The following is a 57,059-nucleotide window of genomic DNA, read 5'->3' as shown; positions in this document are numbered from 1 at the left end:
CCCGATGCCGCGCTCGGCCTCGCGGTCGGGTCCGTCACCGGGTCGGGGCCGAGCGCCGTCGCCGCGATGGGGCGTCTGCGGGCCTCCTTGCGGGCGTACGCCGTGATGGAGGGCGAGGACCCCGTCGCCGTACTGTCCGATCTGGAGCTGCTCCTGCGGCTCACCGAGCCCGCCCGGTCGGCGACCGCCCTCTTCGCGTACTGCGAGCCCGCCCAGCGCAAGATCATCCTGGCCGGTGCCGGACACAGCCCGCCCCTGGTCATCGGCGAGCGGCGCACGGAGTTCATGGAGACCTCGCTGTCCGCGCCCCTGGGGATGCTCGCCTGCTGGGAGGCGCCGAGCGTGGAGTTCCGGACGGAACCGGGAGAAACGGTGCTTCTCTACACGGACGGCCTGCTCCACCGCACCGGCGACCCGATGGACCGGGCCTTCGCACGGCTGCACGCGGCGGCGGCGGGCGTGCCGAAGTCACTGCACGCCGACCCGGCCGCGCTCGCCGATCACATCCTGCGCACGGTGCTGCCGGACGGGCTCGACACGGTCGACAGCGACGAGGACGTGGTTCTCCTCGCGGCCCGCTTCGAGTGACCCCCGCAATACGGCATGTAATGGGCCTTCCGGCTCTGGGCCCCCTTCCGTACGCCCGTACGATGGAGGGGGTTCAGTGTCGTACATAGGAGGCAGATCGTGTCGGAGGAGCTCATTCGGGAGAACCCGGAGACCCCGGAAACCCTGGAGATCGAGTCCGAAGAAGAGCCGATCAAGCAGCGCAAGAACGGCCTGTACCCGGGCGTGTCCGACGAGCTCGCCGAGAACATGAAGTCCGGTTGGGCCGACACCGAGCTGCACGACCTGCAGCCGATCGCCCAGGCCGCCCACACCGCCGCCCGCCGTGCCGCGCTCTCCGCGCGCTTCCCGGGCGAGCGTCTGGTGATCCCCGCGGGCAATCTCAAGACCCGCTCGAACGACACCGAGTACGCCTTCCGCTCCTCCGTCGAGTACGCGTACCTCACCGGCAACCAGACCGAGGACGGCGTCCTCGTCCTTGAGCCCGCGGACTTCGCCGACGGCACGAGCGGCCACGAGGCCACCATCTACCTGCTGCCGCGCTCCGACCGCGAGAACGGCGAGTTCTGGCTCGACGGCCAGGGCGAGCTGTGGGTCGGCCGCAGGCACTCCCTCACCGAGGCCGAGACGCTGTACGGCATCCCCGCGTCCGACGTGCGCGAGCTGCCCGCACAGCTGCGCGAGGCGACCGGTTCCGTCCGGGTCGTCCGCGGCTTCGACGCCGCGATCGAGGCCGCCCTGACCGACAAGGTCACCGCCGAGCGCGACGAGGAGCTGCGCGTCTTCCTCTCCGAGGCCCGTCTCGTCAAGGACGAGTTCGAGATCGGCGAGCTCCAGAAGGCCTGCGACTCGACCGCCCGTGGCTTCGAGGACGTCGTGCGCGTCCTGGACAAGGCCGAGGCGACCAGCGAGCGCTACATCGAGGGCACGTTCTTCCTGCGCGCCCGCGTCGACGGCAACGACATCGGCTACGGCTCGATCTGCGCCGCGGGCCCGCACGCCACGACGCTGCACTGGGTCCGCAACGACGGCGCCGTGCGCTCCGGGGAGCTGCTGCTGCTCGACGCCGGTGTGGAGACGCACACGTACTACACCGCCGACGTGACGCGGACGCTGCCGATCAACGGCCGCTACGACGCACTCCAGCGGAAGATCTACGACGCCGTGTACGAGGCCCAGGAGGCCGGCATCGCGGCCGTCAAGCCGGGCGCCAAGTACCGCGACTTCCACGATGCCGCCCAGCGCGTGCTCGCCGAGAAGCTCGTGGAGTGGGGGCTCGTCGAAGGCCCGGTCGAGCGTGTCCTGGAGCTGGGTCTCCAGCGCCGCTGGACCCTGCACGGCACCGGCCACATGCTCGGCATGGACGTCCACGACTGCGCGGCCGCCCGCCGCGAGACGTACGCCGACGGTGTCCTGGAGCCCGGCATGTGCCTGACCGTCGAGCCCGGTCTGTACTTCCAGGCGGACGACCTGACCGTGCCGGAGGAGTACCGCGGCATCGGCGTGCGGATCGAGGACGACATCCTCGTGACGGCCGACGGCAACAAGAACCTGTCCGCCGCGCTGCCGCGGCGGGCCGATGACGTCGAGGCGTGGATGGCCGAGCTGAAGGGCTGAGCTTCCGGCTTCTGGACCGGGCCGTTTCTTTGGGGCCGGGCCTCTTCTTTAAGAAGGGGCCCGGTTTCGCGTTTCCGGGGGCGTGGGGCTCGGCTTCGGGGGGGCTCAGCGCTCGTCCTCGCCCGCGATCTTCGCGGTGCTCAGGGCGATGCGGTTCCAGGTGTTGATGGTGAAGATCAGGGCCAGGACGTGGCCGAGCTCCGTCTCGTCGAAGTGCGCCGCAGCGCGGGCGTAGACGTCGTCCGGGACGCCGCCCCGGTGGACGAGTGTGACGGCCTCGGTCAGGTCGAGGGCCGCCTGCTCCTTCTCCGTGAAGAAGTTCCTGGCCTCGCGCCAGACGCCGACCATGTGCAGCCGCGCCTCGTCCTCGCCCGCCTTGCGCGCGTCGGAGGTGTGCATGTGCAGGCAGTAGGCGCAGCCGTTGAGCAGCGAGGCGCGGATCTGGATCAGTTCGACCAGGGCCGGGTCGAGACCGTCGCGGGCGGCGGCGTCGAGCCCGATCACGGCCTTGAAGGCCTTGGGGGCGGCTTTGGCGAAGTTGAGGCGGGGGGCGGCGTGCGTGTGCGGCTGGGCGGCGGCCTGCGTGGCGGTCCCGGTGGTCTGCGTGGCGGTCCCGGTGGTCTGCGTGGCGTTCTCGTTGTTCGTCATGACCATGAATCTACGGACCGGATAGACCTTGGATAGGGTGCATTCTCATGCCGGAATCATGGGTCAATTTGGCGGAGCGCATCGGGAGTGACCTGCACCTGGAGCTCTCCGGGGCGGGTGGCCGCCGCGCCGCCCTCATCCGCGCGCTGCGCGACGCCGTGCGCGAGGGGCGGCTCGCTCCGGGGACGCGGCTTCCGCCCTACCGCTCCCTGGCCGCCGATCTGGGCATCGCCCGCAACACCGTCGCCGACGCCTACGCCGAACTGGTCGCCGAGGGCTGGCTGACCGCGCGGCAGGGGTCCGGCACGCGGGTGGCCGACCGGGCGGCGCCTCCCGCGCGCACCCGCCGCCCCAAGCGGGCGCCCACCCGGCCGACGACGCCCGCGCCGCCCACGTACGACCTGCGCCAGGGCCAGCCGGACGCCGCGTCCTTCCCGCGCACCGCCTGGCTCGCCGCGGCCCGGCGTGCCCTGAACTCCGCGCCCAACGAGGCCTTCGGGCCGGGTGACCCGCAGGGGCGCATCGAGCTGCGACGGGCGCTCGCGGGCTATCTGGGGCGCGCCCGCGGGGTGCGCACCGACCCGGAGCGGATCGTGGTGTGCTCCGGGTTCGCGCACGCGCTGCGGCTGCTCTTCGGCAGCGGGGGAGGCGGAATGCTGCGCGGACCGCTGGCCGTGGAGTCGTACGGACTCGGCTTCCATCGCTCGATCCTGCGGACCGCGGGCGTACGGACGGTCCCGCTCGCCCTCGACGAAAAGGGCGCCAGGGTCGACGAACTGACCGGCAGTCAGCGCATCCGCGGCGCACTGCTCACACCCGCACACCAGTTCCCCACCGGCGGTCCCCTGCACCCCGCCAGGCGAGCGGCGGTGATCGACTGGGCGCGCGCCCGCGACGGCCTGGTCCTGGAGGACGACTACGACGGCGAGTTCCGCTACGACCGGGAGCCCGTGGGCGCCGTCCAGGGTCTGGACCCCGAACGTGTCGTCTACATGGGCTCGGTGAGCAAGAGCCTCTCTCCGGGGGTGCGTCTGGGGTGGCTTGTTCTGCCCGAACACCTCATCGACGACGTCCTCGCGGCGAAGGGCGAACGGGAGGCGTGGGCCGGCGTGATCGACCAGCTCACGCTCGCCGACCTCATCGAGACGGGCCACTACGACCGGCACATCCGCCGTATGCGCCAGCGCTACCGCCACCGCCGCGACCAGCTCGTCGCCGCGCTCGCCGCCCACGCGCCGCACATCAGCCCCACCGGTGTCGCCGCGGGCCTGCACGCCGTCCTGCGGCTGCCGCCCGGCACCGAACAGTCCACGGCGAAGGCGGCCGCCTGGCAGGGCCTCGCGCTGGAGGGCCTTGCCGGGTTCCGCCACCCGGACGCCACGATGCCCGCGCCCGACGGCCTGGTCGTCGGCTACTCCACGCCACCGGAGCACGCCTACGGAGCGGCCCTCGACGCTCTGTGCAGGGCGCTGCCGCCCGGCTGAGCACGGAGGAGGCCGACAGACTCGCGCTGGGCACAGAGGAGACCGGCAGAGTCGTGCCGAGCACAGAGGAGGCCGGAAGAGTCGTCAGGCCGTGACGAGCGGGGTGTCCTCGCGCCACTTGAGGATCTTGTCGAAGCTGATCACCGCGCCGCCCCTGCCCCCCGGCTTGTTGCCGAAGTGCACATGATCGGCGAGCTCCTGGATGAGGTAGAGACCCCGGCCGTGCTCGGCGGTGTCGGACGCGGCCACCGTGACGGGCACGAATCCGGGGCCGGAATCAGCCACTTCGATGCGGCACTTCTCGCCGTCCAGATACGCCGTCACCCGATAGGCCCCGGCCGCCCCCTCGGCGACCGTCGCACCGCCGTGCTCCACGGCGTTGGCGCAGGCCTCGCTGAGAGCAACCGACAGGTCGTACGAGACATCAGGGTCCACCCCCGCGGTCTCCATCGTGCCCATCAGCAACCGGCGGGCCAGCGGGACGCTCGCAGCTTCGCGCCGCAAATGGAGTGACCACCACATGCTCATGCTCCAGCCTCCTGGCCGCGGCTCGACATACCGATACGTATTGCCGCAAGCGACCGTGTATAAGCGCGCACTTGACGTGATGCCGCCCATACGGCGGACGCGCGGACGGCCCGGGACGGTGTAGACACGTCCCCCACGGGCAACCCACAGGCCGCCCGCAGGCCGCCCATGAGCTGCCCATAGGCGAGCATTCGGCACCTGGCGGCACTTATCGGGCTCCACCGTCACTCATCCGCACCCATCACCACGCATGGGAGCTTGCGGACCTGCCGTATGCGGCGGGTAAGCCCAGTGCAATGATGTTCCGGCCATGACTGCCCCCCACCAGCGCGAGGCGCGCGCCGGAGTCGACCTCCGGCTCCTGAGAGCCGCGGTGTTCGCCGTGCTCTGCGTCGTGCTGTCCGCCGGGGGCCATGTGCTCGCTTCCTGCGCCGCCGTCCCGCTGTGGACGCTCGGCGTCGGTTTCGTCGCCGTCCTCGCCGTCGCCGCGCCGCTCGCCGGGCGCGAGCGGTCGCTGCCGGGCATCGCCGCCCTGCTCGCCGCCGGGCAGGTGGGCCTGCACGCGCTCTTCGGAGTCGGCCAGCACGGCGGTACGGCGGTGGCGAGCGCCGAGCCCTCCATGGTGGAGCGGGCCGCGCGCCTGATGTGCGGGGTGGGCGCTGCCAACCTCAGCCCCGCCCAGGCCCACCGGATCCTGACGACGGCGGGCGTGCAGCCCGGCGGCGGGGCCACGGGCCATGCCATGCACCACAGCGCACCGGCCACGGCGGCGGACTCCGCGATGGACTCGATGTCGCTGCTCCCGTCGCTCCCGATGCTCCTGGGGCATGTGCTCGCCGCGGTCGCCGCCGGATGGCTGCTGCGCCGCGGCGACATCGCGCTTTTGCGCCTCATGCGGCTCTCGGCCCACGGGGCGTACGGAGTCGCCGAGGGGGCGCTCGTACGTTCCCTGCGCGGTGCGCTCGCCCTCGTGGCAGCGCTGCGCGCCGGACTGCCCGGCGCGCCCGAGGCTGCTGCCCGTACGCCGCGTACGGCGTTCCGCGGACCGTCGAAGCCGCACACCACCGCGCTCCAGCACACGGTGATCAGGCGGGGCCCGCCGGCCGCCGCCGCACTCGCTCTCGCCGCCTGACGCGACGCACTCCTACCGCAGCACTACGGAGAGGTGCCTCACGCCCTGCGGCGTCCCACGCGCGCGTGCCGCTCGGTTCGTCGCCGCGCGCACTCTCCCCTGATCACCACCGCCGGCCAGGTCGGCGCTGCTGGTCATCACCGCTGAAACTGGAGTGTTTCCGCCATGTCTGCTCTGTCTGCGCTGTCCGCCGTGAAGGCCTCCCGCGTCTCCGTCGTCGGTGGCGTCGCCGCCTCCGCCGTCCTCCTGCTCTCCGTCCCCGCCTTCGCGCACGTCAGCGTCTCCGCCGAGGGCGAGGCCGCCAAGGGCGGCTACGCCACGGTCAACTTCAAGGTGCCGAACGAGATGGACGACGCCTCGACCACCAAGCTCGAGGTCTCCTTCCCCGAGGACCACCCGCTCGCCTCCGTCATGACGGCGCCCGTCCCCGGCTGGACCGCCAAGGTCACCAAGGCGAAGCTCGACAAGCCCCTCGAGATGCACGGCGAGAAGATCGACGAGGCCGTCTCCAAGGTCACCTGGACCGCCGACGGCAAGGGCGTCCAGCCGGGCTCCTTCCAGAAGTTCCCGCTGTCCATCGGCGCGCTCCCCGAGAACGCCGACGAGCTGGTCTTCAAGGCCGTTCAGACGTACGACAACAAGGAAGTCGTCCGCTGGATCGAGCCGCAGCAGAAGGGCCAGGAGGAGCCGGAGCACCCGGCCCCGGCCCTCGCGCTCACCGCCGCCTCCGAGGAGGGCCACGGCGCCGCCGCCTCGCACGACGACGCGAAGGAAGACGCGAAGTCGGGCGAGAAGACCGAGTCCGCCGCCTCCTCCGACAGCAGCGACTCCACCGCCCGCGTCCTCGGCGTCGTCGGCATCGTCGTCGGCGCCGCGGGTGTGGCGTTCGGCGTGCTCGCCGGCCGTCGGCGCGCCAACAGCTGAGCCACCCTTCGGGCCGTACCGGGGGCGTTTCGCCTGCCCCCGGTGCGCCCGGGCCACCTCACATCTGGGACATTTTCGTATGCGCAAGAAGAAGTTGCTCGCCGCCGCCATGCTGGCCGCGGCCACCCTCACCCTGTCCGCCTGCGGCGGCGGTGACGACGGCAAGAAGCCCGTCGCGGACGTCTCCGTGGAGTCCAACGGCGACAAGGCCGCGACCATCCTCGACAAGCCCTTCGAGAAGCCGGACCTCGTCCTCACGGACACGCACGGCAAGAAGTACGACCTGCGCGAGCGGACCAAGGGCAAGCCGACGCTCGTCTACTTCGGCTACACCAACTGCCCGGACTTCTGCCCCCTGACGATGAGCAACATCGCCGTCGCCAAGAAGCAGCTGCCCAAGGCCGAGCAGGACAAGCTCCAGGTCGTCTTCGTCACCACCGACCCCGAGCGCGACACGCCCAAGACCCTCGGCAAGTGGCTCAAGGCCCAGGACACCGACTTCATCGGTCTGACCGGTGACTTCGACACCATCCAGGGCAGCGCCCGCACCCTCGGCATCAGCATCGAGCCCACCAAGAAGGAGAAGGGCAAGGTCATCTCGATGCACGGCACGCAGGTCATCGCGTTCTCGCCGAAGACCGACGCCGGGTACGTCCTGTACGGCGAGGACACCACCGTGGACGACTACACCAAGGACCTCCCCAAGATCGTCAAGGGAGCGACCCCGTGAACCGTCGCACGGTCTTCGGCAGCGCCGTGGCGCTGACGGCGGGGCTCGTCCTTGCGGGCTGCTCGGACTCGTCCGGCGACAAGGCCTCGGACGAGCCGGAGCTCAAGGTCGCCGGTGCCTTCATGCCCGCGCCCGCCATGGACGACATGGCCTCCGGGTTCTTCACCGTCACGAACAAGGGCGGCGCGGACAAGCTCACCTCGGTGACCAGCTCCATCGCCGAGAAGGTCACGCTGCACAGCACCAAGAACAACGCGATGAAGGAGCAGAAGTCGTTCGACGTACCCGCGAACGGCGAGCTCGACTTCGCGCGGGGCGGCAACCACCTCATGTTCGAGGAGCTCAAGCACAAGCCGAAGGAGGGCGACAAGATCGCCGTGACGCTGCACTTCGCGAAGTCGGATCCCATCGAAGTTGAGGTTCCGGTGAAGGCCGCCACGTACAACCCCAAGCCCGGCAAGCACGCGTCGCACTGAGGGACTGATCGCTGATGCAGACCATCGCTCCCCGCTGTGGAGCTCGCTCCGGGGCCACCGGAGCCCGCTCCGAGGCCGGCGGGGTTCGCTCCGGGGCCGCCGGGGTTCGCTCCGAGGCCGCCGGGGTTCGCTCCGGGGCCGCCGCGCGCTTCGGGATAGCCCCCGGCGTCGGACGGCTCCTGCTCGTCGTCGCCGTCTTCCTCGGCGCGCTGCTGGGCACGGCGGCGCCCGCCTCCGCCCATGCGGCGCTGACGGGAAGCGACCCCAAGCAGGGGGCGGTGGTCGACAAGGCGCCCGCCGCCGTCTCTCTGACCTTCTCGGAGAAGGTCGCCATGTCCGACGGCTCCGTACGGGTGCTCGACCCGGCCGGCAAGCGCGTCGACACCGGCAAGACCAGTGACCTCGGGTCCAACACCTACGGCGTGAAGCTGCACAAGGGGCTGCCCGACGGCACCTTCACCGTCGCCTACCAAGTCGTCTCCGCCGACAGCCACCCCATCTCCGGGGCCTTCACGTTCTCCGTGGGCGCGCCGTCGGACACCAAGGTCGCGCTGCCGGACCAGGAGGTGGGCGGCGGATTCGTCGGCGGCCTCTACGGCTTCGCGCGCTACCTCTCGTACGCCGGATTCATCCTCGTGGTGGGCGGGGCGGCCTTCGTGCTCGGCTGCTGGCCGCGCGGCGCGGGCGTACGGCCCGTGCAGCGGCTCGTGGTCTCCGGCTGGGTCACGCTGACCGCGTCCACCCTCGTGCTGCTCCTGCTGCGCGCGCCCTACACCGGGTCGGGGAAGATCGCCGACGCCTTCGACATGGCCAAGCTCGGTGACGTGCTCCAGACGAAGACCGGCGCCGCGCTGGTCTCGCGGCTGCTGCTGCTCGCCGCCGCCGCGCTCTTCATCGCGGTGCTCTTCGGCGCGTACGAGAAGCGGACCGACCCCAAGGAGCGCAAGGACCTCACGTTCGGGCTCGCGATCGGCGGCGGTGTCGTCGCCGTCGGGCTCGGCGCGACCTGGGCCATGGCCGAGCACGCGTCGACCGGCATCCAGGCCGGGCTCGCGATGCCCGTGGACGTCGTGCATCTGCTCGCCGTGGCCGCCTGGCTCGGCGGTCTCGCGGCGCTCGTCGTCGCCCTCTACTTCGCGCCGTCGGCGGACGCGCCATCGGTGGACGCGGGGGCGGTGAAACGCTTCTCCCGGGTCGCGTTCTGCAGCGTCGTCGCCCTCGCCGCGACCGGGCTCTACCAGACGTGGCGGCAGGTCGGCTCGTGGTCGGCCCTCACCGGTACGTGGTACGGACAGCTGCTCCTCATCAAGATCGGCCTGGTCGTCGTCCTCGTCGGGATCGCCGGGATCTCGCGGCGCTGGACGGCACGGATCGCGGACCAAGCGGGCGACGTGGCGCCGGAGGCCGCAGCGGCGACCGTCGTCGAGAAGCGCGCGGAGAAGAGTGCCGCAGCCAAGCGCGTGGAGAAGAAGCCGGTGACGGTGCCCGTCGGGAGCACCGGCGCGGACTCCAAGGACTCCAAGGACTCCAAGGACACGAAGAGCTCCAAGGACTCCAAGGGCACCAAGGACTCCAAGCGCTCCGCCCAGCTCGCCCGCCAGCAGGCCGCCATGAGCACCGCCCGCGAGAAGCGCATCCGCGACGCCGACCCCAACCGCTCCGGCCTGCGCCGCTCCGTGCTCACGGAGGCGGGCATCGCCGTGGTCCTGCTCGCCGTCACGACGGTCCTGACCTCCACCGAGCCGGGGCGCACGGAGGAGGAAGCGGCCGCTTCGAAGACGGCCGCCGCCGCTCAGCGGTCAGGTCCGCTCACCCTCAAGTTCCCCTTCGACACGGGCTCCGACGACGGCAAGGGCACCCTTCAGCTCGATCTCGACCCCGGCCGCACGGGCAGCAACGAGATGCACATCTTCGTGAAGCGGCCGAACGGCAGCGCCTTCGACATCCCCGAGGTGAAGGTCTCCTTCACCCTCAAGTCGAAGGATGTCGGCCCCCTGCCTGTCGCTCCCGACCACATCGCCACCGGACACTGGAGCTCCAGCGGGGTGCAGATTCCGATGGCGGGCAACTGGAAGATCGCGGTGACCGTGCGCACCTCCGACATCGACCAAGTGACCGTGAACAAGAACGCGCAGATCGGCTGAACGGAACCACCATGGCGGACAACGGGATTTCCAGGCGGCGGCTGCTCGGCACCGCCGGCGCCACCGGTCTCGCGCTCGGCGCGGCGGGCGGTGCGGCCGGATATGCCGCGGCGCCCTCGGAGGCCTCGGAGGAGTCCGGCGCGGCGTCGTTGACGTCTCTCGGCGCGAACGAGGTCATGTTTCACGGGAAACATCAGCCAGGCATCACCACGCCCCTCCAGTCCCGCGGCCACCTGGTGGCCTTCGACCTGGCGGCGGGCGCGGGCCGCAAGGAGGCGGCCGCCCTGCTGCGCCGCTGGTCGGCGGCGGCCGAACGGCTGATGGCGGGCAAGGCCCCGGCGGGCGAGGACACGGATGTCGCCAGGGACGCGGGCCCCTCGTCGTTGAGCGTCACCTTCGGCTTCGGGCGCAGCTTCTTCGGGCGCACCGGCCTGGAGAAGCAGCGTCCTTCCGCGCTCGACCCGCTGCCGGACTTCTCCTCCGACCACCTGGACAAGGCGCGCAGCGACGGCGATCTGTGGGTGCAGATCGGCGCGAACGACCCTCTCGTCGCCTTTCACGCGCTGCGCGCGATCCAGAAGGAGGCGGGTGACGCGGCACGGGTGCGCTGGCAGATGAACGGCTTCAACCGCTCGCCGGGCGCGACCGCGCAGCCGATGACGACCCGCAACCTCATGGGCCAGATCGACGGCTCGAACAACCCGAAGCCGTCGGACGACGACTTCGACCGCCGGATCTTCGTCCCCGCCCCCGGGGACCCGTCGTGGATGGCCGGCGGCTCGTACGTCGTCGTACGCCGCATCCGGATGCTCCTCGACGACTGGGAGAAGCTCGGCGTCAAGGACCAGGAGGCGGTCATCGGGCGCCACAAGTCGGACGGCTCACCGCTGACCGGCGGTACGGAGACCACCGAGCCGAAGCTGGAGAAGGCGGGCGCGGACGGCGAGTACGTCATCGCCCTCAACGCCCATGCCCGCATCACCCGGCCCGACCAGAACGGCGGCTCCGCGATGCTGCGCCGCCCGTTCTCGTACCACGACGGCTTCGACAAGGACGGGGAGCCGGACGCGGGCCTGCTCTTCGTGTGCTGGCAGGCCGATCCGCTGCGCGGCTTCGTGCCGGTGCAGCGCAAGCTCGACCGGGGGGACGCGCTGTCGAAGTTCATCCGCCACGAGGCCAGCGGCCTGTTCGCGGTGCCCGGCGGGGCGGCGAAGGGCGAGTACGTGGGGCAGCGGTTGCTGGAGGGGTAGGGCGCGCGGTTGCCGGTCAGGTGGGGCGCGCGGTTGCCGGAGAAGCCCGCGGAAACAGGGCCGCGCGCTCCCGTACGAGGGTTCGAGCGCGGGCAGGCGGGGCGTGCGCCGCTCCGTGAGACGCGTGAGCCGTGCCACGTACGGGCCATTAGGGTGACGGTATGTCGGCGATGCGCTACACCTATCTCGGCCCCGAGGGCACCTTCACCGAGGCAGCCCTCCGTACGCTCCCGGAAGCGGCCACCAGGGAGCTCGTCCCGATGGTGTCCGTACCGGCCGCGCTCGACGCGGTCCGTACCGGCGACGCGGCGGCGGCCCTCGTGCCGATCGAGAACTCCGTCGAGGGCGGCGTCACGACCACCGTCGACGAGCTCGCCAAGGGCGCGCCCCTGATGATCTACCGCGAGGTCGTGCTGCCGATCGCCTTCGCCCTGCTCGTGCGGCCGGGCACGCAGATCAAGGACATCAAGACGGTGACCGGCCACCCCGTGGCCCAGCCGCAGGTCCGCAACTGGCTCGCGGCGAACCTCCCGGACGCCCTGTGGGAGTCGGCGGCGTCGAACGCGGACGGCGCGCGTCTGGTCCAGGAGGGACGCTTCGACGCGGCCTTCGCGGGCGAGTTCGCGGCGGCGACGTACGGCCTCGAACCGCTGGTCCGCGAGATCCACGACGCGGCCACCGCCGAGACCCGCTTCGTGCTCGTCGGCCGCCCGGCCCGGCCCGCGGCGCCGACCGGTGCGGACAAGACCTCGGTGGTCATCTGGCTCGGCGACGACCACCCGGGCGCGCTGCTCGAACTGCTCCAGGAGTTCGCCGTGCGCGGGGTCAACCTGATGCGGATCGAATCGCGGCCCACCGGCAAGCGCATCGGCAATTACTGCTTCTCGGTGGACGCGGAGGGGCACATCACGGACCGCCGCGTGGGCGAGGCGCTGATGGGCCTCAAGCGGATCTGCCCGCAGGTGCGCTTCCTCGGGTCGTATCCGAGGGCGGGGGTGGCGCCCACCGACGTACGGCCGCCGCGGCCCGGTACGACCGACGGCGAGTTCCTCGCGGCGTCCGACTGGCTGACCCAGTGCCAGGACGGCCGGTTCTGAGGGCTCGTCGTGAGCGGTCTTACCTGCTGACTGTGAACGGTCTTACCTGCTGATTTACGTTGTCCACAAAGTTATCCACAGGGCTCGTTCTCGACCTGGGGACAAGTCGACAACGAAGCGTGACATGGTCGACAAATCGGCCTACACCCCACAAGTCCGTCCACAGTCGCGCACGTCACCCCTCGTCCACCCTTTTCCATTGATCAACTCTTTGGAGCGAACCATTTCCACTCGAAAGTGGGTGTGAGGGTGGTTTGGGACGGGAATCCTTGGTCGCGCATGCGGCTTTCGGAACGATCTCTTCCGGCATCCACAGATCTTTCGCACAGCCTGTGGATAACTTTTCGGCAGGGGATATTCCTGTGGACAACCGGTGCCCAAGTCCCGCCCCCCGCAAGGGGATCGAGTCAAGGCAGCGCGTCCCGTCTGCCCCGTTTCGGGGAGTGCCACCCTTTCCATTGACCCGGAAGGCCGACACGGAGGGCGGGCGACAGGGAAGGCCGCATTCCGGAATTCCCATTCCGGCAAACCGGCCATAACGCCGCAGAGTGGAATATCGAGTCGAGAGCCGGAACCGCGCAACGGTAGCCTGGTGGGGTGATTGACCTTCGCCTGCTCCGTGAGGACCCCGACCGTGTTCGCGCCTCCCAGCGCGCCCGTGGAGAGGACGTCGCACTCGTCGACGCCCTTCTCTCCGCCGACGAGCGGCGCAGGTCGTCCGGGCTCCGCTTCGACGAGCTCCGTTCCGAGCAGAAGGCGCTCGGCAAGCTCATCCCCAAGGCCTCGGGTGACGAGAAGGCCGAGCTCCTGAAGAAGGCCGGCGAGCTCTCCGCCGCCGTCAAGGCGGCCAACGCCGCACAGGACGAGGCCGACGAGGAGACCAAGCGCCTCCTCGGGCAGCTGGGCAACCTCGTCCACCCGGACGTCCCGGTCGGCGGCGAGGAGGACTTCGTCGTCCTCGACACCATCGGCACCCCGCGCGACTTCGCGGCCGAGGGCTTCGAGCCCAAGGACCACCTGGAGCTCGGCGAGCTGCTCGGCGCCATCGACGTCGAGCGCGGCGCGAAGGTCTCCGGCTCGCGCTTCTACTACCTCACCGGTATCGGCGCCCTGCTCGAACTGGCTCTCGTGAACGCGGCGATCGCGCAGGCGACGGAGGCCGGGTTCATCCCGATGCTGACGCCCGCCCTGGTCCGCCCGCGCGCCATGGAGGGCACGGGCTTCCTCGGCCAGGCCGCCGAGAACGTGTACCACCTGGAGAAGGACGACTACTACCTGGTCGGCACCTCCGAGGTCGCGCTCGCCGGTTACCACATGGACGAGATCATCGACGCCGACAAGCTGCCCCTGCGGTACGCGGGCTTCTCGCCCTGCTTCCGCCGCGAGGCAGGCACGTACGGCAAGGACACCCGCGGCATCTTCCGCGTGCACCAGTTCGACAAGGTCGAGATGTTCTCGTACGTCGACCCGGCCGACGCGGAGAACGAGCACCAGCGGCTCCTGGAGTGGGAGAAGCAGTGGCTGACCGGCCTCGGTCTGCCGTTCCAGGTGATCGACGTGGCCACGGGTGACCTCGGCTCCTCGGCTTCGCGGAAGTTCGACTGCGAGGCGTGGATCCCGACGCAGGGCAAGTACCGCGAGCTGACGTCCGCGTCGAACTGCGACAGCTTCCAGTCGCGCCGTCTGTCGATCCGGATGCGCGACGAGAGCGACGGCAAGAAGGTGACGCAGCCGCTCGCGACGCTGAACGGCACGCTCTGCGCCGTCCCGCGCACGATCGTCGCCCTCCTGGAGAATCACCAGCAGGCCGACGGCTCCGTGTGGGTGCCCGAGGTACTGCGTCCGTACCTGGGGGGACGAGAGATCTTGGAGCCCATCAACAAGTGAGTCACCCTGCTCCTGCCACGCCGTCCTTCCCGTACAAGCTCGTCGCGACCGACCTCGACGGAACGCTCCTGCGCTCCGACGACACGGTCTCGGCGCGTACGCGCGACGCGCTCACCGCGGCCACCGCGGCGGGCGCCGCGCACATCATCGTCACCGGCCGTGCCGTCCCCTGGACCCGGCACATCCTCGACGATCTGGGCTACGACGGCCTGGCGGTGTGCGGGCAGGGTGCGCAGGTCTACCACGCGGGCGAGCACCGGCTGCTCACGTCGGTCACGCTCGACCGGCAGCTGGCGGGCATCGCCCTCGCCAAGATAGAGGCGGAGATCGGCCCGCTGGCGCTGGCCGCGAGCCGTGACGGCCTGGAGGGCGAGGTGATCGTCGGCCCCGGGTACGCGGTGCAGGACGGGCCGCTGCCCGTCATCCCGTTCACGGAGGTCGCCGAGCTGTGGGCGGCCCCGCTGAACAAGGTGTACGTCCAGCATCCCGGCCTCAGCGACGACGAGCTTGCCTCGGTGGCGCGTCAGGTGGCGGGCGGCCTCGTCGGCGTCACGATGGCCGGCGAGGGCATCGTCGAACTGCTCCCCCTCGGCCTCTCCAAGGCCACGGGCCTCTCCCTGGCGGCCCGCCGCCTGGGCGCGAAGGCGGCGGACACGATCGCCTTCGGGGACATGCCCAACGACATCCCGATGTTCGGCTGGGCGGCGCACGGCGTGGCGATGGCCAACGCCCACGAGGAACTCAGGGCGGTGGCCGACGAGGTGACGGCGTCGAACGAGGACGACGGCATCGCCGCGGTGCTCGAACGTTTCCTGGCCTGAGGGCCCAAGAGCGAGCCCAAGAGCGTAGCCAAACGCACTGAGCCGGGCGCCGAAAAACTCGGCCCCGGCTCAGTGCAATGGGTGGGCGGCCCGCGCAGCGAACTGCGCGCTCGAAGCGGCCGCCCCGGGCAACTCCCCGTGGGCGGGGCTCTACGGAGTGAGTAACTACTCCGGAGCCTGCCGCGGGCTGCCCTGCAGGGAACTCGACGGACTACTGACGGACACGTCGGCTCCTCTCCCGGTAAGCGGGCGCCAGGGTCGTGGCGCGGTGACACCACTACTGTGCCCGCGCCCCCGATCCGCCCGCCACCGAATTATTTACTCCTCCCCGGCCAGCTTCAGCGACCGCAGCTTCTGCCCGGCATACCAGGTGGCGAGGACCGTGACGCCGACAAGGAGCACCGTGGCCACCGGGAGGCCGACGTCCGAGGTGACCAGGTCGCCGGCCGCGGTCTTCTCGGCGACGGCGAGCGACCACTGCTGGACGCTGAGCGTGCGCGCCCCGGCGACGAGCGACCCGAAGAGGGCCTCCCACACGAGGGCGTAGACGAGACCGAAGACCACCGCGTGCCGCGTGATGGTGCCCAGAAGCAGGAAGAGCGCGGCGTACGCGATCGAGGCGACCAGGGCCGCGATGGTGTACGCCACGGCGATCTGCTGGCCGTTGCCGTTCAGGATCATGCCCGCGATGAAGGTCGGGATCGCGGAGAAGGCCATGGTCACGGCGATGGCGACGGTCAGCTTGGTGACGATGATCGTGGGCCGCTTGACCGGCTTGGAGAGGAGATAGACGACGGAACCGTCGTCGATCTCCGGGCCGATGGCTCCGGTGCCCGCGATGACACCGATGATCGGCACCATCGTGGCCAGGGCGAAGCCTCCGAGGAGGTCGGCGGCGACCTGGTCGTCGGCGCCGCTGAAGCCGCGGACCGCGGCGGAGATGACGATGAGCAGGACGGGCAGGGCGAAGAGGATCAGGGCCCGGCGGCGGCCGAGCAGGGCCCGGTAGGTGAGCCGGGCGACAGTGGGGTCGTACACGATGGCTCCCTTCAGGCCGCGACGAGGTAGGAGAAGACCGACTCGAGCGACTCGTCCGAGGGCGAGACCGTGAGCAGCCGGATGTCGTGATCGCGGGCGATGCGTGGCAACAGGGCCGTGAAGCGCGCGAAGTCGATGGCTTGGATGCGCAGGGCGCCTTCCTTGAGGTCGACTTCGATTCCTGCCGTCGACGGGTCTGCGATCAGGGCGGCGGCCAGGGCGCGGTCGTCGCTGGAACGCACCAGGTAGCGGTGCGGGCGGTCGGTCATCAGGCGGCGGATCTTGCGGAAGTCGCCGCTCGCCGCGTGCCGTCCGGCCACGATCACCTCGATGTGCGAGGCCAGTTGCTCGACCTCTTCGAGGATGTGCGAGGAGAACAGGACCGTGCGGCCCTCGTCCCCCATGCGCCGGAGGAGGTCCATCAGCTGCATGCGCTGACGGGGGTCCATGCCGTTGAACGGCTCGTCGAGCAGGAGCACGGACGGTTCGTGGACGAGGGCGGAGGCCATCTTCACGCGCTGGCGCATGCCCTTGCTGTACGTCGAGATCTTGCGGTCCTGTGCGTACTCCATCTCGACCGTGGCGAGGGCCTTCTGCGCGGCCCGCTTGTCCAGGCCGTGCAATTCGGCGTTGGCGACGACGAATTCGCGGCCGGTGAGGAAGTCGTACATCGCCTCGCGCTCGGGGACGATGCCGATGTCCTTGTAGATCTGTTCGTTGCGCCAGATCGGCCTGGAGTCGAGCGTGACGCTGCCGGTGGAGGGGGCGAGGAAGCCGCCCATCATGTTGATGAGGGTGGACTTTCCCGCGCCGTTCGGGCCGAGGAGGCCGGTGACACCGGGGCCTACGTTCATCGTGATGTCGTTGACCGCCACCACGTTGCCGAACCAGCGTGAGGTGTGGTCGATGTTGATGGTGGTCACAGCCCGACCTTTCGGTAGCGGCGCATCATCGCGCCGTAGCAGCCCGCGATGAGGGCGAGGACGACGATCACGTAGACCACGCCCGTGCCGGACGAAGGGCCTTCCCCTCCGGGGAAGGCGGAGGTCGCGCCGAGGAAGGCGGTCTGTACGCCGTCGATGAGCGTGATCGGCGAGAAGAGGCCGAGCCAGGCGATGGCGCCGGTGCTGCCCTGTTCGTAGGCGATGGCCTGGACCGTGGACACCGCTCCGTAGCTGATGGTCAGGACGGCGATGACGGCGGCGATCCCGAAGCCGCGGCGGGGTGTGATCGCCGAGATGATCAGCGCGATGCCGGAGAAGAGGAGCGAGAGCAGCGCCACGGAGACGAGCCCCTGGCCGAAGCCCTTCGTCTGGTCCGCGAAGTCGAGCTTGGCGAGCAGCGCCCCTACGTAGAGGACGAGCAGCGGTGCGGCCGTGAGGACGAAGAGGGCCGAGGCCATCGCCGCGAACTTGGCGCGTACGTAGTCGCTGTGCTCGATGGGGCGGGAGAAGTAGAGGGGGACGGTCTTGAAGCGCAGGTCGCGCGAGACGGTCTGGGGGGCCTGGGCGGCGAGATAGAGACTGATGACGGCCTGCAGCACGATCGCGTATCGGGTGTAGTCGAGGGGGAGGTCGTTCGCCTTCGTGGTCACGGCGACCGCCACCATGATCGCGGCGGGCACGCACATCACCGCGAAGAGGATCATGGGAAGGACCTTGGACTTGGCCGAGCGGCCGAGTCCGTACGCGCCGCGCAGGCTCTGGGAGAAGAGGGAGCGGCGGGCGTAGGCGCGGCCCAGGCGCGGGCCGTCGTAGTTGCGATAGCCGATGTTGTGGATCTGGGTCTGTTCGCCGGCGTGTGCCGGGGGCTGCTCAACGGCCATGACGGACCTCCTCCTTCCGCGCTTCCGTCTGCTCGGACTGCTTGGTCTGCTGGGTCGCTTCGGTCTGTTCGGTCGCTTCGGTCTGCTCGGACTGGAAGACCTCGGCGATCTGGTGCCTGCGCTGTTCCATCCGGACCAGGCCGAGGCCGAGGTCCGCGACGAGATCACGGACCAGGTCGTACGTCTCCTCGCCGTCCGCTTCGAGTAGCACGGTGTGCCCGGCACCCGGCAGGCCCGTTCCCTCGTGGGTGGCGACGCCCCGGCCCTGGAGCGCCTCGCGGAACGCCGCGGTGCCGTCGGGGTGTTCGTCGGTGTCGGTCACCTCGACGGCCAGCGTCGTGGTGGTCTGGGTGAAGTCGGTGGTGGAGCTGGACCGCAGGAGCTTGCCGCCGTCGATAACGACGACGTGGTCGCAGGTGCGCTCCAGCTCGCCGAGCAGGTGCGAGGTGACCAGGACGGAGATGCCGAAGTCCGTGTGGACGCGGCGGATGAGGCCGAGCATCTCGTCGCGGCCCACGGGGTCGAGGCCGTTGGTCGGCTCGTCCAGGAAGACCAGGTCGGGGTCGTGGACGAGGGCCTGCGCGAGCTTCACGCGCTGCTTCATGCCCGTCGAGTAGCCCCCGATGGGGCGGTAGCGCTCCTCGTAGAGACCGACGTGCCGCAGGGTGTCCGCGGTGCGCTCACGGGCCGCCGTGGGCGGCAGCCCGGACATGCGTGCCATGTGGACGACGAACTCCGTGGCCGACACGTCGGGCGGCAGGCAGTCGTGCTCGGGCATGTAGCCGACGCGCTCACGAATCCGGCCGCCACTGGTGGCGACGTCGAGGCCGAGCACGGCGGCGGTGCCCTCCGTGGCGGGGGACAGACCCAGCAGGATCTTGATCAGTGTGGACTTGCCGGCTCCGTTGGCTCCGACGAGTCCGGTTACACCGGGCCCGATATCCATGGAGAGCCGGTCAAGCGCGGTCACCCTCGGGAACCGCTTGCTCAGGCTTTCGGTCGCGATCACAGTCACGGTTCGAAGTTAGTGGCGCAGACCACACCAAGGCGTCAGACCAGGGGCCTGTCCTCACCTCACCCTCGGGTATTACGGGCCCGTAAGGGTCCTCCTGAGGTCGACCCCTCGGGGACATCCCGCAGCCGCCCCTGGACCGGGGCCCGGCTCGGTCCCAGCTATTGACGTAGCCGCTGAGCATTGTCACATTCATCAGTGTCAAGTTACGGACGCGTACTGCGACGGGCCGGACACGCGTACTGCGATGACGGACAGATGACGGACACGGACGGACGGTGGCATGACCTCAGCAGTGGCAGGCGAACTCACCGCGGAACTGCGGGGGTTCAGGGAAGTGCAGACCCTCGCGTATGAATGCGCGGAGGCGGTCGCGGCGCAGCTCAAGCCGGGTGTGACCGAGCGCGAGGCGGCGCGGATGCAGCGCGAGTGGCTGCGCGAGCGGGGTGTGCGGGACTGGTTCCACCTGCCTTTCGCCTGGTTCGGGGACCGCACGGCGTTCGTGAACTTCCGGATACCGCTGCAGTTCTTCCCCACCAACCGCCGGCTCGAGCCGGGGATGCCCTTCATCCTCGACATGGCCCCGGTCCACAAGGGATATACGGCGGACATCGGCTATTCCGGCTGTCTCGGCCTCAACCCCGTGCACGACAAGCTGCTCGCCGATCTGGAGGCGCACCGCGAGCTGCTCCTGCGGGAGGTGCGCGAGCGCCGCACGCTGCGCGAGATATATGCGGACGTGGACCGACTCATGGTCCGTCAGGGCTATGCGAACCGCCACCGCGCCTATCCCTTCGGCGTCATCGCGCACAAGATCGACCGGGTCAAGGAGCGCCGCAGGTCACCGCATGTGTTCGGCTTCGGCACCCAGTCCCTGAAGGGCTTGGCGAGCGACGCGATCCACGGCCACCGGGACGGCTGGTCCCCGCTGTGGTCGCCGTACAAATTCTCCGACCACCCGCCCCAGCCGGGGCTCTGGGCGGTCGAACCGCACCTCGGATTCAGGGGTACGGGCGCGAAGTTCGAGGAGATCCTGGTCGTCACCGACTCCAAGGACCCCGAACAGAGCGCGTTCTGGCTGGACGACGATCTGCCGCATGTGCGGCGCTGGGCTGAGGAGAGGGCCGCCGCATGAGCACCGAAGCAACCACCACGGGGATCAAGGGCGCCCGCGAGCGCTGGGTACGCACCGGCGGAGTGGAGCTGTGCGTCGCCGAGCTGGGCGACCCCACGCAGCCCACGGTCCTGCTCGTGCACGGCTATCCGGACTCCAAGGAGGTGTGGTCGGAGGTCGCCGAACGCCTCGTCGACCGCTTCCATGTCGTGCTCTACGACGTGCGCGGGCACGGCAGGTCGACCGCTCCGCAACCCCTGCGCGGCGGCTTCACGCTGGAGAAGCTCACCGATGACTTCCTGGCCGTCGCCGACGCGGTGAGCCCGGACAAGCCGGTGCATCTGGTCGGCCACGACTGGGGCTCGGTGCAGGCCTGGGAATTCGTCACGGTCAAGCGCACCGAGGGGCGCATCGCGTCCTTCACCTCGATGTCGGGGCCCTCGCTCGACCACTTCGGGCACTGGATCAAGAAGCGGATGACCCGGCCCACACCGCGCAAGGTCGGCCAGCTCCTCGGCCAGGGCGCCAAGTCCTGGTACGTGTACATGCTGCACACGCCGGTGCTGCCCGAGCTCGCCTGGCGCGGCCCCCTCGGCAAGCAGTGGCCGAAGATCCTCCAGCGCATGGAGAAGGTGCCCGCGGGCGCGTACCCCACGTCGTCGCTGCCCTCGGACGCCGCGCACGGAGCCTGGCTCTACCGCGACAACGTCCGCGCGCGGATGCGCAAGCCCCGCACCGACGCCTACGCCCACGCGCCCGTGCAGCTCATCACGCCGTCCGGCGACATCTTCCTGTCGGAGCGGCTCTACGACGAACTGGAACTGTGGGCGCCTCAGCTGGTGCGCCGCAGCATCCCGGCCAAGCACTGGGTGCCCCGCACCCGGCCCGATCAACTGGCCGCGTGGATCACCGACTTCGTCACCACCAACGAGGACGGCGTGCCCGCGAAGGACAGTGTGGCCAGGGGGAAGCACGCCGACCGCTTCGGCGGTCAGCTGGTCCTGGTCACGGGAGCGGGCAGCGGCATCGGCCGGGCCACCGCCTTCGCGTTCGCCGAGGCGGGCGCGCGCGTGGTGGCCGTCGACCGGGACGCGGAGAGCGCGGCGCGCACGGCGGAGATGTCCCGGCTGATCGGCGCCCCCGAGGCCTGGGGCGAGACGGTCGACGTCGCCGACGAGGAGGCCATGGAGAAGCTCGCCGAGAAGGTCGCCGGGGAGTACGGCGTCGTCGACGTCCTCGTGAACAACGCGGGGATCGGTCTCTCCGGCTCCTTCCTCGACACGAGCGCCGAGGACTGGAAGAAGGTCCTTGACGTCAATCTGTGGGGCGTGATCCACGGCTGCCGGCTCTTCGGCAGGCAGATGGCCGAGCGCGGCCAGGGCGGCCACATCGTCAACACCGCGTCCGCGGCGGCGTTCCAGCCCTCCAAGGCCCTGCCCGCCTACAGCACGTCCAAGGCGGCGGTCCTGATGCTCAGCGAGTGCCTGCGCGCGGAGCTCGCGGGCCAGGGCATCGGGGTCTCCGCGATATGCCCGGGCTTCGTGAACACGAACATCACGGCGACCACGCACTTCGCGGGCGTCGACGCCGAGGAGGAGAAGCGCCGCCAGAAGAAGACCTCGCGCCTGTACGGCCTGCGGAACTACCCGCCGGAGAAGGTCGCCGACGCGATCCTGCGCGCGGTCGTCAAGAACCAGGCGGTCGTGCCGGTCACCCCGGAGGCCCGTGGCGCCCACCTCATGTCCCGCTTCACGCCCAAGGCCCTGCGTGCGATCGCCCGATTGGAGCCGCCGCTGTGAGCACGGAGAAAAGCACCGACACGGACGCCGAGGAGCACTACACGATCGTTCCGCGCCGGGTCTCGTTCGACTGGGAACGGACCCCGCTGCACTGGATACCGGACGAGCCCACCGCCACCCACGTCATCAACGTGCTGCATCTGCTTCTCCCGGCGGGGGAGCGGTGGTTCGTGAAGGTCTTCAAGGAAGGCCTGCCCCTGGTCACCGACCCGGTGCTGCTCAAGGACGTCAAGGGCTTCATGGGCCAGGAGGCCACGCACAGCGTGCAACACGCGCATGTGCTCGACCACCTGGCGGCCCAGCGGCTCGACACCGCCGCCTTCACCAAGTACGTCGACTTCCTCTTCGAGAAACTCCTCGGTGAGAAGCCGCCGATGGGGGCGCCGATACCGACGCAGGAGTGGCTGCGCTTCCGCCTCGCGGTCGTCGCGGCGATCGAGCAGTTCACGGCGGTCCTGGGGAACTGGGTGCTGCACGCCGAGGGCCTGGACCACGCGGACGCCGACGCGGTCATGCTCGACCTGCTGCGCTGGCACGGCGCGGAGGAGGTCGAGCACCGCGCGGTCGCCTTCGACATGTACCAGCACTGCGGCGGCGAGGGCGCGCCCCGCTATGCCCGGCGCATCGCGGGCATAGCGGTCACGGCACCCGTGATGCTGTACCTGTGGGTCTGGGGCACCGCCTATCTGATGCGCCGTGATCCCGAACTCGCGGGCCGCCTTCGCTACTCCCTGGCCGAGCACAACAAGGCCGTCGCCAAGGGCCTGCTGCCCACGTGGCGAGAGCTCGGTGCGGCCATACCCCGCTATCTGCGGCGGTCGTACCATCCCTCGCAGGAAGGCTCGCTGCGCAAGGCCGTCGCATACCTGGCCCAGTCACCCGCGGCACGGGCCGCGGCCGCTGCGGTCGGCCGAGCGGCCATCGCCTAGCACGAGGTTCAACGGAGGCGGGAGCGTGGACGATCAGTCGGGCGCTGGGCAGGGGCCGGCGGAGTACCGCATCGAGGACCTGGCGCACCACAGCGGCGCCACGGTCCGTACGATCCGCGCCTACCAGGACCGCGGCCTGCTCCCCCGGCCCGAGCGGCGCGGCCGGGCCAATGTGTACGGCGACGCCCATCTGGCCCGGTTGCGGCAGATAGCCGATCTGCTCGACAGGGGCTACACCCTGGCGTCCATCAAGGAGCTGCTCGCGGCCTGGGACGCGGGCCGGGGGCTCGGCGGCGTCCTGGGGCTCGCCGCCGAGGTCGACGGCCCGTGGACGGACGAGAAGGCCGACCGGATGACACGGGCGGAGCTGGACGCGGCGTTCGGCGGCGAGCCGGACGAGGCGGCGGTGGCCGACGCGATCGCGCTCGGCGTCCTGGAGCCCGTTCCGGGGCGGGCCGACGAATTCCTCGTGCCGAGCCCTCAAGAGCTGGCTGTCGCGGTCGAGTTGCATGCTGCCGGGGTTCCGCTGTCCGCAATCTCCGGTCATTTGCGGGAGTTGAGGGGCCAGGTCGAGCACATAGCGTCCCGTTTCCTTGAGTTCACGACCGAGCATGTCTTCGCCCGCTATCTCGGGCCCAATCCTCCGAGCGAGGTCGACGCGGCGGAGGCGGCGGCTCTCGTGCGTCGCTTGAGGCCGCTCGCACAGCAGTCGGTCGATGCCGAACTGGCGCGCGCCATGCGTTTGTTCGCCACCCGTCACCTCAAGCAACATCTCGCGTCGGGCCAACCTGCCCGGCGCACGGATGAGCCGTTCCCGGTGCCGCTTCCCGCGTCGACAACGCAGGCCGTGGAGGCGCTGGTTGGTCGCGAGAACGTAGCCGCGTTCGTTGCCGCTGCTACTGAACGTGAGGTGCAGGCCCGGACATTGGATGCACTTGCGGCAAGTCAGGGCAATAGTGCGTCCGTTGACCAAAAGCCCTAGATGGCCTGTGCGTTGTCCACAGAATCGCCAATTGGCCTGTGGATAACTGGACTTGGCTGTGGATCAAACCTGTGGACGAAAAGTGTTGGATGAAAAGTCGGTGGACGAAAATCGAGTGCGGGGAGAACGGTTCGGAGCGAGGCTGAGCGGATGAATGGAGAACCCCCCTCTTATGAGGCGGCTGGTGAGGCGGCCGGCGAACGACGCACCGTGAAGGTGTCGAAATACCTGTCCAAGCACCTGCGCCACCAGCCCGAGCGAATCGGACTCACGCTCGACGAGAACGGCTGGGTGGAGATCGACGCACTTGTCGCCGCGGCGGAGGCACACGGTTTCCGCTTCACCCGTGCCGAGCTCGACCATGTGGTGGCCGTGAACGACAAACAGCGCTTCGCCGTGGAAGACGGCCGTATCCGCGCCAGCCAGGGCCACTCCGTCGACGTCGACCTCGATCTGCCCGCGGCGACCCCGCCCCCGTACCTCTTTCACGGCACGGTGGCCCGCAATACGGCGGCGATCCGCGCCGAAGGACTGCGGCCCATGAACCGCCATGCCGTGCATCTCTCGCCCGACCGCGAGACCGCCACCCGCGTCGGCGCCCGCCGCGGACGTCCCGTCGTGCTCTCCGTGGACGCGGGCGCGATGCACCGCGACGGGCATGCGTTCCAGGTCAGCGCCAACGGCGTCTGGCTCACCGCCGCCGTTCCCCCCGGCTACATCCGCTTCCCGTCCTCCCACTGACCCAAGGCCGCGGCGAGCGCAGGGGGCGCCGCTTCCCGGGGCATACGCTCTGAGACATGAGTTTGCGTCTGAGCACCGTGATCCTGCCCGTCAGCCGCTGGCACGAGGGCGGCAAAGAGCGTTGGCAGCGGGCAGAGGAGCTCGGCTTCCACACCGCGTACACCTACGACCACCTCTCCTGGCGGACCTTCCGCGACGGGCCCTGGTTCGGCGCGGTGCCGACCCTGACCGCGGCCGCGGCCGCCACCGAGCGGCTGCGCCTCGGCACGCTGGTCACATCGCCGAACTTCCGGCACCCCGTCACCCTCGCCAAGGAACTGATCACGCTGGACGACGTGTCCGACGGCCGGATCACCCTCGGCATCGGCGCGGGCGGCAACGGCTTCGACGCCACAGCACTGCGCAAGGCCTCGGAGGAGCCCTGGACCCCGCGCGAGCGGGCCGACCACTTCGGCGAGTTTCTGCCCCTGCTCGACCGTCTTCTTACCGAAGATGTCGTTTCGCACGAGGGCGAGTACTACTCGGCATCCGAGGTGCGCAACATCCCCGGATGCGTCCAGCGCCCCCGCCTCCCCTTCGCCGTGGCCGCCACCGGCCCCCGCGGCCTGAAGCTCGCCGCGCGCCACGGGCAGGCCTGGGTGACCACGGGCGACCCGAAGCTCTTCGAGAACGGCACTCCGGAGCAGTCACTTCAAGCCATTCGCGGCCAGGCCGAGAAGCTCGCCACGGCGTGCGACGCGATCGGCCGCGATGTCGCCGAACTCGACAAGATCCTGCTCACCGGATTCACCCCCGACCGCCCCCTGGACTCCTTCGACGCCTTCGTGGATTTCGCGGGCAACCACGCTGAGCTGGGCTTCAACGAGATCGTTCTGCACTGGCCGCTTCCGGGGACATACTTCGCGGCCGACGAGAAGCTCTTCGAGCGGATCGCCACGGAGGCCCTGGTCCAGCTGGGCGGTGGCACAGCAGAGGCGTAAAGGCACTCAGATGTGCGACCCAGCGCACGCCCGTGCAGCCATATGCGGGACAATCGATGGCGTGACCTCAGCTACCGAACGGCCCGAGACCCCGGCCGCCTCCGTCCCTCACCGGCCCAAGGCCCGGCTGATCGCCACGGACCTGGACGGCACCCTGCTGCGTGACGACAAGTCGGTGTCCGACCGCACCGTCGCCGCACTCGCCGCCGCCGAGCGGGCCGGGATCGAGGTCTTCTTCGTGACCGGCCGCCCGGCCCGCTGGATGGACGTCGTCAGCTCCCACGTCCACGGCCACGGCCTCGCCATCTGCGGCAACGGCGCGGCCGTGGTCGACCTGCACGACGGCTCCGGCGGCCATCGCTTCGTGAAGGTGCGGGAGTTGCGGCGCGAGGACGCGCTCGACGTCGTCCGCCTGCTGCGCGAGGCGGCCCCCGGCACGTCCTTCGCGGTCGAGCGGACCGGCGGCCTGCACCACGAGCCGACGTACCCGCCGCTGCACCTGGAGCCCGGCGAAAGCGTCGCCCCCGCGGAGAAGCTCCTCGCCGAGGACTCGGACAACGCGACCCAGCCCATCCTGAAGGTCCTCGCCTTCCACCCCGAGATCGCGCCCGACGACTTCCTGGTCGTGGCCCGCGAGGCCGTGCGCGGACAGGTGGAGATCACCCGCTCGAGCCCGAGCGCCCTCCTGGAGATCAGCGGTCCCGGCGTCTCCAAGGCCAGCACCCTGGAGCTGTGCTGCGCCGAGCGCGGCATCACGCCCGAGGAGGTCGTCGCCTTCGGCGACATGCCGAACGACATCGAGATGCTCAGCTGGGCGGGCCGGTCGTACGCGATGGGCAACGCCCACCCGGACGTGCTCGCGGCCGCGTCGGGACGCACGGTCGCCAACAACGAGGACGGCGTCGCGGTCGTCATCGAACGCATCCTGAGCGAGCAGCAGAGCCCCTGAGGAGAGCGCCCGTCAGTACGGCGCCTGCCACACCACCGTCGTACCGGCTCCGTCCTCGCCGATTCCGGGCCCGTACCAACTGTCTCCACCGAGCGATTCCGCACGTCTCTTGAGGTTCTTCAGGCCGCTGCGCCGGCCGCCCTCCGCGATGCCGACGCCATCGTCCGCGACGGTCAGGCGCACGCCCTGCTGCCCGTCGGGAAGGATCACCGTCGAGTCGACGACGACGTCGATGCGGTCGGCGCGCGCGTGCCGGAACGCGTTGGACAGCGCCTCGCGCAGCGCCGCGATGAGGTTCTTGCCGGTGAGCTCGCCGACCACCGTGTCGACGGGGCCCGCGAAGTGGTGCGTGGGCTTGAAGCCGAGCGGCACCGCCGCCATGTTGATCTCCCGCAGGACCCGGGTACGCAGCCCGGAAGGAGCCTCGGCCGGACCCTGCTGCAAGGCGAAGATCGCCGTACGGATCTCCTGGATGGTCACGTCGAGCTCGTCGACGGCCTTGCCGACACCCCTCTGCACCTCGGGCACGACGGACCTGCGCTGGGCGCTCTCCAGCATCATCCCGGTGGCGAACAGGCGCTGGATGACCAGGTCGTGCAGGTCCCGCGCGATGCGGTCGCGGTCCTCGTACACCGCGAGCCGTTCCCGGTCGCGCTGCGCCTCGGCCATCATCAGCGCGAGCGCCGCCTGCGAGGCGAACTGGGTGGCCAGCGTCCGCTCCGTCTCGCTGAACGGCCGCGCTCCACGCGCGCGTGGCGTGACGAGAGTCCCCATGACGCGGCCGTCGCTCTGCAGCGGCAGCATCATGACGGGGCCGTAACCGCGGGCGAGGTCGGTCAGGACGCGCGGGTCCGTGGCCGCGTCGTCGAGAAACACGGAGTCCCCGGCGAGCAGTTCGCCGATGATGTGGCTCTCCGGGGGGATGATCACGCCGAGCATCCCGGAGGGCTCGTCCGAGGAGACGGCCACGATCTCCATGCCGCCCTCTTCGTCGGGCAGGAGCACGATCCCGGCGGCCGAGTCCGCGAGATGGCGGGCCTGTTCGGCGACGACGGCGAGCGCCTCCTCCGCGTCGCTGCCCGAGAGCAGCGCCGTGGTGACCGCCACGGAGCCGTCGATCCAGCGTTCGCGCTGCATGGCGGCTTCGTAGAGACGGGCGTTGCCGATGGCGATGCCCGCCTCCGTGGCGAGCACATGGACCATGTGCACGTCGTACTCGGTGAAGTCGGCGCCGCCGCGCTTCTCGGTCAGATAGAGGTTGCCGAAGATCTCGCCCTGAACGCGGATGGGAACGCCGAGGAAGGTCCGCATCGGCGGGTGGTGGGCCGGGAAACCGCACGAGCGCGGGTCGGCCGACAGATCCGCGAGGCGCAGGGTCTCCGGCTCGTGGATGAGGGCGCCGAGCAGCCCCTTGTGTCCGTCGGGCAGGCGTCCGATGCGGTCGGCGGTCACCTCGTCGATGCCGGTGTAGACGAAGTCGGAGAGCCCTTTGCCGTCCTCGGAGACGACGCCGATCGCCGCGTAGTGGGCGTCCGCGAGCTCGGCCGCCGTCTCGCAGATGCGGTCCAGCGTGGTGTGCAGTTCGAGCCCCGCTCCGACGGAGCGCATCGCCTCGAGGAGCTGCGGCACCCGCGCGGTCAGCTCGGGGGAAAGCCCCTGGAGGCCGCGGGTCGGTGCGCCCGGCGTGCCGTCGGGTTGCGGAGAGGCGGCGGAGGCCGAGGGGGCTGACATGCCTTTGAGAGTAGTTAGTCCTATTTGGCGAGGAAAGTCGGCGCCTTGCCCGTCCGGGCACAGGCGCCCTGGCCCGCCCGTGCACATGCACCCTGGCCCGTCCGGCCACAGGAACCCCGAGCCCGCCCGCGCACAGGCGCCCGCTTCCTAGCCCGCCGCCGTCACCAGCGAGTCCGCCGCCCGCTCCCGCTCCCGCATGCGCCGCAGCGGCCCGTCCACCACCACGAGGTCCGCGTACGCACCGCGCTGCACCACCCGCCCCGCGTCCAGGACGATGACCTCGTCCACCGCGTCGAGACCGGCGAGACGGTGCGTGATGAGCAGCGTCGTGCGTCCCTCGGTGGCGGCGAGGAGATCTTCGGTGAGGGCGTCGGCGGTCGGCAGGTCGAGGTGTTCGGCCGGCTCGTCCAGGACGAGGACGGGAAAGTCGGCGAGCAGCGCGCGGGCCAGGGCGATGCGCTGGCGCTGGCCGCCCGAGAGCCGTGCCCCGTGCTCGCCGACCAGGGTGTCGAGCCCCGCGGGGAGCGAGTCGGTCCACTCCCGGAGCCGGGCCCGCTCCAGGGCTCCGCGCAGTTCTTCGTCACTGGCGCCCTTGCGTGCGATGAGCAGGTTCTCCCGTACGGAGCTGTCGAAGATGTGCGCGTCCTGCGCGCAGAGCCCGACGAGTTCGCGCACGGTGTCGCCGTCCAGCGTGGCCGCGTCCGTGCCGCCCAGGCTGTACGTGCCTTCGCTCGCCCCCAGGAAGCGCAGCAACACCTGGGCGAGCGTCGTCTTGCCGGAACCCGAGGCCCCGACCACCGCGATGCGCCGCCCGCGCTCCAGCGTCAGGCCGACGCCCGCGAGCGCGTCCCGCTCCTGCCCCTCGTACCGGGCGTGCAGACCCTCGACATGGAGCGGGAAGGGCGTCTGCGGGCGCTCCGCGGGAACAGCGGGCTCGGGGACCGGCTCGGGGGCGTCGAGGACCTCGTAGACGCGCTCGGCGCTCTTCATGACGCGCTGGCGGTATTGCACGGCGAGCGGCAGCCCCAGGACCGCCTCGAAGGCCGCGAGCGGGGTCAGGACGACGACGGCGAGCGCGACACCGCTGAGCCGGCCGTCGTGCAGCGCCTGTACGCCGACGACAGCGGCGGCGGCCACGGTGAGCCCCGTGGCGAGCGCGCCGAGCCCGTCGCCGAGCGCGGTGGCCGTGGCGGTCCTGGAAGCGATCCGGGTCAGCTCGGCATCGGCTTTCTTCGCCTTGGCCGTACGACGGGTCAGCGCGCCGGCGACCGTCAACTCCGCGGTGCCGGTGAGCAGATCGGCCACGCGGGTGGCGAGCACCCCGCGCGCGGGGGCCAGCTTCCGCTCCGCCCGGCGGGCGACGGCTCCGGAGAGCAGCGGTACGCCCACTCCGGCGACGAGCAGGCCCACGGCGAGGACGGCGCCGGCCTCGGGCAGCAGCCAGGCCGTGAAGCCGACGGCTCCGATGCCCACCGCGGCGGCGGCGGACGCGGGAAGCAGCCACCGCAGCCAGTAGTCCTGGAGGGCGTCCACGTCGGCGACCAGGCGGGAGAGGAGGTCGCCGCGGCGGGTCTTCCCGAGCCCGGCGGGGGCGAGACGCTCCAGGCGCCGGTAGACGGCGACGCGGGTGTCGGCCAGCATGCGCAGGACGGCGTCGTGCGAGACCAGGCGCTCGGCGTAACGGAAGACGGCGCGACCGAGGCCGAAGGCACGGGTCGCCGTCACCGCGATCATCAGGTACATCACCGGCGGCTGCTCCGAAGCCCGGCTGATCAGCCACCCCGAGGTCGCCATCAGCCCTACGGAACTGCCGATCGCGAGGGCGCCGAGCAGCAGCGCGAGCGCGAGCTTGCCCTTGCGTGCCCGCGCCGCCTCCCGCACCCGGGCCAAAACCCCGGCATCCGGGCGGGTGCCCTCCGAAGCACCACCCCCAGCACCCGGCCCTTCCACGCGCCCCAAAGCCACGCCATCCGGCACCTCCGCGCGCCCCAAGCCCACGCCATCCGGCACCTCGGCATGCCCGAAGGCCACCGCACCCGGCACCTCCGCGTCCCCCGCCGCCACGCCACCCGCCGCCACGCCACCTGACACCAGGCCACCCACCACCGAGCCGCCCGGTACCGCCTCCGAGACGCCGCCCCCGTTCACCCGCGGCCGCACAGCACCCCCGGCCGACGCCCCCGGCCGCACAGCACCCCCGGCCGAGGCCTCAAGCCGTACGACCCGGTCCGCGATCCCCAGCAGTGCGGGCCGGTGCACGACCAGCAGCACCATCCGCCCCACCGCAAGCCGCCGTACCGCCTCGACGACCCCCGCCTCGGTCTCCCCGTCCAGAGCCGCGGTCGGCTCGTCGAGGAGCACCACGGGCCGGTCGGCGAGAAACGCCCGCGCCAGCGCGAGCCGCTGCCGCTGCCCGGCGGAAAGACCCGCCCCGTCCTCCCCCAGCACGGTCTCCGCCCCCGAGGGCAGCGCGGCGACGAACTCCCGGGCCCCCGCGGCCTCCAACGCGTCCCGCACGGCGGCATCGTCCGCGTCCGGCCGCGCAAGACGTACGTTCTCCGCGACGGACCCCGCGTACAAGTGCGGCCGCTGCGGAACCCAGGCGATCCGCTCCCGCCACAGCTCCGGCGCGACCCCGGCCAGGTCGACGCCCCCGACGCAGACCCGCCCCTCGGCAGGCTCGACGAACCCGAGGACCACATCAAGGAGGGTCGACTTGCCCACCCCGCTCGGCCCGACCAGAGCCACAGTCTCACCGGGCTCCACCGCGAACGACACCCCGGACACCGCATCCGAGTCCCGCCCCGGATACCGCACCGTCACGCCCTCCACGCTCAGCGCGCCGTCCGGCACCGGCCCCGTGCCCTCGGCCCGCACCGGGGTCTCCAGGACCTCGAAGATCTCCTCGGCAGCGGAGAGCCCTTCCGCCGCCGCGTGGTACTGCGCACCGACCTGACGCAGCGGCAAGTAGGCCTCCGGCGCGAGGATCAGGATCACCAGACCCACGTACAGATCCATGTCGCCGTGGACGAGCCGCATACCGGTCGTCACCGCGACCAGCGCCACCGACAGCGTCGCGAGCAGCTCCAGGGCGAAGGAGGACAGGAAGGCGATGCGCAGCGTGCGCATCGTCGCCTGCCGGTACTCGCCCGTGATCTGCCGGATCGACTCGGCCTGCGCCTTCGCCCGCCCGAACACCTTCAGGGTCGGCAGACCCGCCACCACGTCCAGGAAGTGCCCCGACAGGCGGGAGAGGAGCCGCCACTGACGGTCCATCCGGTTCTGGGTCGCCATGCCGATCAGGATCATGAAGACCGGGATCAGCGGCAGCGTCACGACGATGATCGCCGCCGACACCCAGTCCTCGGTGACGATCCTCGCGAGCACCGCCACCGGCACCACCACCGCGAGCCCCAGCTGCGGAAGGTAGCGCGAGAAGTAGTCGTCCAGGGCGTCCACGCCCCGCGTCGCAAGGGAGACCAGCGAGCCGGTCCGCTGCCCTCCCAGCCAGCCCGGCCCCAGCGCCCCCGCCCGTTCGAGCAGCCGCCCCCGCAGCTCCGACTTCACCGCCGCGCTCGCCCGGTGTGCGGCGAGCTCCGTCAGCCAGGCGACGAGCGCCCGCCCTGCCGCGACCACCGCGAGCAGGACGAGCGGCGTCCCCAAGTCACCGAGGGCAAGGTCCTTCTGGAAGGCCCCGACCACGATCTCGGCGATGAGCATCGCCTGGGCGATCACGAGCCCCGCCCCGGCGACACCGAGGACCACCACCGCGACCAGGAAGAACCGGGTGGCACGGGCGTACCGGAGCAGACGCGGGTCGATCGGTTTCACGTGAAACACACCCTCCGAAGAAACCGAGGAACGGGGAAATCAGCGACCGGGATCATCGAGCGGACATCTCAGTGCGCCGCATCAGCAATGTGCTGCGTACCGATCCGCTTGCGGAACACCCAGTAGGTCCACGACTGGTAGAGCAGCACGACCGGCGTCGCGATTCCGGCACACCAGGTCATGATCTTCAGGGTGTAGGGACTCGACGAGGCGTTGGTGACCGTGAGGCTCCACTCCTCGTTCAGCGACGACGGCATGACGTTCGGGAAGAGCGTCAGGAAGAGCATCGCCACGGCAGCCGCGATCGTGATGCCCGAAAGCGCGAACGACCAGCCCTCGCGCCCCATCCTGATCGCCACGACCGCACCGGCGAGCGCCACCACGGCCACGGCCATCGCGACCAGGCTCTTGCCGTCGCCCTTGTCCGCCTGCGTCCAGATCAGGAACCCGAGCGCCAGAACAGCGGTCACCAGGCCGAGACGCAGCGCCAGCTTCCGCGCCCGCATCCGGATGTCCCCGACCGTCTTGAGCGAGGCGAACACCGCGCCGTGGAAGGTGAACAGCGTCAGCGTGACCAGGCCGCCGAGGATCGCGTACGGATTCAGGAGGTCCCAGAAGTTGCCCACGTACTCCTTGTGGGCGTCGATCTTCACGCCGCGCGTGATGTTGGCGAAGGCCACGCCCCACAGCACGGCCGGGATCAGCGAGGTCCAGAAGATGGCCTGTTCCCAGTTGCGCTGCCACTTCTCCTCGGGCCGCTTCGCCCGGTACTCGAAGGCGACCCCGCGCACGATCAGGCAGAGCAGGATGATCAGGAGCGGCAGATAGAAGCCGGAGAAGAGCGTCGCGTACCACTCGGGGAAGGCGGCGAAGGTCGCGCCGCCCGCCGTGAGCAGCCACACTTCGTTGCCGTCCCACACGGGGCCGATGGTGTTGATCAGGACCCGCTTCTCGGTGCGGTCGCGGGCGAGCAGCTTGGTGAGGACGCCGATCCCGAAGTCGAAGCCCTCCAGGAAGAAGTAGCCGATCCACAAAACGGCGATCAGCACGAACCAGATGTCGTGAAGTTCCATGACGGTCAACTCCCTCAGTACGAGAAGGCCATGGGCCGGTCGGCGTCTTCGTCACTGTCCGAGCCCGATCCGGCGCCCGGCCCGCCGATCTTGGTGGGCGGGTTGAGGTCGGCCTCGGTGAGCTCGGGCGGGCCCTGCTTGATGTACTTGACCAGCAGCTTCACCTCGATCAAGGCGAGGATCGCGTAGATCGCGGTGAACACGATCAGCGAGGTGATCACCTCACCCTGCGAAACCCCCGGCGAGACCCCGTCCTTGGTCTTCAGGACGCCGTAGACCACCCAGGGCTGACGTCCGGTCTCGGTGAAGATCCAGCCCCAGGCGGTGCCGATGAGGGGGAAGATCAGCGTCCACTGGGAGAGCCGCCACCACCAGTTGCCGAGCTTCGGCGCCAGCTCCTTGTTCTTGGTGAGCATGAGCTTGGGCACGTCGTCCTCGCCCGTGCGGTGCTCCGGCGCCAGCCAGAACCTCCGCCGCGTGAGGTAAAGCCCGGCGGTGCACAGGGCCATGGAGACCCCGCCGAAGCCGATCATCCAGCGGTACGACCAGTAGGCGGTGGGGATGTTGGGCCGGTAGTCACCGGGACCGTACTTCTCCTGCGCTTCCCTGTTGAGGTCGTTGATGCCGGGGATCTCGGCGCTGAAGTTGTTCTTGGCGAGGAAGGACAGTATTCCGGGGATCTCGATGGCCACGTCGTTGTGCCCCTTGGACACGTCGCCGTAGGCGAAGAGCGAGAACGGCGCCGGCTTCTCCGACTCCCACAGGGCCTCGGCCGCCGACATCTTCATCGGCTGCTGCTCGTACATGACCTTGCCGAGGGTGTCGGCGCTGATCACGGTGAGCAGGGTGCCGGCGAACGCGGTGACCAGGCCGAGCCGCATCGACATCCGCATGGTGCGGATGTGCTGCTTCTTGCGCAGGTGGAAGATCGCGATGCCGGTCATGAAGGCACCGCCGACCAGGATGGCCGCCGAGATGACGTGGAAGAAGTTGACCAGCGTCGTCTCCTGGAACAGCACCTTCGAGAAGTCGGTGAGCTCCGCGCGCTTGGTGCCGTCCCGGTCCACGATCTTGTAGCCGACCGGGTGCTGCATAAAGGCGTTGGCGGCGATGATGAAGTACGCCGACGCAATCGTTCCTGCGGAGACGATCCAGATCGTGGCGCAGTGCAGCTTCTTCGGGAGCTTGTCCCAGCCGAAGATCCACAGGCCGATGAAGGTCGACTCGAAGAAGAACGCGATGAGAGCTTCGAAGGCGAGCGGGGCCCCGAAGATGTCACCGACGAAGCGCGAGTAGTCGGACCAGTTCATGCCGAACTGGAACTCCTGGACGATGCCGGTGACGACACCCATCGCGATGTTGATCAGGAACAGCTTTCCCCAGAACTTGGTCGCCCTGAGGTAGTGCTCCTTGCCCGTGCGCACCCAGGCCGTCTCCAGGATCGCCGTGAGGGCGGCCAGGGAGATCGTCAGAGGGACGAACAGGAAGTGGTAGACGGTGGTGATGCCGAACTGCCATCGCGCCAATGTCTCGGGCGCCAGAGCCAGATCCACGTCGACTTCTCCTTACGGCCGTGATCACATCGGCAGTTTGCCCCTTAAATTCCACTGATCTACGGAGGAACAGGGACACGCTTGTGAACGCGTTCACATTCACAAGCATTATGTCGTACCGGTTCCGAGCAATGACAGGGGGTCCCCCTTACTGACGGGAACCTCACACGAAGGGCCCCCGGACACCCCGTCCGGACACGGAGAAGGGGCCGGGGACAACGGCCCCGGCCCCTTCTCCCACCGTCACCGGCAGCGCTTACAGCTCCTTGCGGAACGCCTCCGCCGCCTGCAGGAAGATGTCGTTGGCCTCGGTCTCCCCGACCGTGACCCGAACCCCTTCGCCCGCGAACGGCCGTACGACCACGCCGGCCTTCTCGCACGCCGCCGCGAAGTCGAGCGTCCGCTCCCCGAGCCGCAGCCATACGAAGTTCGCCTGCGTCTCGGGCACCGTCCAGCCCTGCCCCCGCAGCGCCTCGACCACCCGCGTCCGCTCGCCGACCAGGGCGCCGACGCGGCCCATCAGCTCGTCCTCGGCCCGCAGCGAGGCCACCGCCGCGTCCTGCGCGAGCTGGCTCACGCCGAAGGGCACGGCTGTCTTGCGCAGCGCGGCAGCCACCGGCTCATGGGCGATCGCGAAGCCGACGCGCAGGCCCGCGAGCCCGTACGCCTTGGAGAACGTACGCAGCACGGCGACGTTCGGACGGTCGCGGTAGAGCTCGACGCCGTCGGGCACCTCGGTGTCACGGATGAACTCGCGGTAGGCCTCGTCGAGCACCACCAGGACATCGCTCGGCACCCGGTCCAGGAACCGCTCGAGCTCGGCCCTGCGCACCACCGTGCCGGTCGGGTTGTTCGGGTTGCAGACGAAGATCAGCCGCGTCCGGTCGGTGATGGCGTCGGCCATCGCGTCCAGGTCGTGCACGTCCCCCGGCGTCAGCTGCACCTTCACCGATGTGGCGCCGCTCACCTGCGTGATGATCGGGTACGCCTCGAAGGACCGCCAGGCGTAGATGACCTCGTCGCCGGGACCGGACGTGGCCTGCAGCAGCTGCTGGGCGACGCCGACGGAGCCGGTGCCCGTCGCCACGTGCGAGACCGGCACCCCGAAGCGGTCGGCGAGCTCGCTCATCAGGCCGGTACACGCCATGTCCGGGTAGCGGTTGAACGTGCCCGCGGCGGCGAGCGTGCTCTCCATGACACCCGGCAGGGGCGGATACGGGTTCTCGTTCGAGGACAGCTTGTAGGCCGCCGGGCCATCGGCGGCGGCAGGCTTCCCCGGCTTATAGGTGGGGATACCCTCCAGCTCGGCACGCAGCCTCGGGCTCGTCTCGCTCACCGCAGTCCTCCTCTTGAACATCCGAAACACCTGAAACATCTGGAACGCCTGAAACGCGTGAAGTATCCGTAACGCGTGAAACGCCTGAACACCTGACGTCAATACTCCTCACCTTATGAGGATTCAGCGCTGCTGCGAATGGGTCAGAGGCAACGGCTCCCACAGGCGCGCACGGAGGGGGGAGCGCTCCGCGTCTCAGCACGCGCCGGTGGCTCACGCCGTAGCGCGCATCACCCGTGAAGGTGAGTTGAGACCTCTTCGAAACAACGCTCCATTGGCAGGCCCGTGCGCGACGACACGGGGGCGTCTACCCCGAAACCCGGCAACTCCCTTGCAATCCAAGGTCGTTGACCCGATTTCGCCATGCAGAAACGTACCTGTCAACGAGTGAATATGCGTCCGCACTACCCACCCCCATGAGCCCTACTATCGGCCTGCCATGACAGCAGCAGGGAACCACCAGGTGAGCCGAGCGGAGACCGCCCGCCGGGGCAACCGGCAGAGCCGAGCGGGCATCAGAGACGTCGCCGCCGCCGCCGGTGTCTCCATCACGACTGTCTCCGACGCACTCAACGGCAAGGGCCGGCTCCCGGACGCCACCCGACGCCACGTCCGCGAGGTCGCCGAACGGCTGGGCTATCGCCCTTCCGCGGCGGCCCGAACGCTCCGTACCGGCAAGTCGGGCCTCATCGGCCTGACCGTGACGACGTACGGGGATGAACCTTTCACCTTCACCGAATTCGCGTACTTCGCGGAGATGGCCAGAGCCGCGACCTCGGCCGCGCTGGCCCGCGGCTACGCCCTTGTCATCCTTCCCGCCACCTCCCGGCGCAGCCCCGTCGACGTGTGGTCGAACGTAGCGCTCGACGGCACCGTCGTCGTCGATCCGTCCGACCACGACCCCGTCGTCAGCGAGCTCGTGCGCCAGGGCCTTCCCGTGGTGTCCGACGGCCGTCCGGCCGGGTCTCTGCCGGTCACCGCCTGGGTCGACAACGACCACGAGGCGGCGGTCCTGGAGATCCTCGACCACCTCGCGGCGGCCGGAGCCCGCCGCATCGGACTGCTCACCGGGACCACCACGGACACGTACACCCATCTGTCCACGACCGCCTACCTGCGCTGGTGCGAGCGCGTCGGCCAGGACCCCGTCTACGAGTCCTACCCCGCCCACGACCCGTGCGCCGGCGCCGTAGCGGCCGACCGGCTGCTCGCCAGACCCGACCGCCCCGACGCCGTATACGGCCTCTTCGACCCCAACGGCACCGACCTGCTCGCCGCCGCCCGCCGCTACGGCCTGCGCGTCCCGGACGACCTGCTGCTCGTGTGCTGCAGCGAGTCCACCGTCTACGCCACCACCGAACCGCCCATCACCACGCTCTCGCTCAAACCGCGCCGCATCGGCACGGCCGTCGTCCAGCTGCTCATCGACGCCATCGAAGGGCTGGATTCGGGCCGTCCCGTCGAGCAGGTGATACCGACGGAGCTGATCGTGCGCACCTCGTCCGAGCGACGTCCGCCGCGTACGACGGTCAGCCCACCCCGCTCGCCCGGACCGGGTTGAGCGGTCCGTTCGGCGGGGAGAACCCCCGTCAACCGGGCAGTGCCCGGCACTGCCCGGTCGTGACCCGGGGGGAAACCCCTACCCAATTCGGGAGAAAACCTCGGTGAACAGGGGTTCAGCACTGATTCACCACCCCTGGTGCACCACACAGCGCGAGCCGCATTCCTATGATGGGCGGACGACACCGCGGGCCGCTGCGACCAGGCAGTCCGATCTCGGTGTAGATGCGGCGTAATGGTGGTGGAGGGGTCGATGACTCAGGGGGCCGGTCAGGGACCCGATGTGCGGACGGCGACGTTGCGCGACTTCCGCGTTCCGGCGTACGTCCATGAGGCCGGGCCGGTCCAGGGGGACCCGGCGGGCGTGGCGGCTCCGGGCGCCCCCGTGGAGGTCGCCGGAGTGCCGGACGAGGGCTACACCCCGACCCAGCGCGACCTGCCGATCATCAATCGCGGGGACACCGTGCAAGTGGAGGTGCAGCCCATGCCGGAGCCTCCGCAGGCGCCGACCGACGAACACGGTCCGCTGTTCGTCGTGGGCGATGTGCACGGCTATCTGGACGAGCTGCTCGCGGCGCTCCACGAGCAGAACCTCATCGACGGCGACGGCGACTGGTCCGCGGGCAACGCACGCCTGTGGTTCCTCGGCGACTTCACCGACCGCGGCCCGGACGGCATCGGCGTCATCGACCTCGTGATGCGCCTGTCCGCGCAGGCGGCCGCCGCGGGCGGCTACTGCAAGGCCCTGATGGGCAACCACGAGCTGCTCCTTCTCGGCGCGAAGCGGTTCGGCGACACCCCGGTCAACTCGGGCGCGGGCACGGCCACCTTCCAGGCAGCCTGGCTCCTGAACGGCGGCCAGAAGACCGACATGGAGCGTCTGGAGGACCACCACCTGCAGTGGATGGCGCGCCTCGACGCGATCGAGTCGGAGGACGGGCATCTCCTGATGCACTCCGACACGACCGCCTATCTGGATTACGGCGACTCGATCGAGGCCGTGAACGACACGGTCCGCGAGACCCTCACCCGCAACGACGCCGACGAGTGCTGGGACCTCTTCAGGAAGTTCACCAAGCGCTTCGCCTTCCGCGACGAGTCGGGCCCCGGTGCCGTACGCGAACTCCTCGACATGTACGGCGGCCACCGCATCGTGCATGGCCACAGCCCCATCCCGTATCTGCTCGGCGATGTCGGCTCGGAGGATGACTCCGACGGCGGCGGTCCCGTAATCGAGGGCCCGCACATCTACGCAGGCGGACTGGCCATCGCCATGGACGGCGGCGTGACCATGGCCGGAAAACTGCTGGTCTGCCAACTGCCCCTGGATAACTGAGCGTTCGCTGGGCAGGCGCTCCTCTACACGATCACGCGGGCCAGGGGGCCCAATTCTGGAAACCCCCTGTCACCGCGTGCCGTCACGGCTCTACCATCGGCTTATCCGTAGCAGGCTCCCCTCCGTTTCTGCCCGACGGCTCGCAGCCATGCGAGCTCCCAAGCCCTACGGAGCATCGGGGGATGCACATGAACAGCGCTCCACAACTGCTCAATGAGGACCGCCCCGAGTACGAGCGGATCCTCGATGAGGCGCTGCGCACCGCACCGAACCGTCCTGATCTAGCCGCACTGGGCGAGCGGCTCAATCCGGAGCAGCTGCGCACCATGGCGCTGAACGCCACTGCGCTGATCACTGCCGCCGCAACGACCGAGTACACGCACTACGTGAAGGTCCGCGAAGAACTGCGCGAAGGCGGATCTGCCGCATCACCGATCCGTGAGCGGAGCACCGAGGGCACGGCGGAAGCCGGTTCCGGCGGGCTCGGCATCGCCACGACGATGGGGGAGGTCACCGTTCAGGCTTCGGGGGCCGGAGCCGTCGCCGTCGTCGCGGTGCTCGCGCCCCTTCTCGCCGGGGCGGCCGCCGCGATCTTCCTGCTCGTCGGCTACATCCTGAAGATGCTCACCCCCGAGCCCGCCTTCGCGGACACCCTGCTCACCGCGGGATGGCTGTTCGGCGCGCTCACCGCGGGCGGCATCCTGGTCGCCGCGGTCGGTCTGCTCCTGACCGCGCTGCGCAATGGCTCCACCTCGCTCCAGGCCGGTTCGTACGGCGATCAGAACGAGGAGGTGGTCCGCGCCAGGGAAGCCTGGGGCAAGGCACTCCTGGAGCGCGGCGTCCTGCCGTTCCTGCGGGAGGCGCTCGCGGATCCGGGAGCGGCTCACGCGGCCCGCACACCGGCCGGGGATCCGCACAGCCGGATGCCTCACCTCGGCTATCACAGGCCGGGGTTCAGCAGCCCGGGCGGCGGGCAGACGACGGGAGCGCGCCCGAGCTACTCGAGCCCGGACTTCTCGAGCCCGGACTTCGGCGGTCCCGAACACAAGCCGGAGTAGTACCGAAGTGGTACGCGACGCGGCTTCGGGCGGGCGGCGATGACCGTCCGCCCGAAGCGCCGTGCCGTAACGCATTGCCATAACGCGGTGCCGTACGCCGCTCAGTCGGCGATCGGCAGGTACACGCGGTTTCCGGCTGCCGCGAACTCCTTGGACTTCTGGTCCATGCCCGCCGCGATCTCCTCCTGCGTGCCGCCGTGCTCACGCCGGATGTCGTGCGAGATCTTCATGCTGCAGAACTTCGGCCCGCACATCGAGCAGAAGTGCGCCGTCTTCGCGGGCTCCGCCGGCAGCGTCTCGTCATGGAACTCCCGTGCCGTGACCGGGTCGAGGGCCAGGTTGAACTGGTCCTCCCAGCGGAATTCGAAGCGCGCGTCCGAGAGCGCGTCGTCCCAGTCCTGCGCGCCCGGATGCCCCTTGGCGAGATCCGCCGCGTGGGCAGCGATCTTGTACGTGATGACGCCGGTCTTCACGTCGTCGCGGTTGGGCAGGCCCAGGTGCTCCTTGGGCGTGACGTAGCAGAGCATGGCCGTGCCCCACCAGCCGATCATCGCGGCGCCGATGCCGGAGGTGATGTGGTCGTACGCGGGCGCGATGTCGGTGGTCAGCGGGCCGAGCGTGTAGAACGGCGCCTCCTCGCAGATCTCCTGCTGAAGGTCGATGTTCTCCTTGATCTTGTGCATCGGGACGTGGCCCGGGCCCTCGATCATCGTCTGTACATTGTGACGCTTGGCGATCGTGTTGAGTTCCCCGAGAGTGCGCAACTCGGCGAACTGCGCCTCGTCGTTGGCGTCCGCGATCGAACCGGGGCGCAGGCCGTCGCCGAGCGAGTACGTCACGTCGTACGACGCGAGGATCTCGCAGAGCTCCTCGAAGTTCTCGTAGAGGAAGCTCTCCTTGTGGTGCGCGAGGCACCATGCGGCCATGATCGAGCCGCCGCGCGAGACGATGCCCGTCTTGCGGTTGGCGGTGAGCGGGACGTACGGAAGGCGCACGCCCGCGTGCACCGTCATGTAGTCCACGCCCTGCTCGGCCTGCTCGATGACCGTGTCCTTGTAGATCTCCCAGGTCAGCGCCTCGGCCTGGCCGTCGACCTTCTCCAGGGCCTGGTAGAGCGGCACGGTGCCGATGGGGACGGGGGAGTTGCGCAGGACCCACTCGCGGGTGGTGTGGATGTTGCGCCCGGTGGAGAGGTCCATGACCGTGTCGGCGCCCCACTTGGTCGCCCAGGTCATCTTGTCCACCTCCTCCTCGATGGAGGAGGTCACCGCGGAGTTCCCGATGTTGGCGTTCACCTTCACCAGGAACTTCTTGCCGATGATCATCGGCTCGATCTCCGGGTGGTTGACGTTGGCGGGGATGACCGCGCGGCCCGCGGCGACCTCCGCGCGCACGACCTCGGGATCGAGGTTCTCGCGGATCCCGATGAACTCCATCTCGGGTGTGATCTCGCCGCGGCGGGCGTACGCGAGCTGCGTCACCGCCTGGCCTCCGCGGCCCCTGCGCGGCTGGCGCGGGCGGCCGGGGAAGACCGCGTCGAGGTTCTTCAGGCCGCCGCGCGGCGAGGTGTGCTTGATGCCGTCGTCCTCGGGGCGGGGCGGACGGCCCGTGTACTCCTCGGTGTCGCCGCGGGCGATGATCCAGTTTTCGCGGAGGGGTGCCAGGCCCCTGCGGACGTCGGTGTCGATGGACTCGTCGGTGTACGGACCCGAAGTGTCGTACAGGGTCACGGCCTTGCCGTTGGTGAGGTGCACCTGCCGGACCGGCACCCGCAGATCGGGGCGCGAGCCCTCGACATACGCCTTGTGCCATCCGATGGACTTCCCGACCTCGATGCTCTGGTTCTGCGTCGAGGCAGGCGTGCGTGCGTCCGATGTGGTCATGAGACCTACTCCCTACGCCGGCATTACCCGGTAACAGGTTCGGCGGTCGACGCAGCGGATTCCGTACGGATCGTGCACTTTTCGTGCCGCTTCGTACGGAGTTCAGCGCCCTCTCAGCCCGGTGCTCCGAGCTCCCGCGTTTGCAAAGGTGGCTCCACGCTAGCGTCATATCGGGCGCGCTGAACAGAGGGCCCTCTCCGTTCTTGCGATGATCGGGCAGTGACCACCACAGAGCCGCCGTCCCAGCCGCCCGTCCCGAACACGCCTCCGGACCCGCATGGGCACTCCCACAGCCACGGTCCGGCGGCGCCCGTCTCCAAGCATCTGCGCAAGGTCATCGCGGCCGTGCTGATTCCTTTCGCCACGGCGGTCGTCGTGGGGCTCGCGGTGTTCTGGCCGGGTGGCGCACCGGACCATGAGCGCACCGGAGTCGGCTTCGACCGCCAGACCCAGTCGGCCGACGTGACGAAGGTGCAGGAGCTCCCCTGCAAGGACGTCAACGCCTCCCAGACGCCGCCCAACGGCGACACCTCCACCGCGGAGGGGCAGTCCGCGGAATCCCGCTCGAAGGGCGTCTGCAAGAAGGCGACGATCGAGGTGACGAGCGGCAAGGACACGGGCCGCACGTTCACCGAGATCGTCCAGCCCGACTCACCGCGGCAGTTGCGCCAGGGACAGGAGGTGGTGGTCGCCTACGAACCCACGGCTCCCGAGGAACTGCAGTACTCGGTCACCGACGTGAACCGGAAGTTCCCCATGGCGCTGCTCGCCGGGATCTTCGCGCTCGCCGTCGTCGTGGTGGGACGGATGCGCGGCGTCATGGCCCTGGTCGCCCTGGCTTTGAGCTTCCTGGTCCTCACGTTCTTCATCCTGCCCGCGATCCTCCAGGGCTCGAACCCGCTGGTCGTGGCGGTGATCGGGGCCAGCGCCATCATGCTGATCGCGCTCTATCTGTGCCACGGCCTCACGGCCCGTACGTCGGTCGCCGTACTCGGCACCCTGATCTCCCTGCTCCTCATCGGGCTGCTCGGCTCGCTCTTCATCGGCTGGGCGTCCCTGAGCGGCAACACGGACGACAACACCGGCCTGATCCACGGCCTGTACCCGTCCATCGACATGAGCGGTCTGCTGCTCGCGGGGGTCATCATCGGCTCGCTCGGCGTGCTCGACGACGTGACGGTGACCCAGACGTCCGCCGTCTGGGAACTGCACCAGGCCAACCCCACGATGGGCTGGCGCCGGCTGTACGGCGCGGCCATCCGCATCGGCCGCGATCACATCGCCTCGGTCGTCAACACCCTCGTCCTGGCCTACGCGGGCGCGGCGCTGCCCCTCCTGCTGCTCTTCTCGATCGCGCAGAGCAGCGTGGGCACGGTGGCCAACAGCGAGCTGGTGGCCGAGGAGATCGTGCGCACGCTGGTCGGTTCGATCGGCCTGGTCGCTTCGGTGCCGGTCACGACCGCGCTCGCGGCCCTGGTGGTCTCCGCGGACCGGACGGGAAGCGGCGCGGGTCGGTCGGAAGGCGGCGCGATCCGGGCAGGAAGCGGTGCGGGTCGACCGGGAAGCGGTGCGGGTCGACCGGGAAGCGGTGCGGGTCGGCCGGGAAGCGGCGCGGGCCGGACGGGAAACGGCGCCGCCCCTGCTCCCAAGCAGACCCGTGGCGGAAAGGGCCGGCGTCGCAAGGCCTGAGCCCCCGATGCCACAAAATGCCCCAATCTGCCGTACGGCTTCACCCGGCTCCCGGCGTCAACCCGCGCTCTGCTCCTCGGCGAGGATCCGGTCCAGCGCTTCGTCCAGATGCGTCTCGAAGTCCGCGAGCGCCCGCTCCTGCCCGAGCGGCACCAACTTGTCCGTACGGTCCAGGAAGGCGAGCAGCGGCGGGATCCCCACCCGGAACAGCGCCTGGTCCGCACCGACCTGAAGCCTGATGTGCACCTCGTCGAGCAGTTCGGGATCGGTGGGCGCGATGTGCACATCCCCCTCACCGCACGCCTCGCCCATCCCGTCGACCAGCAGCTCACGGCCGAAGGCCCAGGTCACGGGTGCGTCGCCGGGGAGGTGGAAGGTGAACCGGACGGCGTACGGATCGCCGGCCTCGTAACGCAGCTCCACCGGGATGCGAAACGACAACTCCTCTGAGACGAGGAAGCTCATCATGACCTCTGCCTGGACCGACTCTCGCATCGCCCGCCTACCCCGTCGCTGAAGCTCGACTGGCCAGGAACCAACTCCCTGACACTCTTGGCATCTTGCTTAACGTACACATCAGATCACAAGGAGTGAGTTTTCAGATGCTGATAGAGAAAGCCAGTGTCCCCAACAACTTGCCGATCTCGTCTTGCAGGCGCTCGGCTGCGGGCAGTAGTCGATCTTCCTGATAGGAGGGAACGGAGATCGCCATGGTCGCCGCAGTGTTACCCGCTGTGATCGGAATCGCCGCGCAGACCGTCCCCAACGCGTACTCCTGCCGCTCCATCACCGGCCTCATCCGGCCCATCGCGCCCAGGCGGCGCAGGAAACTTCTGTTGTCACGGACCGAGTACGGAGTGATCGACTGCACCGGGTAACGGGAGAGGTGGTCCTGCCGCTGCTCGTCGTCGAGTTGGGCGAGCAGACACTGCCCGATCGCATGGGCGTGTCCCGTCTCGCGGAAGTCGGCCCATTCCTCCACGGCCGGATTCCCGGGCGTGTCCGCGACGCCCACCACCTCGATCTCGCCCTCGCGGTAGAGAGCGAAGTACACCGGCACCCCGATGACGTCACGCCAGTGCTCCAGGGCCTCCACGATCATGCCGCGACGATTCTGCTGCGCCCCGCTCGCGCTCAGCCGCTCGGCTGCCTCGCCGAGCACGAACACGCCCTTGTCCCGGCTCAGATAGCCCTCGTGCGTCAGCGTGCGCAGCAGGTGATACGCCGTGGGGAGCGCCAGCCCGGCCTCCCGCGCCAACTGTTTGGCGGGTGCCCCCTCCTGGTGCTCGGACGCGGCCTCGAGGAGCCGCATCGCCCGCTGTACGGAGCCAATGAGAGTGGGCGGGCCGGAGGTTGAGACCGCGACCGCCGACGACGCCCCGTACGGGGTGTCGTTGGGTGGGGTGCCGCTTGCAGGGGCGGTGCCTGTGGAGTCGGCGGAGTCGGCGGTGTCTGCGGAGGCGGCGATGCCGGCGGGTGTGGCGTCAACCGTGGCCAAGGTTCACTCCCGAAGCGCGTGGGGGTTCCGCCCGTGCCCGGGTATACACGGGTGGGAGCGCAGAGCGCCCGTGCGGGGGCTCACCCCGCTCCGGTTTCCGGACTCTAACCGTTGGTCACCGGCCTAAGGCGCCGCACCTGGAAACTTCCCCCACCCGAGCGAACCGTTCCGGGCAATCACCAATCGCTGCGGGAAGAGGTGGAGCCGGATATGAACTTCCGTACGACGTAGATGAGTCCACCCACCAGGGCGACGAAAAGCAGCGCCTTGAACAACAGGCCGACCACGAATCCCACGACGGTCGCTATCAGACCGCCGAACACGACCAGGGCGATGACCGGCACCGCGATCCACTTCACCCACCACGGCAATCCCGAGAAGATTTCCTGCGCTGCCATCGTCCTTACCTCTCTCCCACACCTGTCCTGCTTCTTGTATTCGATGCTAGGGCGGCGAAGAGCCCTGTGGGGGCTTCGCGTCCCTTGTCCTCCCCTGATCCTCCCCCTAGGGAACCCCGAGGTCGCAGCCCCGATAAGTCAGCCCTCAGGAGGGGAGCAGGGCTTCGAAAGGGGGTCAGCCCTCAGGCGGTGAGAAGACGACGAGCACCCGCAGGTCCTCGCTGATGTGGTGGAACTTGTGGGCCACCCCGGCCGGCACGTAGACGACACTGCCGCGGGCGACCTGGGTGGTCTCCATGCCGACCGTGATCGACGCCCGGCCGCTGACGACCATGTAGACCTCGTCCTGCTGGTGGGGCTGCTGCGGATCGGTGTCCCCGGCATCGAGCGCGTACAGCCCGACCGACATGTTCCGCTCGCGCAGAAACTGCAGATACGCGCCGTCGTTCGCGGCGCGCTCCGTCTCCAGTTCATCCAGCCGGAATGCCTTCATCGTCCTCGTACGCCCCTTGCCCCACCTAGCGGGCCGACCGCTCTGGTCGTCCGTCTGCAACGATCAGACACATGAAGAATTTCGTAGTCAAGACGATCGCCAACGCGGCGGCCCTGGCCGTCGCCGTGTGGCTCCTCGACAAGATCACTCTGACCGGCGACAGCACCGGCGGGAAGACGCTCACGCTGATCGTCGTCGCGCTGCTCTTCGGTCTGGTGAACTTCCTGGTCAAGCCGGTCGTGAAGGTCCTCACCTTCCCGCTGTTCATTCTGACCCTCGGCCTGATCACGCTCGTGGTCAACGCCCTGATGCTGCTGCTGACCTCATGGCTCGCCGACAAGTTCGACGTGAGCTTCCACGTCGAGGGGTTCTGGACCGCCGTCCTCGGCGGCCTGATCATCTCGATCGTGTCCTGGGCGATGAACGTCGTCCTGCCCGACGACAAGGACTGAGCCCGCCCCATGGCCTTCTCCGTGAGCTTCGTCTGCACCGGCAACATCTGCCGGTCCCCCATGGCCGAGTCCGTCTTCCGCGCACGGGTGGACGGGGCCGGACTCGGCGAAATCGTCCGGGTGGAGAGTGCGGGCACCGACGGCTGGCACGAGGGGGACGGCGCCGACCCGCGCACCGTCTCCGTCCTGACGGCGGCCGACTATGAGAGCGATCACGTGGCGCGCCAATTCCAGGCCTCCTGGTTCTCTCGGCTCGATCTGGTGATCGCCCTGGACTCCGGCCATCTGCGGGCCCTGCGGCGCCTCGCGCCCACCGCGGCCGACGCGGACAAGGTACGGCTGCTCCGCTCGTACGACCCCGTGGCCGTGGGCCTGGGGGACCTGGACGTGCCCGACCCGTATTACGGGGACGACGACGGCTTCGAGGCGTGCCTGAGAATGGTGGAGGCGGCGAGCGACGGTCTGCTCGACGCCGTACGTGAAGCAAGTGAGAGGCGGGCGGCATGACGGACTCCGCAGCGATAGCCGCAGGTACCGGAGCAGGGACGGGCGCGGGCACGGGTACGGGCGCCGGGCTGGGCGACGGCACGAAAGCGGTGCGGGCCGGCCTTCCCGAGCCGGTGAAGCACGAGCCGACCCTGCCGGGCCCGGTGTTCGCCGCGCACTTCCACCTGCCGGGCGACCCCACGGGCCCGTACACCTACGGACGGGACGACAACCCGACCTGGACGCTTCTCGAACAGGCGATCGGCGAGCTTGAGGCGCCGACCGGGACGCCGGGCGGGACGCCGGGCAGTGCATCCGGCGAGGAGGCTGGCGGAGCCGCCGCGGCGGACGTCGAGACCCTGGTCTTCGCCTCCGGGATGGCCGCCATCTCGGCGGTGCTCTTCTCGCAGCTGCGCGCCGGTGACGCGGTGGTCCTGCCGGACGACGGCTATCAGGCGCTGCCCCTGGTCAGGGAGCAGCTCACCGCGTACGGCATCGAGGTGCGCACCGCCCCCACCGGCAACGACGCCCAGCTCGACGTCCTGGACGGCGCCAAGCTGCTCTGGATCGAGACGCCGTCGAACCCGGGCCTCGACGTGTGCGACGTACGGCGCCTCGCCGACGCGGCACACGCACGCGGTGCCCTGGTGGCGGTCGACAACACCCTGGCGACCCCGCTCGGCCAGCGCCCCCTCGAACTCGGCGCGGACTTCTCCGTGGCCAGCGGCACCAAGATGCTCACCGGTCACGGCGACATCCTCCTGGGGTACGTCGCCTGCCGCAATGCGGAGTTGACCGCTTCCGTGCGGCGCTGGCGCAAGATCGTCGGTGCCATTCCGGGGCCGATGGAGGCCTGGCTGGCGCATCGCTCGCTCGCCACGCTCCAGCTCCGCGCCGAGCGGCAGAACGCCAACGCCCTGGCCGTGGCCGAGGCGCTGCGCGGCCGCGGCGAGGTGACCGGGCTCCGCTACCCCGGGCTTCCGGATGACCCCTCGTACAAGATCGCCTCGCAGCAGATGCGGCGCTTCGGGTGTGTGGTCTCCTTCACGCTGCCCTCGCGCGAGCGTGCCGACCGCTTCCTCGACGCACTGCGTCTGGTGGACGACGCTACGAGCTTCGGCGGCGTGCGTTCCACCGCCGAGCGGCGTGGCCGCTGGGGCGGGGACGCCGTCGCGGAGGGCTTCATCCGCCTCTCCGCCGGGTCGGAGGACCCCGCTGACCTGGTCGCGGACGTGCTGCGCGCGCTGGACGAGTCGGCGGGCTGACGCACCCGTCCGCTCCCGGCGGTACGGAAGCGCGTACAGCACGGCTAGTACCCGGCTACGTACAACGAACGGTCCGAGCCTCCCCCCTCGTGGCTCGGACCGTTCCGGTTCTGCGCGCGAAGAACCGCGCGAACAAGGCTAGTTGACTCTGTGTCAGTGTCCAATCACAGTAGCGACAGAGACCTATCGACATATTTATAGTTGGGCGCGGCCCTCTGAGGGCCGGGATGGGAGACACCGTCGTGGATCTGGCCCTGCTGCGCACGTTCGTGACCGTGCACCGGGCCGGTTCCTTCACCCGTGCGGCCGCCCTGCTCGGCCTGTCCCAGCCCGCCGTCACCTCGCAGATACGCACCCTTGAGAGGCAGTTGGGCCGCCCCCTGTTCCTGCGCCAGGCGCGCGGCGTGACACCCACGACCATCGGGGACGAACTCGCCCACAAGGCTGCGCCACATCTCGACGCCCTGGTGGAGATCGCCGAAACGGAGCTCGAAGAGGACTCCTCGGTCCGCACCCTCCATCTCGCTGGGCCTCCGGAGTTCACCGCGGCCCGCGCGTTACCCGCTCTCACCACCCTGACCGGGCAGGACGGCCAGGGTCTCGCGCTGCGTGCCACGTTCGGCAACGCGGAGGAGGTCCTCGAAGGGCTCTCCGCCGGGCACCACGATCTGGCCATCACCGCAGCCCGGCCGCGCGGCGCGCTGCTCACCGCGACCCCTCTCTGCGACGAGGAGCACGTCCTGGTCGCGGACCCGCACTGGGCCGCCCGTATCGGCCCCGGCAAACTGCGCCGCAAGGGCGCTTCCGCGCTGGAGAACCTGCCGGTGGTGGAGGTCCACGAGTCGCTGCCGCTGGTCTCCCGTTACTGGGCCGCCGTCTTCGACACCCGTCCGGCCGCATCGGGCGCCGTCATCGTGCCGGACCTGCGGGCGGTGCTCGCCTGCGTCGCCAACGGCGCGGGGCTCGCCGTGCTGCCGCGCTATCTCTGCGCGGACGCTCTCAAGAGTGGCGAGGTCATGGCCCTGCTGGACCCGGCGGTGCCCCCGCTGCGCACGTACTTCCTTGCCGTGCGCACCGGCACACTCGCGATGCCGCATATCGCGCGGGCGCACGAGTGGCTGCTGCGCGCTGCCGTCGACTGGGCTTGAGCGAGACTCCGACTGGTTCACGATGTTTCACGTGGAACAGTCCGGGCCACATTTCTCCCATGACCGTTCGCCCCGTGGTCAAGCGCACCGCACGCGCCGTCCTGCTCGATGGAAACGACCTGATCCTGATCAAGCGGACCAAGCCCGGCGTCGATCCCTACTGGCTCACCCCTGGTGGCGGCGTGGAGCCGGAGGACGCGACCGTTGTCGACGCGCTCCATCGTGAACTGCACGAGGAACTCGGCGCCAAGATCTCCGACGTAGTGCCCTGCTTCGTGGACACCGTCGAGCACATCGGCGAGGACAGCAGCACGACCGGCGTCAAGGTGCAGCACTTCTTCGTCTGCCGCCTGGAGTCCATGGACGTCTCGCAGCGGCACGGCCCCGAGATCGAGGAGCCATGCGGCGAGTACGAGATCGTCTACGTGCCCTTCACCAGAGTCGGGATCGCCGCGGTCCATCTGGTCCCGCTGTCGCTGCGGCACTATCTGGACGGCAACATCGAGGGCGTACGCGCGATGCACGCGCCTGACCTGGGCTGATCTGTCACCTGAGCTGGGCTGATCTGTTTTCAGGGCGGTTCGGGGCTGTTCTGATCCCGGCTGTGCCTCACTCTGCCGTCGCCATCAGTTCCTCCACGGAGTCGTGGCGGATCCGGCCGACCGGGATACCCACGTCCCGCAGGGCGTCCACGCCGCTGCGGATCATGCCGGGCGGGCCCGAGAGATAGGCGTCGTACTCGTTCCAGGGGCCGTACTCGCGCACGGCCTCCGGGAACTGGGCGTGGTCGTCGACGACCGGGCGGACCGACAGCCACGGGTGGGTCTGCTGGAGCCGCATCATCGTGTCGATGTCGTACAGGTCATGGTCGGTACGGGCGCCGTAGAACACCTCGACAGGCCGCCGTTGGCCGTGCTCGGCGACATCCTCGACGAGCGCCTTGATGGGGGCGATCCCCGTCCCGCCGCCCAGGCAGAGCAGGCCGCTGTCGGTGGTGTGGTCGACGGTCATCGAGCCGGCGGGCGCGCCGAGCCGCAGGACGTCGCCCGGCCGTGCGTGATGCACCAGAGCGTTGGAGACCCAGCCCGCCGGGACAGCCTTCACGTGGAAGGAGAGCAGCCCGTCGGAGCGCGGCGCCGACGCGAACGAGTAGTGCCGCCAGATCCGCGGCCACCAAGGCGTCTCCAGGCTCGTGTACTGGCCCGCCAGAAAGGGGTAGGGCTGGTCGGGCCGGACCGTGACGACAGCGATGTCAGGCGTTCTGAGGTCGTGGGAGACAACCTCGGCGAGCCACCAGGCGGGGGCGCGCAGTTCATCCGCGGCAGCCGCGTCGATCATGATCTGGGAGATCTTCGTGTACGTCCGCACCCAGGCGGCCTCGGTCTCCTCGTCCCAGACCGCGCTCGCGTAGCGGCTGAGCGAGCCGATCAGACACTCGCCGACGGCCGGGTAGTGCTCGGACTGCGTGCCGTACTTGCGGTGGCCGCGGCCGAGGTTCTGCAGGTACTCGGCGAGGACGTCGGAGTGGTCGATGAGTTCGGCCGCGGTCAGCAGTGCCTTGAGCAGCCGGTCGCGCTGGGTATCCATCGCGGCGGGGAACAGAGGGCGCAGCTCGGGGTGGCGGGTGAAGAGCAGCGCGTAGAAGTACGAGGTCACCTTGTCGGCGACCGGGCCTATCTCGGCCATCGTGCGCTGGACGCGGATCGCGTCGGGGGAACCCTTGGGGGAGGGCTGCGGTGCGGGCCGCGACTGCTGCGCATAGGGGCCGGACTGCGGTGCGTCCGGCGCGAAGGTCGGTTCTGGCGCGGAGGTCGGTTCTGGCGCGAAGGTCGGTTCTGGCGCCTGCCGGGCCGCCGGTATTCGTTCCTCGGCCGTGTGATCGGGCGCGGGAGCGTTCTCGTCAGCGGCGGGGGCGGTCCTGCCCAGCGGGCGTATGGCGGACACCCGGCGTCCCTCGGACGTCTCGGGCTCACCGCCCTCGGGTCGTGTCGGCTCGCCGCCCTCAGACGGCTTCGGCGCCTTGCGTGGGGTGAACCAGCCGCCTCCACCGCCGCTGTCGCCGGAAGTGCCGTTGCCCGCCGACGTGGTGGTCGGAGCGTCCATGCTGTGCCTCGCCTCGAACATCTCTCAGTCGGTCCATGCACTTCCCTGTAGGAAGCCGCTTACTTTCCCCGCTCCGCCTCGGCAGCCAATGTGGCCACATTGAACCTCGAATTACCGGACCCTACGGACAAGTAGGTGGCAAATGTGACATTGCCCGCAGTCGGCCTCATCGCAGCCTCTCATCCCTCACCGTCACGCCGGTCGCATAACGGAAAGTTCAGGTCTTCGATCTCTTCGCCCGGTTAGGCTGCGTTGTCCTCCGCCCGTGCCCCCCTGGGGTGCTGTGGGAGCACCCGGCTCGAACCGGACTCGACCATACCGGCAGCCGTCCGACACACAAGTCCTGCCGCGCTTCAGCGGGAATTCAGCGGCCAAGACCCGCCAATTACCCCAACTCCCCATCGGCTCGCACCAATTCATACGCCTTACGCAGATCGCGACCGACATAAGAGTGGGTGGCGAGCCCGACCAGCCGCTGATCCGCATTGACGGCGACCGAAACCGGCACGGCTCCGAACAGATCCAGATCCGAGAGCGAGTCACCATAAGCGACGCAATCGGACCGCCCGACCCCGAACTCTTCACACAGACGTTCCGCGATCTTCACCTTGGCCGCGGCGTTGAGTATGCCCGTCGGGTTCACCGGCTCGGTGAACGGCACGGAGGGGAACCGCGACCCGTACGCGGCATGCGCACCCCAGCCGAGCAGCCGCTCCACGAAGAACGACGGCGACAGCGAGATCACCGCGCAGTAGTCCCCACCCTCCCGGATCTCGGCCCAGGTCTCCCGGATCCCCGTCAGCCACGGAGCCCCCTCGAAGGCCGCAGTGACCTGCGTGTCCGTGAGATCCGCCCACAGCGCGTGCACGCGGACCGCATACTGCGGCGAATCGATCCGCCCCGCCACGAAATCGCGTTCCAGCTCCGCGATCTCCGCTTCCAGGCCGAGCTGTCGCGATATCTCCACGGGGGCCGCTGTACGGTGCAGCAGCGTTCCGTCCAGGTCGAACAGGTGAAGGCGTGCCATGTACGCCGAGGCTAGTACCCGCGGTTACTCCCGCTGTCAGACGCCCTCGGCCGCCGCTCCCGGCACCGTGTTTCACGTGAAACTACGCCGCCCCGCTCGCCGGGCCACCCTCGTCGTCCATGTCACCGCCGCCGCAGGCTGGCTCGGGCTTACGCTCGGGCTGCTCGCACTCGCCGTGGCGGCCATCACCACAGGATCCGCCGCGACCACAGAGGCCGCCGCCCGCTCCATGAAACTGTTCGCGGACTGGCTGGTGCTCCCGCTCGCCCTGCTCACACTGCTGAGCGGCCTGCTGCTGTCCCTCGGAACTCCCTGGGGACTCGCCAGGCATCGCTGGGTCTATGTGAAGTTCTGGCTGACTCTGGCCACCACCGCAGCCTCGGCCTTCGCCCTGCGACCGGGCCTCAACGACACGGTGGCCGCCGTGTCCGCGGGCTCCCCCGTGGCGGACCCGACCGGCCTGATCGCCGGCCCCGTCGTCTCCCTGAGCGCCTATCTCTTCATGACGGTCATCTCGGTGCTCAAGCCTTGGGGCCTCACCCGCCGCGGCCGGAAGCAACGTGACCAAAAGATGAGTGCCTCTACCCACAAACCGGTGGACGCCAAGGTCATGCGTCAGACAGCCTGAGCAGAGTGTCGACACCTACCCTCTCCACACTGCCCATCCGCCGGCTGACCCTCCGTGATCTGACCGCCTGCGCCGACCTGTCGCAGGATCGCGGCTGGCCACGCGAGGACCATAAATGGGGGCTGCTGCTCTCGGCCGGCACGGGCTACGGCATCGACGACCCCGACGGCAATGGCCTCATCGCCGCCTGCGTGGTGACCGACTACGGACCACAGGAGCGCCCCGGCCTCGGAGCCATCGGCATGGTTCTTGTCGCCGAGCGGCACGCCCGCAAGGGCCTGGGCCGTCGCCTGATGCAGTACATCGTCGAAGGCGCGGGCTCCACCCCGCTCACCCTCCATGCCACGCCGAACGGCCGCCCTCTGTACGAGCAGCTGGGATTCAAGAACACCGGCCGTGCCGAAATGGTCCGCGGCAGATTCACCCCCGGCGGGCCCCTGCCGGATGTCGCCACCCGTCCGGCGACCGCGGAGGACCTGTCGGCGATCGTGCGTCTCGACAACGAGGTCTTCGGCCTCGACCGCACGCATGTACTCACCCGGCTTCGCGCCTTCGTCGACCAGCTGAGGGTCGCGGAGACGAACGGCACGATCACCGGCTATGCGGGCGCCTGGCCGAACATGGAGACCCATGTCATCGGCCCTCTGATCGCCCGGGACACCGAGACGGCGAAGGCCCTGATCGCCTCGCTCGCCGCGGGTTCGGACCGACCGCTGCGCACCGATATCGACGTACGCCATGAAGAGCTGCTCGCCTGGGTGAAGGAGCGCGGCCTGGAGCCGATCGCCTTCAACGCCGTGATGACGTACGGCATCCCCGAGCTGCCCGGCGACTGGACCCGTCGGTTCGCCCCACTGACGGTCGCGGCAGGCTGACCGCACACAGAGGCCCGCCCCCAAGCGCCGGATGGTTCCGGTACTTGGGGGCGGGCCTTCGTCGTGTGCGCGCGGGGTGGCGTACTAGGCGAGTGCCTCCACGGCCGCGGTGGCGAAGCCGTGGTCCTGCTCGGGCGCTCCGCCGCCGACGCCGATGGCGCCGATCAGACGGCCGTCGCGGTGCACCGGGACGCCGCCCGCGATGAAGAGCAGCGGGCGGTCGAGGGCGGTGGGCAGGGTGTGGAAGGGCCCGTCGGGCTTGACCAGGTCGACGAGGTCGGCGGTCGGGGCGTTGAGCTGCAGCGCCGTGTACGCCTTGCGGGTGCTGGTCTCGCCGGAGATCAGTACGGCCCGGTCGTCGCGCCGGAAGGCGAGCAGGTGGCCGCCCGCGTCGAGAACGGTGACGCTGACCGTGACGTCGGCAGCCTCGGCCGCGCGGCGGGCCGCGGTGACGAGCGCCTCGGCGTCCTGGATGGTCAGCGGGGCAACGGCGGGGGTGGTGGTGCTCATGGGGGTGCTCCTTGTGCGGTGGTGCCTTGGCCGGCCGTGCTGGTGGCCGGTGGTTCGGAAGGGGGTCAGTGGTGGACGGGCTGCGCCTGCTCGACGGGGGCAGCGCCCGTGACGACCAGGCTGGGAGCGGCCGTGCGGCGCTCCAGGGTGGCCGAGACGACGGCCAGGACGAGCGCGGAGCCCGCGAGGACCGCGCCCACCCAGTTCGGGGCGGTGTAGCCGAGACCTGCGGAGATCACGAGGCCGCCGAGCCAGGCCGAGAGCGCGTTGCCGAGGTTGAAGGCGCCGATGTTCATGGCAGAGGCGAGCGTGGGCGCGCCGGAGGCCTGGTCGAGCACCCGCTTCTGCAGCGGGGGCACGGTGGCGAAGCCCAGGGCGCCGATCAGCGCGATGGTCACCGCTGCCGCGATCTTGTTGTGCGCGGTCAGGGTGAAGAGAGCGAGCACGACGGCCAGCGCGCTCAGCGAGATGTAGAGCAGCGGCATCAGCGCGCGGTCCGCGAACTTTCCGCCGACCAGGTTGCCCGCGACCATGCCGATGCCGAAGAGCACGAGCAGCCAGGTCACGGAGGAGTCCGCGTAGCCCGCGACGTCCGTCATCATCGGCGCGAGGTAGGTGACGGCCGCGAAGACACCGCCGAAGCCGAGGATCGTCATCGCCATGGCGAGCAGCACCTGCACGTTGCGGAACGCGGCGAGCTCATGGCGCAGCCGTACGCCCTGCGGCTTGGGCAGGTCGGGCACGAGCTTCGCGATACCGGCCAGGCCGATGACGCCGAGCCCCGCGACGATCGCGAAGGTCGTGCGCCAGCCGAGGGACTGTCCGACGAGCGTTCCGAGCGGCACACCGACCACGTTGGCCACGGTCAGGCCGGTGAACATCATGGCGATGGCTCCGGCCTTCTTCTCCGGAGCGACCAGTTCGGCCGCGACGACCGAGCCGATGCCGAAGAAGGCGCCGTGGGCGAGCGAGGCAACGACACGGCCGGCCAGCATGACGCCGAAGACCGGGGCCACGGCGGAGAGCAGGTTGCCCGCGATGAACAGGCCCATCAGCAGCATCAGCATCCGCTTGCGGGAGATGCGCGTGCCGAGAACCGTCATCAGGGGAGCGCCGAGTACGACGCCGAGTGCGTAGCCGGTCACCAGGAGACCGGCCGTGGGGATGGAGACGCCGAAGTCACCCGCGACCTCAGGGAGGAGTCCCATGATCACGAACTCTGTGGTCCCGATTCCGAAGGCCCCGATCGCGAGGGCCAGTAGCGCGAGAGGCATGGTTCTACCTTCCAAGACGATTGCAGGTGCGCTTAGCTTGCGTCCACAATAGTTGCACACGCGGGTTACTTGCAACCGCTGGATATTGCACCGGTGGACTATCCTGGTCGTCAGTAGCTCCCGGACGGAGGAACAAGAGCCATGACAGCGACGGACCCCGCACTGACCGCCCTTGCGCAGGGCTGGTGCGCGCTCTCCTTGCTCCACGGGAAGATCGAGACCCACATCGAGCGCGCCTTGCAGGCCGAGCACGGCCTGAGCGTGCGCGAGTACTCCCTGCTCGATGTGCTCAGCCGCCAGCACGACGGGGAAGGCGGCCATCTGCAGATGAAGCAGGTCGCCGACGCCGTCGTACTCAGCCAGAGCGCCACCACGCGCCTGGTCACCCGGCTCGAGGACCGCGGGCTGCTCTCCCGCTACCTGTGCCCCACCGACCGCCGCGGCATCTACACGGACGTCAGCGAGTCGGGCGCCGCACTCCTCGCCGAGGCGCGTCCCACGAACGACGCCGCGCTGCGCGAGGCGCTGGACGAAGCAGCGCTGAACCCGGAGCTCACGCCGCTGGTCAGGGCAGTGGAAGCGGTGCGCGTACCGGCGTAGGAAGCCTGTGGCCGCCTGCAGTCTCCTGCCCGGAAGGCAGGCCGCTGCATAGGCTGCTCCTCATGGGAGATCTTGAGATACGCCCGGCGATCGCCGACGACGTCCCCGCCATCGTGGAGATGCTCGCCGACGATCCCCTGGGCAGCACGCGCGAGTCGCCGGACGACCTCACCCCGTACCTCACCGCGTACGAGCGCCTTGCCGGGGACCCGAACCAGCACCTGGTCGTCGCCGTGCGCGAGGGACGCGTCGTCGGCACGCTCCAGCTCACGATCGTTCCGGGCCTGTCCCGGAAAGGCGCGACGCGGTCGATCATCGAAGGCGTGCGCGTCCACGCCGACGAACGCGGCAGCGGCCTCGGCACCCGTTTCATCGAGTGGGCCGTCGACGAGTCCCGGCGCCAGAACTGCCAGTTGGTGCAGCTGACCTCCGACGCATCCCGCACCGACGCCCACCGCTTCTACGAGCGACTCGGGTTCACGGCCTCGCATGTGGGCTTCAAGTTGCAGCTCTGAGGCTGCCGTTTACAGGTCGTACGTACTGGTGGGGGCGTCGTGTTTCACGTGAATAAAAAAGCC

Annotated in this window: 52 protein-coding genes and 1 riboswitch (1 of these 53 only partly in view); of the genes, 32 read left to right on the top strand and 20 right to left on the bottom strand. The window is 69.7% G+C overall.

Features of this window, described 5'->3' with window-relative positions; genetic code table 11:
• A protein-coding gene (locus tag ABZ906_RS23740) for a GAF domain-containing SpoIIE family protein phosphatase (RefSeq protein ID WP_361385640.1) crosses the window boundary here: on the top strand, positions 1-588 show its final stretch. Its footprint begins 834 nt before the window's first position; only the last 588 of its 1,422 coding nucleotides appear in the window; the start codon falls outside the window, past its left edge; the stop codon is at positions 586-588.
• 99 nt (positions 589-687) lie between these two features.
• Positions 688-2,184: an aminopeptidase P family protein gene (locus ABZ906_RS23735; RefSeq protein ID WP_361193631.1), complete on the top strand. Its 1,497-nt coding sequence runs from the start codon at positions 688-690 to the stop codon at positions 2,182-2,184.
• 105 nt (positions 2,185-2,289) lie between these two features.
• On the opposite strand, the gene ABZ906_RS23730 is transcribed toward ABZ906_RS23735, so the two are convergent.
• The gene (locus tag ABZ906_RS23730) at positions 2,290-2,838 is read right to left on the bottom strand and encodes a carboxymuconolactone decarboxylase family protein (protein WP_361385637.1); all 549 of its coding nucleotides are present in this window, start codon (positions 2,836-2,838) and stop codon (positions 2,290-2,292) included.
• A gap of 41 nt (positions 2,839-2,879) precedes the next feature.
• On the opposite strand from ABZ906_RS23730, the gene ABZ906_RS23725 reads away from it, so the two are divergent.
• Positions 2,880-4,316, top strand: a complete 1,437-nt coding sequence (locus tag ABZ906_RS23725) for a PLP-dependent aminotransferase family protein (RefSeq protein ID WP_361385634.1) — start codon at positions 2,880-2,882, stop codon at positions 4,314-4,316.
• Between the two features lie 84 nt (positions 4,317-4,400).
• On the opposite strand, the gene ABZ906_RS23720 is transcribed toward ABZ906_RS23725, so the two are convergent.
• The gene (locus tag ABZ906_RS23720) at positions 4,401-4,844 is read right to left on the bottom strand and encodes an ATP-binding protein (protein WP_361193638.1); all 444 of its coding nucleotides are present in this window, start codon (positions 4,842-4,844) and stop codon (positions 4,401-4,403) included.
• 310 nt (positions 4,845-5,154) lie between these two features.
• Between ABZ906_RS23720 and ABZ906_RS23715 the strand changes: the two genes are divergently transcribed.
• The 9 genes from ABZ906_RS23715 (at position 5,155) to ABZ906_RS23675 (ending at position 15,305) form a co-directional block, all read left to right on the top strand.
• Entirely contained in the window at positions 5,155-5,976 is an 822-nt protein-coding gene (locus ABZ906_RS23715; protein WP_361385631.1) for a hypothetical protein, read from the top strand.
• Positions 5,977-6,168: 192 nt separating this feature from the next.
• Positions 6,169-6,900 (top strand): YcnI family protein, encoded by a 732-nt coding sequence (locus ABZ906_RS23710; protein ID WP_361193854.1) that lies wholly within the window; start codon positions 6,169-6,171, stop codon positions 6,898-6,900.
• Between the two features lie 79 nt (positions 6,901-6,979).
• Complete coding sequence (locus tag ABZ906_RS23705; RefSeq protein WP_361385628.1) at positions 6,980-7,630, top strand: SCO family protein; 651 nt, start codon at positions 6,980-6,982, stop codon at positions 7,628-7,630.
• A complete protein-coding gene (locus ABZ906_RS23700; protein ID WP_361385625.1) occupies positions 7,627-8,106 on the top strand; it encodes a copper chaperone PCu(A)C in 480 nt (159 codons plus the stop codon). The genes ABZ906_RS23705 and ABZ906_RS23700 overlap by 4 nt, the downstream gene beginning before the upstream one ends.
• A gap of 14 nt (positions 8,107-8,120) precedes the next feature.
• Positions 8,121-10,250, top strand: coding sequence for a copper resistance protein CopC (locus ABZ906_RS23695; protein ID WP_361385621.1), 2,130 nt, complete (start codon positions 8,121-8,123; stop codon positions 10,248-10,250).
• Between the two features lie 11 nt (positions 10,251-10,261).
• A complete protein-coding gene (gene efeB, locus ABZ906_RS23690; RefSeq protein ID WP_361385618.1) occupies positions 10,262-11,500 on the top strand; it encodes an iron uptake transporter deferrochelatase/peroxidase subunit in 1,239 nt (412 codons plus the stop codon).
• A gap of 161 nt (positions 11,501-11,661) precedes the next feature.
• Positions 11,662-12,597 (top strand): prephenate dehydratase, encoded by a 936-nt coding sequence (pheA, locus tag ABZ906_RS23685; RefSeq protein ID WP_361193650.1) that lies wholly within the window; start codon positions 11,662-11,664, stop codon positions 12,595-12,597.
• A gap of 597 nt (positions 12,598-13,194) precedes the next feature.
• On the top strand, positions 13,195-14,484 hold the full coding sequence (gene serS, locus ABZ906_RS23680) for a serine--tRNA ligase (RefSeq protein ID WP_361193653.1): 1,290 nt from the start codon (positions 13,195-13,197) through the stop codon (positions 14,482-14,484).
• Complete coding sequence (locus ABZ906_RS23675) at positions 14,481-15,305, top strand: HAD family hydrolase (RefSeq protein WP_361385615.1); 825 nt, start codon at positions 14,481-14,483, stop codon at positions 15,303-15,305. Before serS ends, ABZ906_RS23675 begins: the two co-directional genes overlap by 4 nt.
• A gap of 318 nt (positions 15,306-15,623) precedes the next feature.
• On the opposite strand, the gene ABZ906_RS23670 is transcribed toward ABZ906_RS23675, so the two are convergent.
• The 4 genes from ABZ906_RS23670 to ABZ906_RS23655 are packed head-to-tail and all read right to left on the bottom strand — an operon-like array spanning position 15,624 to position 19,177.
• Positions 15,624-16,343, bottom strand: coding sequence for an ABC transporter permease subunit (locus ABZ906_RS23670; RefSeq protein ID WP_361193657.1), 720 nt, complete (start codon positions 16,341-16,343; stop codon positions 15,624-15,626).
• A gap of 11 nt (positions 16,344-16,354) precedes the next feature.
• Positions 16,355-17,266: an ABC transporter ATP-binding protein gene (locus ABZ906_RS23665; RefSeq protein ID WP_361193660.1), complete on the bottom strand. Its 912-nt coding sequence runs from the start codon at positions 17,264-17,266 to the stop codon at positions 16,355-16,357.
• Positions 17,263-18,168 carry an ABC transporter permease gene (locus ABZ906_RS23660; RefSeq protein ID WP_361385612.1) on the bottom strand — a complete coding sequence of 302 codons (906 nt, stop codon included), beginning with the start codon at positions 18,166-18,168 and terminating at the stop codon, positions 17,263-17,265. The genes ABZ906_RS23665 and ABZ906_RS23660 overlap by 4 nt, the downstream gene beginning before the upstream one ends.
• A complete protein-coding gene (locus ABZ906_RS23655; RefSeq protein WP_361385876.1) occupies positions 18,158-19,177 on the bottom strand; it encodes an ABC transporter ATP-binding protein in 1,020 nt (339 codons plus the stop codon). Before ABZ906_RS23655 ends, ABZ906_RS23660 begins: the two co-directional genes overlap by 11 nt.
• 286 nt (positions 19,178-19,463) lie before the next feature.
• Between ABZ906_RS23655 and ABZ906_RS23650 the strand changes: the two genes are divergently transcribed.
• The 7 genes from ABZ906_RS23650 to ABZ906_RS23620 all read left to right on the top strand — a co-directional run bounded on the left by ABZ906_RS23650 (position 19,464) and on the right by ABZ906_RS23620 (position 26,674).
• Positions 19,464-20,315 (top strand): M24 family metallopeptidase, encoded by an 852-nt coding sequence (locus ABZ906_RS23650; RefSeq protein ID WP_361193664.1) that lies wholly within the window; start codon positions 19,464-19,466, stop codon positions 20,313-20,315.
• The gene (locus ABZ906_RS23645; protein ID WP_361385609.1) at positions 20,312-22,093 is read left to right on the top strand and encodes an SDR family oxidoreductase; all 1,782 of its coding nucleotides are present in this window, start codon (positions 20,312-20,314) and stop codon (positions 22,091-22,093) included. The genes ABZ906_RS23650 and ABZ906_RS23645 overlap by 4 nt, the downstream gene beginning before the upstream one ends.
• The gene (locus ABZ906_RS23640; RefSeq protein ID WP_361385606.1) at positions 22,090-23,022 is read left to right on the top strand and encodes a metal-dependent hydrolase; all 933 of its coding nucleotides are present in this window, start codon (positions 22,090-22,092) and stop codon (positions 23,020-23,022) included. Before ABZ906_RS23645 ends, ABZ906_RS23640 begins: the two co-directional genes overlap by 4 nt.
• A gap of 25 nt (positions 23,023-23,047) precedes the next feature.
• Positions 23,048-24,004 carry a MerR family transcriptional regulator gene (locus ABZ906_RS23635; RefSeq protein ID WP_361193673.1) on the top strand — a complete coding sequence of 319 codons (957 nt, stop codon included), beginning with the start codon at positions 23,048-23,050 and terminating at the stop codon, positions 24,002-24,004.
• Between the two features lie 150 nt (positions 24,005-24,154).
• A complete protein-coding gene (locus tag ABZ906_RS23630; RefSeq protein ID WP_361385603.1) occupies positions 24,155-24,745 on the top strand; it encodes an RNA 2'-phosphotransferase in 591 nt (196 codons plus the stop codon).
• A 56-nt stretch (positions 24,746-24,801) separates the two neighbouring features.
• Complete coding sequence (locus tag ABZ906_RS23625) at positions 24,802-25,725, top strand: LLM class flavin-dependent oxidoreductase (RefSeq protein ID WP_361385601.1); 924 nt, start codon at positions 24,802-24,804, stop codon at positions 25,723-25,725.
• A gap of 61 nt (positions 25,726-25,786) precedes the next feature.
• Positions 25,787-26,674 (top strand): Cof-type HAD-IIB family hydrolase, encoded by an 888-nt coding sequence (locus ABZ906_RS23620; RefSeq protein ID WP_361193680.1) that lies wholly within the window; start codon positions 25,787-25,789, stop codon positions 26,672-26,674.
• 12 nt (positions 26,675-26,686) lie between these two features.
• Here ABZ906_RS23620 and ABZ906_RS23615 read toward each other — a convergent pair whose 3' ends face one another.
• The 5 genes from ABZ906_RS23615 to hisC form a co-directional block, all read right to left on the bottom strand.
• Positions 26,687-28,405 carry a GAF domain-containing protein gene (locus ABZ906_RS23615; RefSeq protein WP_361385598.1) on the bottom strand — a complete coding sequence of 573 codons (1,719 nt, stop codon included), beginning with the start codon at positions 28,403-28,405 and terminating at the stop codon, positions 26,687-26,689.
• 147 nt (positions 28,406-28,552) lie between these two features.
• Positions 28,553-32,236, bottom strand: a complete 3,684-nt coding sequence (gene cydD, locus ABZ906_RS23610; protein WP_361385595.1) for a thiol reductant ABC exporter subunit CydD — start codon at positions 32,234-32,236, stop codon at positions 28,553-28,555.
• A 68-nt stretch (positions 32,237-32,304) separates the two neighbouring features.
• Entirely contained in the window at positions 32,305-33,309 is a 1,005-nt protein-coding gene (gene cydB / locus ABZ906_RS23605; protein WP_361385592.1) for a cytochrome d ubiquinol oxidase subunit II, read from the bottom strand.
• Between the two features lie 14 nt (positions 33,310-33,323).
• A complete protein-coding gene (locus ABZ906_RS23600) occupies positions 33,324-34,862 on the bottom strand; it encodes a cytochrome ubiquinol oxidase subunit I (protein ID WP_361385589.1) in 1,539 nt (512 codons plus the stop codon).
• 256 nt (positions 34,863-35,118) lie between these two features.
• Positions 35,119-36,198: a histidinol-phosphate transaminase gene (gene hisC / locus ABZ906_RS23595; RefSeq protein WP_361385586.1), complete on the bottom strand. Its 1,080-nt coding sequence runs from the start codon at positions 36,196-36,198 to the stop codon at positions 35,119-35,121.
• Between the two features lie 439 nt (positions 36,199-36,637).
• Here hisC and ABZ906_RS23590 point away from each other — a divergent pair, with 439 nt between their 5' ends.
• The 3 genes from ABZ906_RS23590 to ABZ906_RS23580 all read left to right on the top strand — a co-directional run bounded on the left by ABZ906_RS23590 (position 36,638) and on the right by ABZ906_RS23580 (position 40,152).
• Positions 36,638-37,759, top strand: coding sequence for a LacI family DNA-binding transcriptional regulator (locus ABZ906_RS23590; protein ID WP_190082941.1), 1,122 nt, complete (start codon positions 36,638-36,640; stop codon positions 37,757-37,759).
• Between the two features lie 252 nt (positions 37,760-38,011).
• Positions 38,012-39,094 (top strand): metallophosphoesterase, encoded by a 1,083-nt coding sequence (locus ABZ906_RS23585; RefSeq protein ID WP_361385583.1) that lies wholly within the window; start codon positions 38,012-38,014, stop codon positions 39,092-39,094.
• 182 nt (positions 39,095-39,276) lie between these two features.
• A complete protein-coding gene (locus ABZ906_RS23580; protein ID WP_361385580.1) occupies positions 39,277-40,152 on the top strand; it encodes a hypothetical protein in 876 nt (291 codons plus the stop codon).
• Positions 40,153-40,253: 101 nt separating this feature from the next.
• Here ABZ906_RS23580 and thiC read toward each other — a convergent pair whose 3' ends face one another.
• On the bottom strand, positions 40,254-42,035 hold the full coding sequence (gene thiC / locus ABZ906_RS23575) for a phosphomethylpyrimidine synthase ThiC (RefSeq protein ID WP_361385577.1): 1,782 nt from the start codon (positions 42,033-42,035) through the stop codon (positions 40,254-40,256).
• Positions 42,028-42,183, bottom strand: a riboswitch (TPP riboswitch). It overlaps the preceding gene by 8 nt.
• Before the next feature lie 71 nt (positions 42,184-42,254).
• Between thiC and ABZ906_RS23570 the strand changes: the two genes are divergently transcribed.
• Positions 42,255-43,724 (top strand): YibE/F family protein, encoded by a 1,470-nt coding sequence (locus ABZ906_RS23570; RefSeq protein ID WP_361385574.1) that lies wholly within the window; start codon positions 42,255-42,257, stop codon positions 43,722-43,724.
• Positions 43,725-43,781: 57 nt separating this feature from the next.
• Here the strand turns inward: ABZ906_RS23570 and ABZ906_RS23565 are convergent, their stop codons facing one another.
• From ABZ906_RS23565 to ABZ906_RS23550, 4 genes are all read right to left on the bottom strand, one after another.
• On the bottom strand, positions 43,782-44,219 hold the full coding sequence (locus tag ABZ906_RS23565; protein WP_361193706.1) for an SsgA family sporulation/cell division regulator: 438 nt from the start codon (positions 44,217-44,219) through the stop codon (positions 43,782-43,784).
• 103 nt (positions 44,220-44,322) lie between these two features.
• Positions 44,323-45,036 carry an IclR family transcriptional regulator C-terminal domain-containing protein gene (locus ABZ906_RS23560; RefSeq protein WP_361193709.1) on the bottom strand — a complete coding sequence of 238 codons (714 nt, stop codon included), beginning with the start codon at positions 45,034-45,036 and terminating at the stop codon, positions 44,323-44,325.
• Between the two features lie 362 nt (positions 45,037-45,398).
• Entirely contained in the window at positions 45,399-45,620 is a 222-nt protein-coding gene (locus ABZ906_RS23555) for a DUF5326 family protein (RefSeq protein WP_190082947.1), read from the bottom strand.
• Between the two features lie 175 nt (positions 45,621-45,795).
• Complete coding sequence (locus ABZ906_RS23550) at positions 45,796-46,113, bottom strand: cupin domain-containing protein (protein WP_361193712.1); 318 nt, start codon at positions 46,111-46,113, stop codon at positions 45,796-45,798.
• A gap of 71 nt (positions 46,114-46,184) precedes the next feature.
• Between ABZ906_RS23550 and ABZ906_RS23545 the strand changes: the two genes are divergently transcribed.
• The 5 genes from ABZ906_RS23545 (at position 46,185) to ABZ906_RS23525 (ending at position 50,006) form a co-directional block, all read left to right on the top strand.
• Complete coding sequence (locus ABZ906_RS23545; RefSeq protein WP_361193714.1) at positions 46,185-46,565, top strand: phage holin family protein; 381 nt, start codon at positions 46,185-46,187, stop codon at positions 46,563-46,565.
• Between the two features lie 9 nt (positions 46,566-46,574).
• Complete coding sequence (locus ABZ906_RS23540; RefSeq protein ID WP_361385571.1) at positions 46,575-47,072, top strand: low molecular weight protein-tyrosine-phosphatase; 498 nt, start codon at positions 46,575-46,577, stop codon at positions 47,070-47,072.
• Positions 47,069-48,316: a cystathionine gamma-lyase gene (locus ABZ906_RS23535; RefSeq protein WP_361385568.1), complete on the top strand. Its 1,248-nt coding sequence runs from the start codon at positions 47,069-47,071 to the stop codon at positions 48,314-48,316. Before ABZ906_RS23540 ends, ABZ906_RS23535 begins: the two co-directional genes overlap by 4 nt.
• Positions 48,317-48,558: 242 nt before the next feature.
• Positions 48,559-49,464, top strand: a complete 906-nt coding sequence (locus tag ABZ906_RS23530) for a LysR family transcriptional regulator (RefSeq protein ID WP_361385873.1) — start codon at positions 48,559-48,561, stop codon at positions 49,462-49,464.
• A gap of 59 nt (positions 49,465-49,523) precedes the next feature.
• Positions 49,524-50,006, top strand: coding sequence for an NUDIX hydrolase (locus tag ABZ906_RS23525; protein ID WP_361193722.1), 483 nt, complete (start codon positions 49,524-49,526; stop codon positions 50,004-50,006).
• A gap of 67 nt (positions 50,007-50,073) precedes the next feature.
• Here ABZ906_RS23525 and ABZ906_RS23520 read toward each other — a convergent pair whose 3' ends face one another.
• Together ABZ906_RS23520 and ABZ906_RS23515 are read right to left on the bottom strand one after the other, a co-directional pair.
• Complete coding sequence (locus ABZ906_RS23520) at positions 50,074-51,567, bottom strand: globin domain-containing protein (RefSeq protein WP_361385565.1); 1,494 nt, start codon at positions 51,565-51,567, stop codon at positions 50,074-50,076.
• A 385-nt stretch (positions 51,568-51,952) separates the two neighbouring features.
• Positions 51,953-52,594 carry an HAD-IB family phosphatase gene (locus ABZ906_RS23515; RefSeq protein WP_361385562.1) on the bottom strand — a complete coding sequence of 214 codons (642 nt, stop codon included), beginning with the start codon at positions 52,592-52,594 and terminating at the stop codon, positions 51,953-51,955.
• A 76-nt stretch (positions 52,595-52,670) separates the two neighbouring features.
• Between ABZ906_RS23515 and ABZ906_RS23510 the strand changes: the two genes are divergently transcribed.
• Positions 52,671-53,222, top strand: coding sequence for a DUF2269 domain-containing protein (locus tag ABZ906_RS23510; protein ID WP_361385559.1), 552 nt, complete (start codon positions 52,671-52,673; stop codon positions 53,220-53,222).
• Positions 53,223-53,227: 5 nt separating this feature from the next.
• Positions 53,228-54,097 carry a GNAT family N-acetyltransferase gene (locus ABZ906_RS23505; protein ID WP_361385556.1) on the top strand — a complete coding sequence of 290 codons (870 nt, stop codon included), beginning with the start codon at positions 53,228-53,230 and terminating at the stop codon, positions 54,095-54,097.
• An 84-nt stretch (positions 54,098-54,181) separates the two neighbouring features.
• Here the strand turns inward: ABZ906_RS23505 and ABZ906_RS23500 are convergent, their stop codons facing one another.
• A complete protein-coding gene (locus ABZ906_RS23500; protein ID WP_361193735.1) occupies positions 54,182-54,607 on the bottom strand; it encodes a heme-binding protein in 426 nt (141 codons plus the stop codon).
• A 65-nt stretch (positions 54,608-54,672) separates the two neighbouring features.
• Positions 54,673-55,881 (bottom strand): MFS transporter, encoded by a 1,209-nt coding sequence (locus ABZ906_RS23495; RefSeq protein ID WP_361385553.1) that lies wholly within the window; start codon positions 55,879-55,881, stop codon positions 54,673-54,675.
• Between the two features lie 141 nt (positions 55,882-56,022).
• Here ABZ906_RS23495 and ABZ906_RS23490 point away from each other — a divergent pair, with 141 nt between their 5' ends.
• Together ABZ906_RS23490 and ABZ906_RS23485 are read left to right on the top strand one after the other, a co-directional pair.
• Positions 56,023-56,481, top strand: a complete 459-nt coding sequence (locus ABZ906_RS23490; protein WP_361385550.1) for a MarR family transcriptional regulator — start codon at positions 56,023-56,025, stop codon at positions 56,479-56,481.
• A 62-nt stretch (positions 56,482-56,543) separates the two neighbouring features.
• Entirely contained in the window at positions 56,544-56,996 is a 453-nt protein-coding gene (locus ABZ906_RS23485; protein ID WP_361385547.1) for a GNAT family N-acetyltransferase, read from the top strand.
• Positions 56,997-57,059 lie beyond the last annotated feature (63 nt).

The organism is Streptomyces sp. NPDC046925, assembly GCF_040644915.1.
In the GTDB taxonomy this organism is placed as follows: domain Bacteria; phylum Actinomycetota; class Actinomycetes; order Streptomycetales; family Streptomycetaceae; genus Streptomyces.
Note: the sequence above shows the minus strand (reverse complement) of the source record. Positions and strands in the feature narration are given on the sequence as shown.

Excerpts from the sequence above, each read along its gene's own strand:
- ABZ906_RS23730 (WP_361385637.1), bottom strand. The coding sequence starts at position 2,838 with ATGGTCATGACGAACAACGAGAACGCCACGCAGACCACCGGGACCGCC.
- ABZ906_RS23725 (WP_361385634.1), top strand. The coding sequence starts at position 2,880 with ATGCCGGAATCATGGGTCAATTTGGCGGAGCGCATCGGGAGTGACCTG.
- ABZ906_RS23720 (WP_361193638.1), bottom strand. The coding sequence starts at position 4,844 with ATGAGCATGTGGTGGTCACTCCATTTGCGGCGCGAAGCTGCGAGCGTC.
- ABZ906_RS23715 (WP_361385631.1), top strand. The coding sequence starts at position 5,155 with ATGACTGCCCCCCACCAGCGCGAGGCGCGCGCCGGAGTCGACCTCCGG.
- ABZ906_RS23705 (WP_361385628.1), top strand. The coding sequence starts at position 6,980 with ATGCGCAAGAAGAAGTTGCTCGCCGCCGCCATGCTGGCCGCGGCCACC.
- ABZ906_RS23695 (WP_361385621.1), top strand. The coding sequence starts at position 8,121 with ATGCAGACCATCGCTCCCCGCTGTGGAGCTCGCTCCGGGGCCACCGGA.
- efeB (WP_361385618.1), top strand. The coding sequence starts at position 10,262 with ATGGCGGACAACGGGATTTCCAGGCGGCGGCTGCTCGGCACCGCCGGC.
- pheA (WP_361193650.1), top strand. The coding sequence starts at position 11,662 with ATGTCGGCGATGCGCTACACCTATCTCGGCCCCGAGGGCACCTTCACC.
- ABZ906_RS23660 (WP_361385612.1), bottom strand. The coding sequence starts at position 18,168 with ATGGCCGTTGAGCAGCCCCCGGCACACGCCGGCGAACAGACCCAGATC.
- ABZ906_RS23650 (WP_361193664.1), top strand. The coding sequence starts at position 19,464 with ATGACCTCAGCAGTGGCAGGCGAACTCACCGCGGAACTGCGGGGGTTC.
- ABZ906_RS23645 (WP_361385609.1), top strand. The coding sequence starts at position 20,312 with ATGAGCACCGAAGCAACCACCACGGGGATCAAGGGCGCCCGCGAGCGC.
- ABZ906_RS23630 (WP_361385603.1), top strand. The coding sequence starts at position 24,155 with ATGAATGGAGAACCCCCCTCTTATGAGGCGGCTGGTGAGGCGGCCGGC.
- ABZ906_RS23625 (WP_361385601.1), top strand. The coding sequence starts at position 24,802 with ATGAGTTTGCGTCTGAGCACCGTGATCCTGCCCGTCAGCCGCTGGCAC.
- ABZ906_RS23615 (WP_361385598.1), bottom strand. The coding sequence starts at position 28,405 with ATGTCAGCCCCCTCGGCCTCCGCCGCCTCTCCGCAACCCGACGGCACG.
- cydB (WP_361385592.1), bottom strand. The coding sequence starts at position 33,309 with ATGGAACTTCACGACATCTGGTTCGTGCTGATCGCCGTTTTGTGGATC.
- ABZ906_RS23590 (WP_190082941.1), top strand. The coding sequence starts at position 36,638 with ATGACAGCAGCAGGGAACCACCAGGTGAGCCGAGCGGAGACCGCCCGC.
- ABZ906_RS23585 (WP_361385583.1), top strand. The coding sequence starts at position 38,012 with ATGACTCAGGGGGCCGGTCAGGGACCCGATGTGCGGACGGCGACGTTG.
- ABZ906_RS23580 (WP_361385580.1), top strand. The coding sequence starts at position 39,277 with ATGCACATGAACAGCGCTCCACAACTGCTCAATGAGGACCGCCCCGAG.
- thiC (WP_361385577.1), bottom strand. The coding sequence starts at position 42,035 with ATGACCACATCGGACGCACGCACGCCTGCCTCGACGCAGAACCAGAGC.
- ABZ906_RS23565 (WP_361193706.1), bottom strand. The coding sequence starts at position 44,219 with ATGCGAGAGTCGGTCCAGGCAGAGGTCATGATGAGCTTCCTCGTCTCA.
- ABZ906_RS23560 (WP_361193709.1), bottom strand. The coding sequence starts at position 45,036 with ATGCGGCTCCTCGAGGCCGCGTCCGAGCACCAGGAGGGGGCACCCGCC.
- ABZ906_RS23555 (WP_190082947.1), bottom strand. The coding sequence starts at position 45,620 with ATGGCAGCGCAGGAAATCTTCTCGGGATTGCCGTGGTGGGTGAAGTGG.
- ABZ906_RS23550 (WP_361193712.1), bottom strand. The coding sequence starts at position 46,113 with ATGAAGGCATTCCGGCTGGATGAACTGGAGACGGAGCGCGCCGCGAAC.
- ABZ906_RS23545 (WP_361193714.1), top strand. The coding sequence starts at position 46,185 with ATGAAGAATTTCGTAGTCAAGACGATCGCCAACGCGGCGGCCCTGGCC.
- ABZ906_RS23540 (WP_361385571.1), top strand. The coding sequence starts at position 46,575 with ATGGCCTTCTCCGTGAGCTTCGTCTGCACCGGCAACATCTGCCGGTCC.
- ABZ906_RS23535 (WP_361385568.1), top strand. The coding sequence starts at position 47,069 with ATGACGGACTCCGCAGCGATAGCCGCAGGTACCGGAGCAGGGACGGGC.
- ABZ906_RS23525 (WP_361193722.1), top strand. The coding sequence starts at position 49,524 with ATGACCGTTCGCCCCGTGGTCAAGCGCACCGCACGCGCCGTCCTGCTC.
- ABZ906_RS23520 (WP_361385565.1), bottom strand. The coding sequence starts at position 51,567 with ATGGACGCTCCGACCACCACGTCGGCGGGCAACGGCACTTCCGGCGAC.
- ABZ906_RS23515 (WP_361385562.1), bottom strand. The coding sequence starts at position 52,594 with ATGGCACGCCTTCACCTGTTCGACCTGGACGGAACGCTGCTGCACCGT.
- ABZ906_RS23500 (WP_361193735.1), bottom strand. The coding sequence starts at position 54,607 with ATGAGCACCACCACCCCCGCCGTTGCCCCGCTGACCATCCAGGACGCC.
- ABZ906_RS23495 (WP_361385553.1), bottom strand. The coding sequence starts at position 55,881 with ATGCCTCTCGCGCTACTGGCCCTCGCGATCGGGGCCTTCGGAATCGGG.
- ABZ906_RS23490 (WP_361385550.1), top strand. The coding sequence starts at position 56,023 with ATGACAGCGACGGACCCCGCACTGACCGCCCTTGCGCAGGGCTGGTGC.
- ABZ906_RS23485 (WP_361385547.1), top strand. The coding sequence starts at position 56,544 with ATGGGAGATCTTGAGATACGCCCGGCGATCGCCGACGACGTCCCCGCC.